The organism is Hymenobacter qilianensis (assembly GCF_014638675.1).
GTDB lineage: Bacteria > Bacteroidota > Bacteroidia > Cytophagales > Hymenobacteraceae > Hymenobacter > Hymenobacter qilianensis.
The window spans coordinates 1,035,299-1,092,969 of the sequence record NZ_BMFN01000001.1; the positions used below are offsets into that span (position 1 = coordinate 1,035,299).

Sequence of the window (57,671 nt, forward strand, 5' to 3'; positions counted from 1 at the left end):
CGATAATCCGAAGAAGATTGAGCTGGCTATCAACACCTTCGAGCAGTACGTAGACGTGGCCGCTTTGGAAGAAAAGCTGGTTACGTTCAAAGCGGAGGGCATGACGCCGCACATGTTTCAGTACCAGCTCATGCAGTGGGCCAAAAGTCAGCGCCGCCACATTGTGCTGCCCGAAGGCAACGACGACCGGATTCTGCGCGCCGCCGCCCGCCTCCAGCAGCTCGACGTAGTTGACCTTACCATTCTCGGCGACCCCACGGCCATCGCGGCGGCCGTCAATCGCCTGGGTTTGAACCTCGATCTAAGCCGCATTCAGCTGCTTGATCCGGCCCACGCGCCCCGCTTCGCCGAGTACGCCGAAACCCTCTACGAGCTGCGCAAAGCCAAAAACGTGAACCTCGACATGGCCCGCGACATGATGACGGATGTCTCGTACTTCGGCACCATGATGGTGTACCAGGGCCACGCCGACGGTATGGTATCGGGGGCGGTGCACACCACCCAGCACACCATCCGGCCGGCCTTGCAGTTTATCAAAACCAAGCCGGGCGTATCGGTCGTGTCATCGGTGTTCTTTATGTGCCTGCCCGACCGCGTGGCCGTGTTCGGCGACTGCGCCGTGAACCCCAACCCCACCGCCGAGCAGCTGGCCGAAATTGCCATTTCCTCGGCCGAGAGCAGCCTGCGCTTCGGCATCGAGCCCCGCGTAGCCATGCTTTCCTACTCCTCGGGCACCTCCGGCGAGGGCGCGGAAGTAGAAAAAGTGCGCCGCGCCACCCAGCTCGTGCACCAACTGCGCCCCGACTTGCAAGTAGAAGGCCCTATCCAGTACGACGCCGCCGTCGACCCTATCGTGGGCCGCCAGAAGCTCCCCGACTCTACGGTAGCCGGCCAGGCCAGCGTGCTCATCTTCCCCGATCTGAACACCGGCAACAACACCTACAAAGCCGTGCAGCGCGAAACCGGCGCCTTGGCCATCGGCCCGGTATTACAAGGGCTGAATAAGCCGGTAAATGATTTAAGCCGAGGCTGCACCGTGGAAGACGTGGTGAATACGGTGATTATCACCGCTATTCAGGCGCAGGGGTAGTGCGGGAAGAATTTCCGAAGCAAGTGAATTAAAAATATGATTATGGTTACTATTATTAATCATATCAGTTCACGAATTTCCAATACTTTGTCACTCCATCTTTTGAACTAATTATCAAACTATCTCTAGCAAAGCTTACTGCACCAACAAAAGCCCAATCCAGATAGTCAATCTTAATACTATCTCTGTTCATTGAATATTTGTATGAGATCAAATCATCAACATAATAAATACTATCTTTTCTTATATCGAAAATAGCATTCTCACTACTATTATTAGTCCATGCACCTAATATTTTTGAATTAAAATGATTTTCACTCTTATTAAGGGCAGAGCTTGATCTCTCAGCAACTTCTTTCAATTCATTATTTTTTATCAAAGCATCTTTAGAACCAGTATTTTTTAATTCTAAATCGCAGGAAGAGATAAAGAATACAAATAAAATATAGACCATTACATATTTACTTTCCATCATGTTAACATCGAAATTAATTCTATTTAAAATCATCGAAATTAAAAGCAATACACTTACAATACATTAAATTAAGGACAAGGCATAATTTTATTTATTAATAAATACATCATCAATCATATCTCCAAGATCACTCACGCCTAACGTGAATTGAATAATAATTATACCTAAAATTATTTTTACAATCCTGGGAATATAAAACCCAGTTTTTTCCTTGAGCAACGCATTTGCAGGAGGAAAATAGATTAAGGAGAGGAACAGGTAAACTATCCCCGGAACTGGGTGCACTAAGAACACATTCGCTACGCCAATAGCAAAAACAACTATACCGAACACCCAACCGATTACACTTGAAGGGGTGAGCCTCCTTTGCATTGCATTTTCTTTCATGGTCTTTGTGGATGCTTCGACAAACAGCCAAATAAAGGGTTTAAACAATTTATTTTCAATTCTCTGCATTTGCCGCAAAGGCATTGCTGAAGGATTAGAAAGATGCCATCATCAGGTCAATCTTATCGAACAACTCCCCAACACCTAGCGATGCCCAGAGAATAAAGAAGCCCAGGAGCCACTTTACTATTCTGGGAATAGAGAATCCAGTTTTTTCCTTGATAAAAGAATTTACTGGAGGAAAGAAAGCAAGAGACAGCACAATAATAAAAATACCGAAGCCGGGGTCATTGCCCCAAAACGTATTCACTACGCCAATGAGTAAGGCGAGCAGGCCAAATAGCCAGCCGACTAAGCTCGAAATAGTAAACGAAGCATTTGAAGTGTTATCCATGACCATTTTCTTTTTAAGATGAGATAAAAATGTTTTGAAAAGGCGTTTTACCGTTTAAAATTGATATCAGCTACCTGACCGAAGACTAAAATTTCAATACTTTGAAGGCAGGAATGCGCTTTAAGGTGTTCTTATAGTATCTTCTGAAGCCTTATCGTATTCAGCCAAGCAGCTATCTAGTGGCTGACAATTTTGATGAATACAATCGCAGAACTCGTAGCAGGCTTTAGCTTTTTTGCTGTCCTTACATTGCTTTCTGCAATCTAGTAAACTATTACTAGGCATAATTTCGCAGGCAGATATAACGAATAGCATAGTAATTAAGAGCACCAGCAAACTTTTCATTCCGCTTTCTTTAAACGAACGCGCCTTTTAAGTTTAAAAATTTTAGCTTACTAAATCCGTTTGTTTATTAAATGGCAGAATAAATTTTAATTTATCATAGTCCCAGCAAAGAAGGTATAAATTAGCCAGCACCATTAAAGGCGCCGTAACCCATGATCCAACAAATCGCACTGCAAGGGTTAAAATAAATATGTTTAATATAATGGGGAAATAAAGCATTGCACCGAGGGTCGCCGTACGTGGAATCAGCAGCAAACAAGCGGCGATTACCTGCACTACACCCACGAAAGTGTAGTAAAATCCGGTCCGGTGAAAAGCCTCCAGATAATGCCCCATCGGGTGACAAATGGGTAAATCAGTAAACTGCTCACCTACAATTTTAACATAGCCCGAAGGCAAAAAACCCATAGCAAGCACTATTCGGGTAAAAACGGTGAAATCCCGGAGCCATTTATTTTGTCTTACCCTCGCATGAAGCCGGTCAAGTGTGGTAGCAATACTCATGTCGTTGAATTAAAAGCGCTTCAGATCACAACGTATTTAAGCTAAATCCACCTTTGGGCAGTGTGCTTGGCTGAGCCTAACTCCGGCCGACCTATACAGACCTCCCTCAAGCGGCGATGATGGCTAGGGGCTTTCATCGAAGGGCAATTCAAAAGTACTTTGTTTTTCAAAGTTAGCAAACAAAACCGCAATTTTATTTTTGGGTTGGGCAAATTCTTCAATCCCAGCCCTCTATCCGTTTAGAGCCGGCAGTTAGTGCTAGGCTGGGCTAGTCGTGGATGACAGATGAATGAGCGCTGGGGCAAGTCCACCGGCTTGGGTTTGTTTGGGCGATGAACTCCGGGAATTCAACTCAAGTAAACTAGAAGTGGGGGCCGGTACGTAAGCGACTTCTATGTACTTATTCGTTATCAATTCCGGCAGCAGCTCTATTAAGTATCAGCTCTTCCGCTGGCCCGCTGAGCAGCCCGTGTGTAGCGGCCTCGTGGAGCGCATCGGCCTGCCTGAGGCCAGTATCACCCACAACGTTTTCACCAGCGACGCCGGGCCGGTTATTCGGCGCAGCCTGCCCCTGCCCGACCACGAGGCTGGATTGCGGGAAGTGGTGGGGCTGCTCACCGACCCGACCGAAGGCGTACTCCATGATCCGCGGGAGATTGAGGTAGTCGGGCATCGGGTGGTGCACGGTGGCGAGGCTTTCGCCGCTACAGCGCTCATTACCCCGGCGGTGAAGGCCGAAATCAAGCGGCTGTTTTCCCTGGCCCCTCTGCACAATCCGGCCAACTATCTGGGTATTGAGGTGGCCGAAAACCTGTTTCCTCAGGCCCGGCAAGTAGCGGTGTTTGATACGGCTTTCCATCAAACTTTGCCCCCCAGAGCCTTTCGTTACGCGCTGCCTGCTTCTTTCTATACCGAGTTCGGCATTCGGGCCTACGGTTTTCATGGCACCAGCCATCAGTATGTGGCCGCTCAGGCGGCCGCTTACCTGGGCAACCCGGCGGCCAAAATCATTACCATTCACCTGGGCAATGGCTGTAGCATGGCAGCCGTGCTGGGGGGCAAATCGGTGGATACCAGCATGGGTTTTGGGCCGCTTAGTGGCCTGGTGATGGGTACGCGCTCCGGCGACCTTGATCCGTCGATTATTTTCCACCTGATTAATGAGCGGGGCTACGAGCCGGCGCAGGTGCAAAATCTGCTCAACAAAAACAGCGGTATGCTGGGCCTCACTGGCTTCAGCGACATGCGCGACATTACCAAGGCCCTGCTGGCCGGCGACCCCGCCGCCGCCTTGGCCTACGATCTTTATGCTTACCGCATTCAGAAGTATATCGGGGCGTACGCTGCCGTGCTTAACGGTCTCGACGCTGTAGTATTCACGGCGGGCGTGGGCGAAAACGACGCCTTGATTCGCGCCCTGGTCTGCCGAAACCTGGAGTTCCTGGGCCTTCACCTCGACGAAGCCCGCAATGAGAAACGGGCCAAGGAGTTACGCGAAATAAACCAGGCGGAAGCGCGGGTGAAGATTCTGGTGGTGCCCACCAATGAGGAGCTAGCCATTGCCCGGCAATGCGTTGCTTTATTACAGTCAGTATAAATCAGTGCGCGACTCAATAGGAAACTTATTGGCGCTGTGGCCTGTATGCCCAATGCCTGGAAGCCGGCCAGCCTTAGCAAATCTGTTTGAGGCGGTATCACACTGGGGTAGAACCGTGTATTCTTTTTGTTGACTGTTCTTTGCTCTTACACTAAGCTTATGATGTTTTTTGAAGTCGCGCTACTTGCGTTTGGAACTACATTGTCAGCGGCTCCGCTCGGCGCGACTGCTTCTGCAGGCACTTCCCCGGTAAGTGTAGTCGTGACCGACCTGCCTTCTACCAAGGCGACGCTAAAGCTGTACTTCTACAACGTGAAGGAGAATTTTCTGAAGCGGGGTAACTACACGATGCTTAAGTATGTGAAACCCGCTGGCAGCAAACAAATTACGCTGCCCATCGACCTGCCTAATGGCGAATGGGCTGTAGCCCTTACCCAAGACATGAACGAGAACGACCTGGTAGACCGCAACTTTCTGGGTATTCCCACCGAGCCGTATGCCTTCTCAAATAACGTGTGGCCTACGATGAGGGCTCCCGAGTTCGACGAGTGTAAGTTCAAAGTGAATGGCGCCAAAGTCGTGACCATTTCAATGAAAAAATAACAGCTTGATCTCACAAAAAGGCCGGCCCCACGCTGACAAATCAACGTGGGGCCGGCCTCTTTTATGTAGATGCAAGTTTAAAGTTCAGCCTCCTGATTAGCGGCCAAAATCATCCTGCACGCGCACAATGTCGTCTTCATCGGAGGGTTGGGTGGCGTCGGTGTGCTGCCAGATTTCGGCCAGTACGCCCCAGTCGTCGAGGCCGACTAACCGATGACGCTCGCCTTGCTTTAGGGTAATCAGCTGGCCCACGGCGTAAGTTTTCACTTCGCCTTCCTCATCGGTGGCGCTCGTCACGACACCTACGGGGCCTTGCAGCACTTTCCAGACCTCGGCGCGGCGGCGGTGGTATTGCCACGACAGCCGCTTCTGGGGCGCTACAATCAGAATCTTGGGGCTCAGCTTGCCCGAAATGCGCAGGTCTTCTACGGCCATTCCATCAAAATAAGCATCGGCAAAGGGCTGGGCCTGATCTTCATTAATAACAAAAAAGCCCCCCCACGGGCGCGACTGGTCTTGCTTATCGATGGTAAAGCCCTGGGCCTGAAGCTGTTGCTCGGTCTTCTGAAACAAGGTCTGCTTTTGCGAATCTGTATGCATTGGAGAAATATGTAAGAGTCAAGAATACGGAACGTGTGTCTGCCTTCAAATAATATACCGCTTACCCTTCACTAGTCACTTACTCAACTTCGCGGCCGCCCTACCCTTCAGGCCTTTTGCCGCCCATCAGGATTTGAGGCCAGATCCAGCGGAATATCTATGTAGAAAGTGCTGCCCTTGCCTTCTTCGCTTTCAAACCAGATGTGGCCCTGGTGCAGCCCCACAATGGTTTTGATGATAGACATCCCCAGACCCGTGGTTTTTTCGCCACGCAGGCCGGGCCGCCGGGCTTTAGTAAAACGATCAAACAAGCCGGCCTGCAAGGCCTTTGGTATGCCGATACCGTCGTCGGCTACGGTGAAGCGTACGGTGGTGGGCTCCTGTGCCACCGTTAGGGTAATATGGCCACCATCGGGCGTAAACTTGACGGCGTTCGACATTAAGTTATTGAGCACCTGCATAAACTTATTGACGTCCAGGCTTATATAAATGGGCTCCTGGGGGACAATTAGCTGGAAGTGCTTATCCACCAGCGACTCCGCTTGCTGGTAGCTATTCATCATTTGCTGCACGCGCTCCACCATATCAACGCGCTCCGTTTTCAGTTCCACGTTGGCTGAATCTAGAAACTCCTGGTCCACGAAGTCGCGGATGAGGTCAACGCTATCCTTGCAGGTGGTCTGCATGATGCGGATCATCTCATTGAGGCTCTCATTCTGCAAGGAGCTAACTTGCTCCCCCATGTATTCGGCCAGCTGCTGTAGCATAATAAAAGGCCCCGCCAGGTCGTGAGAGAGGATTTCGAGGGTGGCGTTCTTCTTGGCGTTGAACTTATCAGCGTTGGCTATATACTCTTTCTGGCTGGTAATTACATCTAAAAAGCCCCCCAGCAACTCCTGCTCAGTCCCGGTTTGCTGGCGGTAAGGTTTCAACTGCAACCATTGCTCCGCGCCATCGGGATCTAGTAGGCGGAACTCAATTTCCTTTTCTTCCAGCCGGCCGCGCTGCCAACGCCGCCAGCAATTAGCTAAGTAAGGGCGGTCGTCGGGGTGCAGGCGCGCAATCAGCTGGGGCAACTCCTGGTTCACCTGCTTACGGTTGCCGCCCATTAGGTGCTCGTAGGCCGCATTCACAAATACAACCTCGTGAGCATCCGGGTCATACACGAAGAAGACCTGGCTCAGATTCTCCACGAAATCTTGAAAAAACGGCGCAGGATCAAGCATTGGAGACATAGCAGGAGAAGTTCGTGGTGCTGATTTATACGGCGGTCGTCTCTTTGGATGTTGCTCGTGATGAGAGCGGCCGAAGCCAGCCAGAAGGAAAGACTTGCGAAGTGCAGGGCTAAAAGTACGCTACCGCACCCTTATAAGGCGCTGGGGGGCAAAAACGAAGCGCAAGCGGGTTACATAACTGGCGTTGCTTACGCTTTTATCCTGGATTAAGGTATCAAAGACAGCTGCTTATAATTTAATCATTCCGATATGAATTTTACCTTTTTCAATATAAAAAACTTGACTTTTTCCTATAAGCTCTATACATTCAGCTACTTATATACTTCGAATACCCGCGCTACTACCTATCCACCTTTTGCTACACCATTTCATTTTTATCCATGAGTTGACCTAACAATTTATATGACTATGCCCGCAGGGGATGTATTAGTTGCTGCCCCACCCTCGCTGCACCGCCTGGGCCTTGTTGCGATACTGCGCGAAACATGGCCGACGGTGGTTATTCGCGTGCTCCCCGGCCCCGACCAACTTCTGGTGCTCCTGACTCAGCAGAGGTTTGCGCTCGTCATTGCTGATGCCACTATCTCCTCCTGCTTGCTGCCCCAGTTACAGCAGTTGCGCACGCACGGTTTGTGCCCGCAGCTGCTGGTTCTTACGGGTCGGCACCAACCTCTCGCCGTGCGTCACTGCCTAGCCCAGACCGGCTACCCTTTGCTTTCCCGCCACGCCTCACCCACGGAAGTAATCCAGTGCGTGAGTGGCTTACTTTGCCCCCCAGACGCTTCCAGCCACTATCCTACACCCACCAGGCGCCGCGTGGAGCCGCCCACGCCATTTAGCCGCCGCGAGCTGGAGGTGCTGCGCCTGGTAATAGCCGACTGCTGCAACCAGGAAATTGCCGACCGCCTGTTTCTGAGCGTGCGCACCGTGGAAAGCCACCGCCGGGCCTTACTGCAAAAAACGGGAGCCAAAACGCTGGTGGGTCTAGTAGTGCAGGCCATGCGGGAGGGCTGGGTGGCGGCGTAGAGCTCGGTGTAAATAATGTAGCGCCTGGGTAAGCTGATGTGTAGTCATCAGGAAGTAAAAGGTGGCTGAGCGCTAAGAGCGTGTTGGGGAATTGTCATGCTTCGGTAAGCGGACGTCGAATCCGTCATGCTTGATCCGGCGTCCGCTTACCGAAGCATGACAATTCCCCAACACGCTCTAAATATAAAGAAGCCTTCGCTGCATCCGCAGCGAAGGCTTCTTTGTGAAACGTAGTATGGCAACAATCTACCCCAGCTTCTTATACCGCACGCGTTTCGGCTCTACATCACCCAGGCGCTTCTTTTTGGCTTCCTCATAATCCGAGAAGTTGCCCTCAAACCAGACCACTTCCGAATTGCCCTCAAAAGCCAGAATGTGCGTAGCCAGGCGGTCCAGGAACCAGCGGTCGTGGCTGATGATAACGGCGCAGCCGGCGAAGTTCTCCAGGGCGTCTTCCAAAGCCCGGATGGCGTTCACGTCCAGGTCGTTGGTGGGCTCATCGAGCAGGAGCAAATTTGCCCCCTGCTTCAGCGTAGTAGCCAGATGCACGCGGTTGCGCTCCCCGCCCGAGAGGCTGCCGACTTTCTTTTCCTGGTCGCCGCCGCGGAAGTTGAAGTTGCTCACGTAGGCACGGGCATTCACAGGGCGCCCTGCCAGCAGCATGGTTTCGGTGCCGCCCGAAATTGTTTCGAACACCGACTTGTTGGGCTCCAACGTTTCGTGCTGCTGATCGACGTAGGCCGTCTGTACCGTGGGGCCAACCTCGAAGGTGCCGGCATCGGCTTCCAGTTGGTTGGTGATGAGGCGAAACAACGTAGACTTGCCCGCGCCGTTCGGCCCGATGATGCCCACGATGCCGCCTTGCGGCAAAGAGAAGCTCAGGTTTTCGAATAACAGCTTGTCACCGAAAGCTTTGGAAATGTTGTGGGCTTCAATTACCTGCCCGCCGAGGCGCGGCCCGTCGGGAATGAACAGTTCCAGCTTCTGCTCCTTTTCCTTCACGTCGGCGCTCACCAGCTTATCGTAGCCGGCCACGCGGGCCTTGCTTTTGGCCTGCCGGGCTTTGGGCGACATACGCACCCATTCCAGCTCGCGCTGCAAGGTTTTTTGGCGCTTACTCTCGGTTTTTTCTTCCTGAGCCAGGCGGTTCGACTTCTGCTCCAGCCACGAAGAGTAGTTGCCTTTCCACGGAATACCTTCGCCGCGGTCCAGCTCCAGAATCCAGCCGGCCACGTTGTCGAGGAAGTAGCGGTCGTGGGTTACGGCAATGACGGTGCCTTTGTACTGCTGCAAGTGCTGCTCCAGCCACAGCACGCTTTCGGCGTCAAGGTGGTTGGTGGGCTCGTCGAGCAGCAGCACATCGGGCTCTTGCAACAGCAAGCGACACAGAGCCACGCGGCGCTTTTCGCCCCCCGAGAGGTTGCCTACAATGGCGTCGCCGTCGGGGGTGCGCAGGGCGTCCATGGCGCGCTCCAGCTTGCTGTCCAGGTTCCAGGCGTCGAGTTGGTCCAGCCGCTCCTGCACGGCACCCTGGCGCTCCAGCAGCTTATCAAAGTCGGCATCTTCGGCTCCGAAAGCCTCGTTTATTTCGTCGAATTCTTTGAGCAGCGCTACGGTTTCGGCCGCACCTTCCTGCACCACTTCCATCACTGTTTTGGTGGGGTCGAGCTGGGGCTCCTGCTCCAGATAGCCCACCGAGTAGCCCGGCGACCACACTACTTCGCCCTGAATCTGCTTATCGACGCCGGCTATTACTTTCAGCAGCGACGACTTGCCCGAGCCGTTCAAACCCAGCACCCCAATTTTGGCGCCGTAGAAAAACGAGAGGTAAATGTTCTTGAGAACCTGTTTCTGGGGCGGATACACTTTGCTCACGCCGGCCATGGAAAAGATGATCGTTTCGCTCATAGAAATGGGATTGGGGGGCTTTTTTAAAAGTTTTCAGGCAACAAACCAACCGGCTTGGGCAGTCAGATTTCGTGTAAAAACGGATGTCATGCAGCGCAGCGCGAAGCATCTCGCGTGCTGATGTGAGGTTACTAATGCTACTAAACACGCGAGATGCTTCGCGCTGCGCTGCATGACGTTCTGCTAGATAAGCTCTTAGATCAATTCGTCTGTTTCAGCTTGGTTACCGGCCCATGGCCTAACCTTGCGGCGTTGGCTTACGTTCGGTTCAGATAACCCTGGCTAACTCGGCGAACCGGCCAAAGGTAGGCAGCCTGCCCTAAGTTTCCGCCGTTTAAACCCCGGGTTTCACAGGCAGCGAATATGCTTTCCATCCCGTAAACTTGTAGTCAGCTAATACCGTTTCTTTACCCTTCCGATCCCACCACCTAGCCGCTTTCGCGTTATTATTATCATTAGTATGGAACCACAAGATCACCTGCTAGCCGAAGCCCGGCGCTACGGCTACGTCGAAGGCGACCAAGTGTGGCTACGCTCGTTTATGGATTTGCCAGCCCGCCGGGTTGGGCAGGTTAAGGAATCCGAGGAGGCCTCGCTTCAGTACTTTGCTCAGCGCTTCGAAAGCTTTCGGGCCAAGGTAGAAGACTTATTGGCTAAGATTGAAGAATCGGAGAACAAGGGCTCGTTTCTGATGAAGGCCCTGCACCTGAAGGAGCAAATGGCCTCCTACGATGCTCTGGGCGATTTTGAGGCCCTGCACCACCGCCTCACCGAAGCTGAAGAAGGCATTAAAGTAACAGTAGCTCGCAACCGCGAGAAGAATCTGAACACCAAGATTACGCTGATTCAAGAGGCTGAGGCCCTGCGCGACAGCATCGACTGGCAGACGGCCGGCGAAAAGCTCCAGGAACTGCGACAGGCCTGGATTAAAACCGGCCCCGTAGAGAAGCACCTCACCGAAGAGCTGGAAAACCGTTTCCGCGAAGCCGTGGATCAGTTTTTCGTACGCAAAAAAGAGTTCCTGGCCGATAAAAAGGCTATGTCGAATCGGGTGGTGGACAAGTACCGCGACCTGATCCGCAAGTCGGAAGCCATCCAAAACTCGGAAGACTACGAAGAGACAACTCGCCAACTCAAGCAACTGCAGCAAGACTGGAAAGAGGTGGGCGGCTCTTTGCCCCGCAAGCAAGCCAATGAATTGTGGACGCGCTTCCGGGCTGCTCACAACCACTTTTTCGACCGCCTGAAAGAGCACATCAGCACGAAGCGGGTGGATGCCAAAGACGGCTACATGGACGACAACCTGAGCCGCAAGCGTGCCCTGGTTGCTGAAGCTGAAGCCCTGCTCAATCAGCCGATGTCGGCGGCCGTGGCGCGCGCCAAGGAGCTACAGGCGGCCTGGAAAAAGGTGGGCCCCGTGCGCGGCGAAGAATCGGACCGGGTGTGGGAGCAGTTCATCATGGCCTGCGACAAAGTATTTGAAATGAGCGCCTTGGAGCACTTCATCCGCAAGCGTCAGCCGAATACCCCAGAAACCGGTTCGCCCGAAGACAAAATAAACGCCCGCGTGCAGGCCCTCCGCGACTTCATTAAGTACGACAAGCAGGAGCAGGAAGTACTTGTGGAAAACCTGGGCAAGCTCAGCGACTCACCCGGCAACGAAACTTTCCGCAATATGCTGGAAGGAAAAATCCGGGGATTCGAGCGAAAAATCCGCACAAAAACCGATCTTATCGAGCTGTTGCGCCAGCGCTTACCTGCTTAGGCTGAACCTTACAGCGCTTTTTACGTTGTCGGGAAGCAAACGCCGTTGCGCCGCTTTGGCAGGCGTTTTCAGCCGGCCGGGTTTTTGCTCATCGGCGTATCACAACTTTACATTTGCCCACTTTTTTTGTAGCACACCATTATGTATTGGACTCTGGAACTTGCTTCCTACCTGGAAGATGCCCCCTGGCCCGCCACCAAGGATGAACTGATTGATTATTCCATCCGCTCGGGTGCCCCGATGGAAGTGGTGGAAAACCTGCAGGCACTGGAAGATGACGGCCAACCCTACGAGAACATCGAAGAAGTTTGGCCGGATTATCCGACCAAGGAAGACTTCATGTTCAACGAAGACGAGTACTAAGAGCGGAGCGAGAAGCTAGGAGTCAGGAGATAGAATGTCGTTGATGAAGGATTTATTCGTCAGTCCATCGCTCCTGGCTCCTGGCTCTCAGCTCCTAACTCCTTTACTAATAGAGAATCTGGTTGCGGGGTATGAACAGCGTGTTCTGCTCCGCAACCTTTTTTTGTGCGTGCCGGCACCGGCTTTTGTAGCCATTGTGGGGCATAACGGCTGCGGCAAAAGCACCTTATTTCGGGCTCTTACCGGCCGAATTCCCTACCAGGGCAGCGTGCAGGTTTTTGGCCACGACCTCCGCACGGAGCGCCAGCCAGCTGCCAGCGGCCTGCTGGCTCATCTGCCCCAGCGCAATACCGTCAGCTTCCCCATTGAGGTGCGCGAATTGGTGGTAATGGGCCGCTTCCGCCATCAGCGCTTCCTGAGCGCCTACGGCCCCCACGATTACGCCCAAGCCGATGAGGCGTTGGCCCGCGTGGGCGCCCCTCACCTCGCCCACCGCGACTTTACTTTGCTATCCGGGGGTGAGCAGCAGCTGGTGTGGCTGGCTCAGCTGGCCCTGCAAGACGCTCAGCTCTACCTCCTCGACGAGCCCACCCAACAACTCGATGTGTACTACCGCCGCCGCGTATTCGATCTGCTGCAAAGCTGGGTGCTCGAAACTGGCAAAACCGTGCTCTGCATCACCCACGACCTCGATAATTTGCCCCCCATGCGTGGCTACCTGCTGAATCTGTCGCTTCCGAAGCCAGAATTGGAAGTATTGACTCCTGAGAGCGTGCAGGGGGCAAAAGCGTATCTGGAAAGCGAAGAAAGCTTGGCGGTGAGGTAGTGAAATAGTGAGTTTGTTGTTCAATCTGCGTGGTTATAACAACAAACTCACTATTTCACTACCTCACCATTTTACCTTACCGCCGCCCCGGCTTGCCGCACAGCACCTGCCCGATAGAGCGCATAAATGGCCACGGCGTCACCGAGTTCATCACCTGAAAGTTCTCGACCCAGGTAGTGCGCTCATCCAGAAAATCGAAGATGCGCTCCACTGGGTTATGCTGGAATAGCTCAGTGAAAATGTCGCGGGTAGTTTCGCCGCGGCGCTGCATGATATCGAGCAGCAAGGTATCGAAGAGGCGAAATTGCCACCGGTCGCTGGTTGGATCGGGCGGCGGCGCGCCGGTGGTAGCCAGCGCCTCTACCAGCCGGGCCGTGTGGGCCTGAATACGCTTGAAAGCGTAGCCGGTGCTGGGCTTTGCGCGGCCGGCACGCGTTCCCAAATTGATAATATTTGCCCCCCAGCGAGCCGGCAGCGGATGATCGGTCATGGGAATAGCGCCTACCTCTTCTGCTTCTATGCGGTAGCTCTTTACGCCAAGCGTGGTGGTCAAATACGCGTGCATAGCTGCTTCGTAGGCAGCTTTGGGCAGCACTTCGCCCGAAAACAGCGTGTACTCTACCAGCGCCCGGCGCGGGCTGAAGGGCAGCACATACATAAAGCGCGGCTCGTGGTACTGTGGCCCCCGGAAGTCCATGAATTCCACGGTTTTCGGGTCGAATACATCCTGCTCGGTTTCTACCTCCCAGCCCACAAAATGCTGGAGCAGATAGCGGTGCTTATCCGGTTGCTTATCCATAACCGGCGGACGACTATCAAAGCCATATCGGGCCGTAAACTTCCCAGCTGATGTATGCGCTATCACACCGCTGGGGGGCAAATTTTCGAGGCTATCGACCGTGGCGCGCACTAACGTAACCTGTGGATTGCCGGCCAGCGCCGCGTGCACAAACTGGTAGAAATCAAGGCCCCGAATCATCTTGTAGCGGTGGCGACTAAGCGCAAACACCCGCTCGAAGCCCGGACTGCGAAAAGCCAGCTGCGCCCACTCGTGCGCTACAATGCTGTCAAACGGCGACGGCGCATCGGCCCAGAACGACCAGGTGCGGTCGTTCTGGTCTTTGGCCGCTGGTTCCAGGAGCAGCACGCGCTTGTCGCGCAGGCGTGGTTCCTGTGCCAGCGCATACGCTAGGCTCAGGCCGGCGGCCCCGCCACCCACTATCAAATAGTCAAAATCAGTTTGCACAAACACAAAAAACCGGCGACGGAAGCATTCCGTCGCCGGTTCAAATAACGGCTTAATACCTGAGCTTGTTTTTGGTATTAGAAGTTTGGCGAGAGCAGGTACTTGGAGTAGAAGTCATCAATGATTTTGACAGCCGAAGCAGCATCATCCACTAGCTGCACTAGGTTCATGTCTTCGGGCGAGATATTGCGCTCATCTTCCAGCATCACTTGCTGAATCCAGTCGAACATGCCCTGCCAGTACTTGGTACCTACCAACACGATAGGGAAACGCCCGATTTTCTTGGTTTGAATAAGAGTAATAGCCTCAAACAGCTCGTCCAGCGTGCCGAAGCCGCCGGGCATACCGATAAAGCCCTGCGCATACTTCACGAACATCACCTTACGCACGAAGAAGTAGTCGAAGTTGATGATCTTATCGGGGTCAATGTAGATGTTATGAAACTGCTCGAAGGGCAGCTCAATGTTGAGGCCTACCGAACGGCCTCCTTCAGAGCGCGCGCCTTTGTTGCCGGCTTCCATAATGCCGGGGCCACCGCCCGTAATTACGCCGTAGCCGTGGCGTACGAGCTTGGCCGCAATCTCCTCGGCCATTTGGTAGTAAGGATTATCTGGCTTGGTGCGCGCCGAGCCAAAAATAGACACGCAAGGGCCGATTTTGCTCATTTTCTCGAAGCCTTCCACGAACTCGGCCATCACCTTAAAGATCTGCCAGGAGTCAGCAATCTTAATCTCGTTCCAGTCCTTGTCTACGAATGCGCGCCGGATGCGCTGCTCATCATCGAGCTGCAGGGTGCGCTGCCCGCTGGTTTGCTCCCGGATTTCGCTGATAGAAGTCACCTTGTTGTCGTTCACATTGGGCTGACTGATCGTCTGCCCGCTACCTGCATTCAGGGTTTCGTCGTGGATTTTGGTCCGACTGGTTTTTTTAAGCTTAGTCATAGATACTGCACTTTTGAGCCCGCTGATGGGAATTAGCAAGCACCTTTCGGTGCCGCGAGCCTGTTTTTAAAGAAAAAGAAAGATAATCAGAAGCCTAGCGACCAAAACGCGCAATTGCCCTCCACCTAAAACCGGGGCGTGCAAGATAAGGGTTTGGCTCTGTTGTGCAAGACAAGGAGCTTACTTACCCTGCTTGTTTTACTTCGAGCGGATGGCAATAACCGGATCGAGGTTGGAAGCCAGGACGGCTGGAATAATACCGGCCAGAATACCGATAACTACCGATACAGTGAGTCCTAGCGTCACGTTGCTGGCCGAAAGAAACAAAGGCAACGATTCCTGCGGAATCAGTGTGATCAGAAAAACCAGGAAAATGCCGGCCGCGCCGCCAATCAGGCACAGAAAGATGGCTTCGAACAGAAACTGAAACAGGATAAAGTAATTTTTGGCCCCCAGCGACTTCTGAATACCAATAATGTTGGTGCGCTCCTTCACCGACACAAACATGATGTTGGCAATACCAAAGCCCCCCACCAGCATGGCGAAGCTGCCAATAACGGCGCCAGCCACCCCAATCACAGAGAACAGCTTGGAAATAAGCTCCCCGAACATTTCGGGCCGATTCAGAGCGAAGTTGTCTTCCTCCCGGGGTTTCAGGCCCCTCACGTTGCGCATTACGCCCTGCAGTTCTGATTCTAAATTAGCGAGGTTCTGATCGTCTTCGCGGCCCTTTACAATAATGTTAGGCGACACGCCGCCCATGCCGCTACCATTGTTGACGGCAAAGATCTGACTGAACATTCCGAAGGTAATCAGGCAGTTGGTGTCATTACTGGGAGTATCAATCAGCTTTTTCCCCTCCTTCTTCATCACCCCAATCACGGTGAATTTGCGCCCGCGAGCCGAGAATTCGCGCCCCAGGGCGGAACCTCCGCCAAAAAGATTTTCAGCAATGTCAGCCCCGATGATAGCTACGTTGCGAGCAAGGTCAATTTCCTGGGAGGTGAAGTAGCGGCCTTCCGCGATGGGTACTTTTGAAACCTGCTGAAACTCATAGCTGACCCCCTGCAAATTACAGTCCGTGAGGCTGTTATTACCTGCCTTCAGCGTATTGCCGCCGGTATTAGCCATAATGGCCATGCCCATGTGGCTATTGGGGTTCAGCGTACGCTGTAGAGCACGGAATTCGCGCTGGGTGGGTACGGGGCGGTTAAAATATTTCCACCAAGGCCGATTGGGCTCAAATTTCCAGGGCCACTTGCCCACGTAAACCACTTTCTCACCTAAAAAATCCATGCTCTGCCGGATATTCGACTCCAGCGAATCGACGACGGTAAAAACGGCGATGATGGCAAAGATCCCGACTGTGACGCCCAGCAATGAGAGAATGGTGCGCAGCAAATTGGATTTGAGAGCTTGCCACGCGAAGCGGAAGCTTTCCAGTGTCAGGCGCAAGGCGAGCATGGAGTGGGAGGTTAAGTAGCTAAATGGTTGGCTGACTGAACTAATACAGTTTCGACTGGGCAGTAGTTCAGCTATCAGTAAAGGAACAAGTTAGCAGTTTAACCTGCCACTATTACAACTAGTTAGCTGTTCATTCATTTGAGCATTCTATGCTGATTCCGGGCGAAAAATAACGATTAATCCGGCCATTCTACGTACTTTTGCCCCCTGAAATTTTTGTTAGCTTCCCCCCCTATTGCCCATATCCGACCATGAAACTGTCCGAGTTTAAATTTGACCTGCCCGAGAACCTGCTGGCGCAGCACCCGGCCAAAAACCGCGACGAGTCGCGCCTGATGGTAGTACACCGCGATACTGGCAAAATCGAGCACCGTATTTTTAAAGACATCATTGAGTATTTCAATGACGGTGATGTATTCGTGATGAACGACACGAAAGTGTTTCCGGCACGGCTATATGGCAATAAAGAAAAGACAGGAGCAAAAATTGAAGTGTTTTTGCTGCGCGAGCTGAATAAAGAAAGCCACCTGTGGGACGTACTGGTTGATCCGGCCCGTAAAATCCGGGTGGGCAACAAATTGTACTTCGGCGAAAGCGACATGGTGGCCGAAGTTATCGACAACACCACCTCACGGGGCCGTACCATCAAGTTTTTGTTTGATGGCCCTGATGAAGAATTTTATAAAGCCCTCCACGACTTAGGCGAAACGCCCCTGCCCCGCGAGGCGATTACCCGTGATGCTGAGCCGGCCGACAAAGAGCGCTATCAGACCATTTACGCCAAGCACATCGGTGCTGTGGCCGCCCCTTCGGCAGGTCTGCACTTTACCCGTGAGGTACTGAAGCGCCTGGAAATCAAGGGTGTAGAAACTACCGCCGTCACGCTGCACGTGGGTTTGGGCACTTTCCGTCCGGTGGATGTGGAAGACCTGACCAAGCACAAGATGGACTCGGAGAATTTCATTGTACCTGCTGAGGCTGCCATTATTGTGAATAAGGCGCTGGACGCTAAAAAGCGCGTTTGCTCCGTGGGCACTACTACCATGCGGGCGCTGGAGTCATCGGTATCGGCGCACAACCGTTTGAAAGCCAACCAGGGCTGGACCGATCGGTTCATTTTCCCGCCGTACGAGTTCAAAATCGCGAATACCCTGCTCACCAACTTCCACACGCCGGAAAGCACGCTGATGATGATGACAGCCGCCTTTGCTGGCTACGATCTGTTAGCGGAAGCGTACAAGGTTGCCATCAAAGAGAAGTATCGTTTCTTCAGCTACGGCGATGCGATGCTGATTCTGTAAGCTAGAAGTGAGTACAAAGAAGTGGGAGGCAAGACTTTGTTGCGAGCCTTCCGCATTGCCCGGTTACCTTTGGTGGCCGGGCTTTTTGTTGCGCTTTATACTCATCTTCCACTCTCGTAGCTTCTGCTTATGTCGACTCCCAATCGGTTTGCTATACTTGTGGCTGGCGGCAGCGGCACGCGCATGGGCGCAGGTCAGCCGAAGCAGTTTCTGGAGTTGCTCGGCGAGCCGGTGCTGCTGCATACGCTACGCCGCTTTGCCGAGACCAGCTTGGGTGTGCAGCAATTTGTGGTGGTTTTGCCCCCCGACCAGTTCGATACGTGGCACCACCTCTGTACCCGGCATCAGGTCGCAATTCCGCACGCGGTGGTGGGCGGGGGGCATTCTCGGTGGGCTTCGGTAAGAAATGGCCTGAAACACCTGGCTACGTACACGGAGGGCATTGTAGCGGTGCACGATGGCGTGCGACCACTGGTATCGGCAGCAGTTATTGAAAATACGTATGCGGCCGCGGCTGAGCACGGCGCGGCCATAGCCGCTGTGGTGCCCAAAGACTCGGTGCGCGGCCTCTCCAAGGAAGGCTCTTACGCTATTGACCGCTCCCGGCTGCGCTTAGTACAGACGCCGCAGTGCTTTGATCTGGAGCTACTACGGCGGGCCTATCGGCTGCCAGAGCTGCCTACTTTCACTGATGATGCGAGTGTAGTGGAAGACCTGCATCCAATTCACTTGGTAGAAGGCGATTATCGCAACCTCAAAATCACGACACCGGAAGACATGCTGTTGGCAGAAGCCATTCTGCGTAGTCGGTAGCACGGTGCAGCGCTTTAGTCCCGGGTGTTGTCAGAACGCCAACTTTCTCATGTAATTTGCCCTCCAGGCGACGCGAAGACTACCTACTCGGAGCCGCTTTCTACCTTTCACTGATTCCTATGTATACCTGCTTGCTCTACGATGTACGCGACGGTGTTGCGACGATTACTTTTAACCGGCCTGATGTATTCAATGCCTTCAACGACCCGCAGAGCTACGAACTGCAGGATGCCCTAAAGCAGGTAGCGCGCGACGCCTCGGTGCGGGCCGTGGTGCTCACCGGCGCCGGACGGGCTTTCTGCTCAGGCCAGGACCTTAAGGCAGCGCAAGGGGAAGAGAAACGGTCTTTTTATGACTCTTTGCATAAGCGCTACAATCCTATCATTCGGGCTATGCGCGCCTTACCGAAGCCTATCATCGGGCGGCTAAATGGAGTCGCGGCCGGAGCGGGCTGCTCGCTGGCGCTGGCCTGCGATGCGCTGATTGCCTCCACCGACGCCTCTCTGATTGAGGTATTTATCAATATCGGGCTGGTGCCCGACTCAGGCTCATCGTACTTTCTCCCACGGCTGGTGGGCACGCTAAAGGCGTTTGAGCTATGCACGCTGGGCTCCAAAGTTTCGGCCGAGGAAGCGCTGCGGCTAGGTTTGGTAAACCAGGTGGTGGCGCCCGAGCAGCTCGATGAGGCTACGTACGCACTAGCGGCGCGGTATGCGGCGGCGCCTACCAAGTCTATTGGCCTGATCAAGCAAATGCTGAATAAAGCCAGTGCCTCGACGCTGGACGAAATGCTGGACTACGAAGCTTACTGCCAGCAGATTGCGGGCGAGTCAGATGATTATCGGGAGGGCGTACAGGCGTTTCTGGAGAAGCGCAAACCGCAGTTTCGCGGGGCTTAGCAAAGGCTATCAAACTGCAATTTTGGTTTAACAGAAAGCGCCACCCTCGCTACAGGGTGGCGCTTTCTGTTGGATGCTTTGTAAGTTGACTTTGCGATGCTCAGCTATATCAAAGCCTCGTAAGAGAACGTAGAATCGCTGGCGGAAGAAGCTCTCCATTGTCCAGCAGCAGTCCAGCAACTTGTGATGAAGACGACACTTAGCAGGTCGGTAGTGGCACGAGGCGTCTTCGTTCTTTTGCTAGCCGTGTGCAGCCCTCCACTGCAAGCGCAGGGACTAACGGCCGAGTTTTTTGGCGGTACTGCCTGGAGCTTACCAACTATCCTTCGAATAGAGCAGCCCGGGGAGGAAGCTATTCGCTTTCGAGCGCGCTACCGCACACGGCCCTGGCACGGGTCGCCATACTACGCCTACAGACTAGGCTACCGGCAGTGGAGCGCGGAGCTGGTGCACCACAAGGTGTACCTCCAGAATCCGCCCCCTGAGATAGAGCATTTCGAGGTATCACATGGCTACAACATGGTCATTGTAAGCCGGACGATGCCTTTGCTGGAACAGTCAAGCGTTTTTCGGATTGGTGTCGGAATGGTGATTGGCCATCCGGAGGGGCGCGTTCGCGGCAAATCCATCAATCCGGTGCGCAGCTTGCTGGGTGGTGGCTACCACATTGCGGGGGTTGGTTTGCAGGCCGCTGCCGGCCCGCCAATGAGAGTAGCAGATCACTGGTTTTTTCGGCCAGAAGCAAAGCTAACGGCGGCGTGGGCCCGGATGCCATTGGCAGATGGCGGCACCGCTACCGTACCAAATGTGGCGTTGCATCTGCTGGTGGGGTTTGGCTACCGAAGCAAGCACTAAATATACAGAGCGAGTCTGGGGGGCTTTTTCCTGGGAAAAAGCCCCCCAGACTCGCTCTAGCTTCTACATTTCGCGGCCTTCCTGCTATCCCTGATAACCACCTGCTGAGGCTGCCGTATAGGCAATAGCTTATTTTCAATTCCTCTAACTGTTTGTGCGCTATGGCTTCTGCCCGTTTTCTGCTCCTAGGATGCTGCGTTGTCATGGGGGCCTGCTCGCCCGATGCCAGCCAAAAAGATCCGGTAGCGGAAGCCAGGTTTCAGAACGAAAAACGCATTAAGGAAGCCGCCGTGACCGAGCGGCAGGAGCGCGACGCGGACTTTATGGTAAACGCGGCCAGCAGCGGGCTCCTGGAGTTGGAGATGAGCAAGCTGGCCCAGCAAAAATCAGCTACGCCTGCGGTCCGCAACTTAGCCCAGCGCTTGGTTCAGCAGCATGGGCAGGTGAGCACGGCGCTCCGAAACTTAGCGCAGCAAAAAAACCTGATGCTGCCTAGCGGACTTGGCAGCGACCAGCAAAAACAATATGCCGACTTAAGCGCCCTGACCGGCACGCAGTTCGACAAACGGTATGTGGAAATGCTGCTGGAGGCTCATAAAAGCGATGCAGATGCGTTCGAGGATATGAGCAAGGACGCTTACGACGGCGACATTCGCGGATTTGCCGCCAAATTCTTGCCCACGATTGAACAACATCTGGATGATGTGGGCGTCGTGGAAGACCAACTAGAAGACTTGCCTTAATTTTTCATTGTTAACCTGAATTCCAACCCATGTTTCATTTCCCAAAACACCGATTATTCTCTGTTCTTGCCTTATTTGCTGCTTTGTCGCTGACCAGCTGCGGCAATACTGAAACCCGCACCGATGGCACGGCCGGCGAGGCCGTAGTTGGCCAGGAAGAAGCCGCCGAGCAAGGTGGCGTACAGGCTGATGCTACCGTCATCGACAACGAAGAAGGAGCCACCGTTACTGCCGATGCCGACTCTTTGGAAGCGGCCGACAATGACTAACCTTCTGATAAACTGACCCGTACACTAACGACTCTGGGCAGCTGCTCAGCTGTTTTCTGCCGCTAATCGCCGACTTACTTATTCGACGGTTGGCGGCAGACCTATTTTTTCACAATACAAGCTCAACCATTCCACCTTTTACTACCGCTATGAAACGTACAATCATGAGTCTCTTTTGCGCAGGCATGCTGCTAGCTACCAGCGCTTGCAGCAATGAAAAAACCGCCACCACCGACACCCCGACTGATTCAGAAGAGGCAGGTGGCAACGCAGGCGACAACTACATGAACGCCGCTACTGATGGCGACAGCGCCACGGCTACGATGCCTTCCGACACTACTGCCGGCGGTTCGGCAGCCGCTGCTGGCACCGCTCCTGCCGGGATGAATGCCAACAGCGCAGATCCTAACGGCCCCACGGCGCCGCACAAAGACGACCCAGAGTTCATGAAATCGGCCGCGCACAGCGACCAGAATGAGATTCAACTGAGCCGCTTGGTACTGGAGAAAGGCGTAACGGGTATGGCGAAAGACCACGCCAACATGATGATTACGGACCATACCAAGTCGACCGCGGATCTGAAAACGCTGGCCCAGAAGAAGAAGGTGACTTTGCCTACCGATATGGACGCTGAGCACAAAACCATTGCGGATCAGATGCGGAAGCTATCAGGCAAGCAGTTAGAACAACGCTTCCTCCAGCAGATGGTAACCGACCACCAGAAGACGCTGAATACGATGCAAGCGCACGCTAAGATGACCAAAGACACTGAACTACAAGGCTTTATTACGAAGACTACGCCTGTCATTCAGAAGCACTTGGATATGTCGAAGCAGCACGCTGGCATGAAGATGTAAAGGTTTGAAACCAACTAAAAAAGCCCCCCAGAGTCTTCTGGGGGGCTTTTTAGCTTTTTGTAGGTATAGCAATTGATAGCTTTTACTTGCTTAACCTGTCAGATTAGGCGGGTTTTGTTTTCCCTTACTGATAACCAAACCAGTAACGCAGCCCAATGAAGCTGAAGCCCCATCGCAACGGCTCGCCGCTCTTTGTCATTACCCAAGCTGAGGTGTCGCATTAAAAGGCCGCTGAGAACTTTCGCCTAGCTGTAATAACGAGCCAGTAAGAGGCAGCGGAATCTCCTAGCCTTTCGTGGCTTAACTCCTACTGGAGACAACATCATTTACTGTTTCATCCCCCTGAAGTGATGGCTTATGCTCTCTACATTGCACCCTTAGATACTGGGAAGTTCCCAACCCTTCACTAACCTAATCGTAAACTATAAGAAGGCAAGGGTTTACGCCACTGCTATTTATCACTTCTTATAAGCGTACAGATAATGGCAGTAATGCAATAGTACGCGTCTTCATTTTACTACCTGTCGTTATGAAACGTAACTTATTAAGCCTGCTATGCGTGGGTATGCTCCTTACTACCGGTGCTTGCAGCAACGAGAAAACCGCCATTACCAACGAGCCGACCGATTCAGAAGAGACCGGTGGCAATGCCGGCGATAATTACATGAACGCGGCTACTGAGGGCAACAACGAACCCGCTGTTAATATGCCCGAAACGGCCACACGGGCAACTGCTGCCGAAGCGGCTGGTACCGCGCCCCTAGCTTATTCTATGTCGGATCCAGAGTTTTTGAAACTGGTGTACGAAGGCGGCAATAATGAAATTCAGTTAAGCCAACTGGCGCTGCAGAAGGAGGTAAGCAACGAGGCCAAAGCCTTTGCGAACCGCATGATTGCCGACCACCAAAAAATCGCCGCCGAGATAAAGCCTTTAGCTGCCAATCTGCAAGCCGATTTGCCTACCGGTATGGATCCTGCCCACAAAGCTATGTACGACGAGTTAGCTGCCCTAACGGGGTCAGCATTCGAGCAGCAGTACTGGCGGCAAATGCTCATCGACCATCGCCAGACCCTTAAACTGTTTCAGGGCGAGATAGATATGGCCCGAGCGCCGAAGGTGAAGGATTTTGCGGTTAAAAACCTGCCCGTCATTCAAATGCACGCAACTACCGCGGCTAAGCACGCCAACAGCGCTTCTATGTAGCTCGTAGCGTTACGTATAAAAAAAGCCCCCAGAAATAGTCTGGGGGCTTTTTTTATACGACACATGCTGATAAGCCTCAGCGCTGCTTAAGTAGTCCGGAAAATCAGCTCACTTTCTCCTCCGCGTACTTGCTCACTTTCAGTTCCTCGGCCAGAAACTTCCCGGTGTAGCCTTTGCTGGCCTTAGCCACTTGCTCAGGTGTGCCCTGGGCCACAACGGTACCACCGCCTCCCCCGCCTTCAGGGCCCAGGTCGATAACGTGGTCGGCTACTTTAATCAGGTCCAGATTGTGCTCGATGATGAGAACGGTGTTGCCTTTGTCGACCAGCTTTTGCAGCACATCAGAAAGGTGGCGGATATCCTCGAAGTGCAGACCCGTAGTTGGCTCGTCGAGAATATAGAAGGTTTTGCCAGTGTCTTTTTTGCCGAGTTCCGTTGCTAGCTTCACCCGCTGGGCTTCACCACCGGAAAGCGTGGTGGCCTGCTGGCCCAAGGTCAGATAACCCAAGCCTACTTCGTTGAGCACCTGAATCTTGCGAATGATACGCGGCTGATTCTCGAAGTACTCCACGGCTTTCTCTACTGTCAGATCGAGTACGTCGGTGATGCTCTTGCCTTTGAAGCGTACTTCCAGCGTTTCGCGGTTGTAGCGGCGGCCTTTGCAGGTTTCGCAGGGCACATGCACGTCGGGCAGGAAGTTCATCTCGATGGTCCGCAGGCCAGCACCTTCGCAAGTTTCACAGCGTCCGCCCTTCACGTTGAAAGAGAAGCGGCCCGGCCCATAACCCCGAATTTTGGCCTCCGGCAACGAAGCGAACAGGCTGCGAATCTCGGTAAACACGCCTGTATAAGTCGCCGGGTTGGAGCGCGGCGTCCGCCCAATCGGCGACTGATCTACCTCAATTACTTTGTCAATCAATTCCAGCCCTTCAATGCCCGCGTAGGGCAGCGGGTCGCGCTTGGCATTGAAAAAGTGCTGGTTCAGAATAGGATACAGCGTGTCGTGAATGAGCGACGACTTGCCCGAGCCCGACACGCCCGTCACGGCCACCAACTTGCCGAGCGGAAACTTGACGGTCACGTTCTTGAGGTTGTGGCCGGTGGCACCCTTGAGCGTGAGCGTGTTGCCTTCGCCCTTGCGCTTCTTTTTGCGCAGCTCAATGTGCCGCTCCCCACTCAGATACTGCGAAGTCAGGCTGCCCGATTTGAAAATCTCCGTAGGCGAGCCTTCGGCCACAATATGCCCCCCATGAATGCCCGCACCCGGTCCGATGTCTAACACGTGGTCGGCATTCATAATCATATCTTTGTCGTGCTCTACCACAATCACCGAGTTACCGATGTCGCGCAGGTGCTGCAAGGCCTTGATCAGCCGCTCATTATCGCGCTGATGTAGGCCGATGCTAGGCTCGTCCATGATATACAGCACGCCCACGAGCTGAGTACCAATCTGGGTGGCCAATCGAATTCGCTGCGATTCGCCCCCCGACAAGGTGCGCACCGAGCGGTGCAGGCTCAGGTACTCCAGGCCCACTTCCAGCAGAAAGCCAATGCGCTTACGCAGTTCTTTGAGCAGCTCCCGCCCAATCACGTTCTGGCGCTCACTCAGTCGCTCTTCCAGCCCCACGAACCATTGGCTGAGCTGGGCGATATCCATCACCGACAGCTCACCGATGTTCTTGCCGTCGATCAGAAAGTGTAGCGACTCTTTTTTCAGGCGGTAACCACTGCACTCGGGGCACTCCTGAGCCTGGGTGTACTCCTGAATCCAGGCGCGAATGTTTTCCGAGTCAGACTCCATCTGGCGGCGCAGGAAGGGAATAATGCCTTCAAACGGCTCCGTATAGTTTGCCTTTTTGGGGTCCGCGTCTTCGTCCTCGGGCACGCCGTAGAGCAGGCGTTCCACCAAGTCTTCGGGCAGCTTTTCGATGGGCGTAGAAAGGCTGAACTTCTGCTTTTTGAGGATAAGCTGGAGCTGCTGGAAAATCCAGATGTCGCGGTACTCGCCCAGGGGGGCAATTCCACCCCGGCTGATGCTCAGCTTCTTATCCGGCAGCACCGAGTCTTCCGTGATTTGCTGCACCTCACCCAGGCCGTTGCAGGTGGGGCAGGCGCCGTAGGGCGAGTTGAAGGAAAAAGTATTCGGGGCCGGATCGTCGTAGGCGATGCCGGTGGTGGGGTCCATAAGAAAGCGCGAGAAAAACTGCGTTTTCTTGGTGTCCGGGTCCAGCACGAGCATGGTGCCCTTGCCGTGGGTCAGCGCGTTCTGCACCGAGCCCGACAACCGGAACCGGTCCTCGGTTTTGACCACCAATCGGTCAATCACGATTTCAATGTCGTGGATTTTGTAGCGGTCCACCTGCATCTTGGGCGTCAGGTCGAGCAGTTCGCCATCCACGCGCACTTTGGCAAAGCCGAGCTTGGCAATCTGCTGAAACAGCTCGCGGTAGTGGCCTTTGCGGCCTTTCACCACGGGGGCCAGCACCACCAGCTTTTTCTCGTTGAAGTGCTTGAGAATGTAGTTGATAATCTGCTCGTCGCTCTGCCGGATCATCTTGGCGCCTGTGGCGTAGCTGAACGCCTCCGCCGTACGGGCGTAAAGCAGACGCAGGAAGTCGTAAATCTCGGTGATGGTGCCCACCGTGGAGCGGGGGTTGCGCGAAGTGGTTTTCTGCTCAATGCTGATTACCGGCGACAATCCTTCAATCTTGTCCACGTCGGGCCGCTCCAGACCGCCCATAAACGAGCGAGCATACGCCGAAAACGTCTCCATGTAGCGGCGCTGCCCTTCGGCATAAATCGTGTCGAAGGCCAGACTGGATTTGCCCGAGCCCGAAATGCCGGTGAACACCACCAGCTTGCCCCGCGGAATCTGAACCGAAACGTTTTTCAGGTTGTGTTCCCGCGCTCCGTACACTTCAATAAATGGCGCCTCCACGTCGGCCGCGTGGCCGTTGGCAGCCGCTACCGTAGCAGCAAGCTGGGGGGCAATTTCGGGAGTGACGGGGGCAACGGAAGCAGATATTTTCTTAGCCATGCAGCGCGAATCGAATAAGTCCGCAAAGGTAGGCAAAACTGAGTCCTCTCGCTATTCAGAATAGCTTATTTGCCAGAGGGTTTAGCAGAATAAACCGGGGATTTGAGGGAACTAAAATTCTACTTGCTGTACTGCCATGCAGCGCGTGACGCAACAGCTAAGCAGTAGTTCTTAGGCCAACGCGCCCTGGGTCCTGCATAGGATAGCGTTTGGCGCTGTTCTTGCCGATAGTAGGATAATTCCTTCACGCTACATACTCCCTTCATGTCCTTCCTACCCAAATTCACGCTTGCTGCCGCTTTTGCGCTGGCTATGTTAGGCACTGCCGAACCAGCCCAGGCCCAGGTAAATATCAATATAAATCCACCCTCCTGGGGACCCGCGGCTCCAGCCGGCACGCAGTACTACTACATTCCTGAAGTGGGCGGCTACTACGACCTGCGCGACCAGCATTATGTGGTGCAGCGCGAAGGCAAATGGAAGCGCCTGAAGACTGTTTCCAACTACAATCCCAGCAGCTTTCACCCGGTCGTTATCAACTACGTGGGTGCGCAGCCATGGGTACTTATCCGGGAGCACAAAGTGAAATACCCGAAGGCTGGTCATCCGCACGGAATGCCCCCCGGCCAGGCTAAAAAGATGCGTGCCGCCCACCCTGCCGGCAATGTAATTGTGGTGCAGCAGCGGGGCGGCCACCCTGGTAAGGGTCACGGAAATGGCAAGGGTAAAGGCAAGCATTAATCCTTCTTTCTATTGCTGCACAAAGCACCCGGATTGTTCACCCAATCCGGGTGCTTTGCGTTTTAGCACACATGAAAATCTATCAACCCATCAGCTGCTCTTTCTACGACGAGCTGGAGGCCCGTGCCACCACTCGCCAGCCCTGCACCCTCACCTACCGGCCAGAGCCCGATATGCCCCCCAGCACTTACAAAAACATCATCAGCGACTTGTTTATCAGGAATAAAGTAGAATACCTGCGCCTGCAGGACGGCTTTGAGCTGCGGCTGGATGCGCTGGTAGCAGTGGATGACAAAGAACTGCGCAATTACTGTTGAGCGTGCTTCTTTACCCTAGATTCGGCCACGAAGCCCAAAGTTTGAGAAATAATATTACGGCGACAGATCGAACGGAAAGAAATATAGTCACGTTGCCACGAGCAGTTCTGTACTACCCTTCTGAGCTTGGCGTACTTGGCTGATAAAGCTTACCTTTCTGTTCTGCCACACTTCGCCTCTATGCCTGACGCTACTCAACTGCCTACTATTCCAGAGTCTCCCGAGGCAGAAATTCGTGTCTTGCGCGAAGAAATCCGTCAGCTCCGCGAGGACAAAGCAGCAGCCAGCGCGCAGGCTTCCGAGGCCGATCTTTATCAGCAAAGCCAGGCTCGCTTTCGCACTGTATTCGAGAACTCGCCCTTAGGCCAGAAAATTATTACCTCCGACCTAACCATTCGCCAGGTTAACCCAGCCCTCTTAGCCATGATGGGCTACAGCCTGCCCGACGAGCTTATTGGCCGGCGCATTCTTGAGTTTTCGCATGCGCACTATTGCGATGATTGGAAGCAATTGCAAACGAAGCTGTGGGACCATAATCTTCCGCATTTCACCTTAGAAACCTGCCTAGAACGCGCCGATGGCTCTACCTTTTGGTGCCAAGTAACGTCCGTACTGTTCCCCGATGATGGGGGCGAGCTTGGATATACCATTTTAGAGGATATTTCTGAGCGCAAAAGCTTGGAGACTAAGCTCAAACGTCTCTACGACGCGCAGGAAACGATTCTGCAACTGGCCACGCACGATATGAAGGCCCCTATTGCCCACATTGAATTGCTGATAGACCTTCTTCAGCGCGAAGTGAACGGCCGGGGCGGGAGCGAGCCGCCTGCACCGGAAATGGTCCACTATTTGACCCTCATTCAACAGTCCTGCGCTCAGGCTAGCTCCCTGCTGGACGATGTGCTTTACGTCGGCGACCTTGATGTGCATGGGCTACAGAAAGAGTCAACCGATCTGAATGCATACCTAACAACACAGCTTGAAAAGTACCGCCTACGAGCCCAGGATAAAGGCATAAGTCTAGCTCTTGACTTACCCACTGAGGTCATTCATGCCAAGATCAATCCTGACAAGTTCAGCCGGGTATTGAGCAACCTGATCGGCAACTCCCTGAAGTTTACCCCCGCCACCGGAATAGTTACGCTTGGCCTGCGAGAGCACGATAACCGGGCCCTACTGACGGTGCAGGACACGGGCATTGGTATCCCCAGCAAGCTACACGCGCATTTGTTCGACAAATTCAATCCTACCCGGCGTACTGGCCTGCACGGCGAGACGACTACTGGCCTTGGGCTGTTCATAGCCAAGCAAATTGTGCAGCTACATGGTGGCGACATCTGGCTGGAAAGCCGTGAACAAGAAGGCACCTGCTTTTTTATTGAGCTGCCTTTTCAATAGAGCAGCGTTGCTTTGCGTAAATTTTACTATTTCTTCATACAAAAAGGCCCCCCGCACGTGCGGGGGGCTTTTTTGTATGAAGAAATAGTCGCGCTGATAATCAGGTTTAGAACTCCGCGTTTTTCGGAAAGCGTGGGAAGGGAATTACGTCCCGGATATTAGACATACCTGTCACGAAGAGCACCAGCCGCTCGAAGCCTAAGCCAAAGCCGGCGTGGGGGGCAGTTCCGAACTTACGCAGCTCCAGATACCACCACAGCTCGTGCTCTTCCACGTGCATCTGCTCCATGCGGGTGCGCAGCTTCTCTAGGCTTTCTTCGCGTTGAGAGCCGCCAATGATTTCGCCGATGCCGGGAAACAGCACGTCCATGGCCCGCACGGTGCGCTCGTCGTCGTTGAGCTTCATATAGAACGCCTTGATATCCTTGGGATAGTCGGTCAGGATAACGGGCTTCTTGAAGTGCTTTTCTACCAGATAGCGCTCGTGCTCGCTTTGCAGGTCGGTGCCCCAATCCACGGGAAACTCAAATTTCTGCTTGGCCGCTTTCAGAATCTCCACGGCCTCGGTGTAAGTGAGGCGCTGGAAGTCATTCTCCACCACAAAGCGCAGGCGGTTTAGCAGCTCTTTATCGTATTGCTCGTTCAGAAACTGAAGGTCATCGGCGCACTTCTCCAGGGCATAGCGCACGAGGCTTTTGAGGAAATCCTCTGCTAGGTCCATGTTGTCCTGGAGGTCGTTGAACGCTACCTCGGGCTCGATCATCCAGAACTCCGCTAAGTGGCGGGCCGTGTTGGAATTTTCGGCGCGGAAAGTAGGCCCGAAGGTGTACACTTTGCCCAAGGCCATGGCCGCTACTTCAGCCTCCAGCTGGCCCGAAACGGTCAGGTTGGTTTGCTTGCCGAAGAAGTCCTCCTTAAAATCCACGGAGCCGTCGGCGGTGCGGGGCGGGTGCTCGGGGGGCAAAGTTGTGACCCGAAACATCTGTCCGGCACCCTCGGCGTCGGAGCCGGTGATAACGGGCGTGTGCACGTAATAGAAGCCGTGGTCGTTGAAGTACTGATGCACGGCAAAAGCCAAAGCGTGGCGCACGCGCAGCACGGCTCCAAACGTATTGGTGCGAGGCCGTAGGTGGGCAATTTCGCGCAAAAACTCCAGGGAGTGACCTTTCTTTTGCAGCGGATACTCTTCCGGGTCAGCAGTGCCAAGCACTTCTATTTCAAGCGCTTGAATTTCCACAGCCTGGCCCTTGCCCTGCGAAGCAACTAGCTGGCCGCGCACCGACAGGCAAGCGCCAGTGGCCACGTCCTTCAGCGACTCCTCCGGAAACTTCTCCGCGTCGGCTACTACCTGAATGTTGTGGATGGTAGAGCCGTCGTTCAGGGCGATAAACTGCACGTACTTATTGCCCCGGCGGGTGCGCACCCAACCTTTTACTACTACCTCGCGCTCCAGCTCCTGGCTTTGCAGCAGCTGCTGTACACTCGACCTTCTGACGGACATCGGACTCGAATTTCTGTGGTTTATACTCTGTGGGGGGCAAAGGTAGAGCTTTTCGCTAGCGCAGAAATTCGCACTCATCTTTAATGCTTTCCGAAGGCCTCAACTTTTTTACATCAACTCAAGTAGAGAATACGCTACATTTGAAGTAGTGCCCCATTTCACCGTCGCTGGGGCTTATTGCGTTTTCTGTGTATGCAACGACTTGATATGAAGCAGCTTCTCTCGCAGAAGCTGTCTCCCCAACAGATCCAATTCATTAAGCTGCTGCAAATTCCGACGGCGGAATTGGAGACGCGTATTAAGGAAGAGCTGGAAGTAAACCCCGCTTTGGAAGAAGGCGACGAGAATGAGGAAGAGCTGGAGCGCGACGACGATGACGACAGCGACGAGGATTTCGACGACCCAGACTCCGAGTTCGACAACGACGATAATACCCTCGATGAAGACTTCGACGACCGCTCGGAGGAGCAGCCCGAAGTAGAGCTACCCAAAGATGATATCGCCGACTCACCAGATAACCAGGATCTGGACCTGAGCGACTACCTCAACGACGATGAGATTGCGGGCTACAAGATGCAGGGCGACGGCCCCGGCGACGCCGAGGACGACCGCGAAATGCCCCTGGCCGACACGGGCTCTACGCTCATCGACTCGCTTTTTGATCAGCTGGGCTTTGCTGACTTAAGCGATAAGCAGTTCGCCATTGGCCGCCAGCTGCTGGGCTCCATCGACGGCGACGGCTACATTCGGCGCGACCTATCGGCCATTGCCAACGACTTGGCGTTTGCCCAAAATATTGAAGCTACGCCGGCCGAGATTGAGTGCGTGCTACACGTTATTCAGGCCTTCGATCCGGCCGGTATCGGAGCCCGTGACCTGCGTGAGTGCCTACTGCTGCAACTGGAGCGTCGGCCCGTAGATGACACGGTAGAAGCCGCCGAACGCATTCTTTCCGAATGCTACGACGAGTTTACCAAGAAGCACTACCCACGCATTCAGCAGCGGCTCGACCTGGAAGACGACGAGTTGAAGGAGGCTATTGCCTTGATTCTGAAGCTTAACCCCAAGCCCGGCGGCAGCGGTCCCACAGGCTTGGGCAAGGTACAGTACATCATCCCCGACTTTATTCTCAGCAACGACAACGGGCAGTTCAACCTGACGTTGAACTCGCGCAACGCGCCTGATCTGCGGGTGGCACCGGCGTATACCGAGATGTTTCAGGCCTACGATAAGGCTTCGAAAAAGGACCGGAAGATGAAGGAGGCCGTGACGTTTGTAAAGCAGAAGCTCGACGCGGCCCGGTGGTTTATCGATGCCATCCGGCAGCGCCAGCAAACCTTGCTGCGCACCATGGATGCCATTGTGCGCTACCAGCGCGAGTTCTTTCTGGAGGGCGACGAAAGTAAGCTCCGGCCTATGATTCTGAAGGACATAGCCCAGGAAATCAGCATGGACATTTCCACCGTGAGTAGGGTGGCGAATAGCAAGTCGGTGCAAACCGAGTTCGGCATCTATCCGTTGAAGTACTTCTTCTCCGAAGGTATTGCCACCGATTCGGGGGAGGACGCCAGCTCGCGGGAGGTGAAGCATATTCTGAAGGAAATCATTGAGGGGGAAAGCAAAGGCAAGCCGCTTTCCGATGATAAGCTGGAGAAGATGCTCAATGCCCGCGGCTACAACATTGCCCGGCGCACGGTGGCCAAATACCGCGAGCAGCTCAATATTCCGGTAGCCCGACTTCGAAAGGAGTTGTAGAATCAGGGCAGCTGGGGGGCTTTTTTTACGCTTAACCTACTCAGCTTATGCGACTTCTTCTGCTCCCTTGCCTGCTCCTATTAGCCACGGCCTGCGACCGGCCAACCGGGTCCACAATGAATTCTAACGATGCATCGCTCCCGGCCGATGGCATGGTTGGCCGCGCCGCGTCGCCCAGCACGGGCTCTCCCTCCATTGCAGTCGCGACCGAAGGTCTGGGGGGCATTTATCAGGGGTTGCTACCTTGCGCTGACTGCGCCGGCATCGAAACGGTGCTTTACCTTTATCCAGACAGCACCTACGTGGAGCGCCGCACCTACCTGGATCAGCCCAAGGAAGGCAACAATGATCAGGTAAGCTCCGGCCGTTGGGCGCAGGTGTCGGCCAACTTGGTGCGGCTCACGCGGCGCTCCGCCGCTGGTCCTACTGATTATCGCATGCGCCCCCGCGCCTTACAACAGCTTGATCTAGACGGGCAGGAAATAACCGGCGATTTGGCCGAGCGCTACGTGCTGGCGCAGGTAGGCAACTTATAGTTTCTGGAATTGGAAGCGAAAGCCGCAGTAGCTTAGGGCCGCAATCCTACTTTCTACGCTGTTGAATAAATCATTGGCGACGGCTCTTTCGCTGGCGTTTCATCCGTTGCTGGTGCCGTCCTACCTGTTTTACGCGGTCTGCTACCAACTGCCCGGCGTGGTGGCGCAGCCTGCCTTGTCAGACCGCTGGATAGTGCTGGCCGTCGTGTTTGGCTTTACCTTTTTATTGCCTGCCTTAGGTACGGGCGCGTTGTACTGGTTTGGCCGCCTCGACTCGCTGCTCCTTCGCGAGCGGGCCCAGCGGCCGCTGCCGTTGCTTTTCGCCGCAATTAGTTTTGCCGGTGCCACATACCTGCTGCGCCAGCCACCTTTTGCTCTTCTGCTGGGTACTATGATGCTGGGTATGACTCTGGCCGTGCTGCTGACGCTCCTCATTTCACTGCGCTGGAAAATCAGTGCCCACGGCGTGGGTGTGGGGGGCTCTTTTGCATTGTTTTTATTGCTTCACCTTACAGATGTGGCGGGTTGGGCCAGCTTTTGGTGGCTACTGGCAGCTGCCTTTTTGGCCCTCGCCGTGGTTAGCGCCCGCCTTGCGCTTGATGCGCACACGCCCGCCCAAGCCTGGGCCGGACTGGGCCTAGGAATCAGCGTGGTTATGAGTCTGGTGCTGGGAGTTGCCTTCCTGTAGCTCCTTGCTTTAGTGCTAAAATTGGATCTTGACCGCTGCCTCGGCCGGTGTATCTTTACCGACCACCCAACCGTCGTATGTATCACGCATGTCCCTTTCCACTTTATCGGCTGCCCCCGCTTCTGCAGAAGCTCTGCTCACTCAATTGCACCAGGAGCGAAGCCGGCGCGAGGAAGCCGAACAGGAGCTCGCCGCCCTACGGCATGAGCTTGAGGTAGCCCAGGCCACTGCCCAGCGCCATCAGTCGCGCCTGACCGCGTTAGCTCAAAACTTGAAAATGGGCATAATGCTCTTGGACAACGATGGACGCGTGCTTATGGTCAATCGGCCCTATTGCAAGCTTTTTGGCATTCCCGACGAGCCAGAAAGCCTGTATGGATCTACTGGCCTGGAAATCGCGGCGCGTAGTCAGCATAATTACCCCGATCCTGCTGCCTATGTGGCGCGGGCCAAAGAAGTAAGAGCCGCGGGTCGTACGATAATGAGTGAGGAGGTAATGCTGGCCGACGGCCGGGTACTGGAGCGCGACTACATTGTGCTTGATGATGTGATGGCCGGCCGGCTGGTTTGCTACCGCGACATCACCATTCGCTACCGCCGCAATGCCCGCGCAAACACTATTTCTCTGCTGGCTCAGCAAAGCCCCAATCCTATTCTGCGCCTCACGCCCGGCGGCGACCTGCTGTACGCCAACCCGGCGGCCAGCCAGCTTGCGCAAAGCTATAAGCAGGATGGCCCCAATGAACTGCGCACTCAGCTGGTAGCTTTGGTAACGATAGCGCTCCGCACATCGGCTCATCAGCAGCGTGAGATAAGCGTAGCTAATCAGCACTATCTGCTCATTGTAACTCCAGTGCCCGGTGAGAACTATGCCAGCTTATACCTGACCAATATTACGGCTCGCCGGGAGGCCGAGCAAAAGCTGACCCAACAGCGCGAGTTCTACGAAACCATTCTCAATCAGCTGCCCGTGGGGGTCGCTGCCCTGGATGCTGAGCACCGCTACCTATTTGCCAACCCCACGGCGGCCCCCGACCCCGCAACCCGCACCGCGATACTGGGCATGACCAACCGGGAGGCTTGTCTGTATCGGCAGCGCCCTTCGGCACTGGCTGAGCTGCGCGACGCTTATTTCGCCCAAGCCATCCAGGAGCGCCAAGGCATAAGCTGGGAGGAAAGCTTTCAGGAACCTGGGGGGCAAATTCAGGTATTGCGCAGCTTCCAGCCTGTATTTAACCCCGATGGCTCCCTGCGCATGGTGGTCAGCTCAGGCCTGGATATCTCAGCCCGCCAACAGGCAGAAGAGAAGCTGGCGGCACAGCGGCAGTTTTATGAAACGGTTCTCAATCAGCTACCCGCCGATATAGCCGTACTCGATGCTCAGGGCCGTTATGTGTTTGCGAATCCGGTAAGTATTAAAGATCAGGACATTCGGGAATGGATAATAGGCAAGACTGATCTGGATTACTGCGCATACCGCCAGCGCCCCACCGACGTGGCCGAGAACCGGCAGCGCATGTTTGAGCAAGCCGTTTGCGACCGGGGCCAGGTAACGTGGGAGGAACTGACCGTTGGCACCCACGAGCCGCGCTATGTCCTGCGCCGGTTCCAGCCCATATTTACCCCCGACGGCGCGCTGCACCTGATGCTGGCTTACGGCCTCGATATTACGGAGCGTCATCAGGCCGAGGAGATGCACCGCCGCAGCGAGCTGGTTGTGCGTGAGCAGCAGGAGTTTATTCGTCAGATAGTGAATACTGTTCCAAACCTGCTATATGTAAATGACGAGGAAGGGGATATCATGTTTTCTAATACCGCATTTGATGACCTGATCAGTCGGAGCAACCATACGCGGGTGCGGAAAAACGAGGAATCACCTGAAGAATCTGAGAATCAACAGCTTAATGTACTCAACCGGCGAGTGCTGGCGAGCCGGCGAGAGCAATCGACTGAAATGCCCTTTACTCTGGCCAGCGGCGAAACTCGTCATTATCAGGTAGTAAAGCGGCCGTTGGTGCGCCCCGAGGGCACGGTGCAGGTGCTCACCGTCAGCACCGATATCACAGAAGTGAAGCGCATTCGTCATACGCTGGAGCGCAAGGCCAAGCAGTACCGCGACCTCATGCAGTACACGCAAGCCCTGATTTGTACTCACGACCTCAACGGCATTATTCTTTCTGCCAACCCGGCACTGGCCAGCCTTATGGGCGTCTCGATCAATAATATGGTCGGAAGGCCGCTTGCGCAAGGCTTGATAGTAGACCAGGAAGCTGATCTGGAAGCGTATCTTGCCGCATTTCGCAAACAGCGGGAGGTATCGGGTATTGTGAACGTAAAGCCGCTGGGCAGCCCTGGTTCTCGCTACTTGCTGTATCACAACTGCTTAGTAGCCGAGGCCGGCGAACTACCCTATGTAATTGCTTACGCTCAGGATATAACGGACCGCATACTAGCCGAGGATGAGCTGCGGCGGGCGAAGCTGGTAGCCGAATCGGCGGCTCGCTCGCGGGAAAACTTTTTGGCCAATATGAGCCATGAAATTCGCACCCCCATGAATGGGGTGCTGGGCATGGCCGGTTTGCTGGCGCGTACTGATCTGAACGCTCAACAGCGCGAGTACCTCGACATTATTCGCAACTCCGGACAGCACCTGCTGGGTGTGCTGAACGACGTGCTGGATGTAGCTAAAATCACCTCGGGAAACCTGGAGTTGGAGCGCACGCCCTTCGACTTATGCCAGGCGCTGAAAACGGCAGGCCAAACTGTTGCATTTCAGGCAGCTGAGAAAGGTATTGGCTTCGATGTAACCCCTCCTCCCATCTCCGATCCCCTGATACTCAGTGACCCGTATAGACTCAAACAAGTACTGCTTAACCTACTGAGTAACAGCATTAAGTTTACCGAAAAAGGCAGCGTTGTGCTGGCGTGCCAACTATTGGATGAAACGGCCAGGGAAGTCACCATCAGCTTTCAAGTGAGCGACACCGGGCCGGGCGTACCCATACATAAACAGGAGGCCATCTTCGCCAGCTTCTCGCAGGCCTATGCCGATACGACGCGCCGCTTTGGGGGCACGGGCCTGGGCCTGACCATAAGCAGCAGCTTAGTGGAACAGCTGGGCGGGCACCTGCTGATGTGCAGTGAGCCGGGCCGCGGCAGCACCTTTAGCTTTACGCTCACCTTTGAAAAAGCCCCCCAGGGCACCATTAATACGAATAAAGCCGATTCGGAGCTTGAATACGCCGCCGCTGCGGTGCACGGTATGCGCGTGCTGCTAGTGGAAGACAACGACGTGAACCGCCAGGTAGCTCAACTGATATTGGCCAACTATGGGGTAACAGTAGATGCGGCCCCCAATGGCGCTACTGCGCTCCGCCTGTTCGGGGAGCAACGCTACGATTTGATTCTGATGGATATTCAGATGCCCGGCATGAGTGGCCTGGAAGTTACCGCTCAAATCCGGCGGCACCCTGACGCTGTGCGGGCCCGCACGCCTATCATTGCTCTCACGGCCAACGCGTTTCACGAAGCCAATGAAAAATATCTGGCCGTGGGCATCGACGACTGCCTGACCAAGCCTTTCGAAGAGGCCGAGCTGCTGGAAAAAATGAGTGTATTGCGTCAGGCCTCGCAGCAGGCCACGCGGCCCCTGTTCGACTTAAGTGAACTGTATCAGATGGCACACGGCCAGACGAACTTTGTGCGCAGCATTCTCGACTCGTTTCTAGAAAATACGCCGGAGGTTGTAACTCAACTTACGGCAGCTTCCGAAGCTTCCGATTGGGCTCAGGTTGGCGCCTTGGTTCACAAAATCAAGCCTTCGCTTAAGGTACTGCATGCTCACGACTTACTGACGCCTATCCGAACGCTGGAAGCCCCCGACTCCTTGCCAGAAGAAAGCGCTAAGGCAACCAAACAGCTTATTCAGCTGCTCCCGCAGCTGCTCCGTGCCCTGGAGCAGCGCCGCCAGAAGCTATCGTAAGCAGTAGCTCCTTAACCAGCCAAGCCCGGAACTGCCTCCATTTATAGTGGGGGCAGTTCCGGGCTTGGCTGGTTAATCGGTTGTTATAGAAGCTAGTAACGCAGATCTAGTCCGGCCGGCATAGCTGGCTGTAGTCGCTCGGCTACCCGCTGCACAGCTTGCTGAAAGCGGTTGTAGGAAAAGGGCTTGACTAAGTAATCGGCTATGTTCAACTCGTAAGCTTCCATGCCGAAGCTCTCGTAGGCAGTCGTAAAAATCACTTCTGGCGGCTCGGGAAGCAGGCGCATCATCTCGATACCGTTCAGGTCGGGCATCTCCACATCCAGAAACAGTACATCAACGCGCCGACCTAAACTGAAAAAGTTCAGCCCTTCTACACCGCCTTTTAAGGAAGCCATCAGATGAAGGGAGTCGGTGAGGCCGATGCAATGCTGAAGAGTTAAGCGATTAATCTCGTCGTCGTCGATGATAGCACAAGTAAGAATGCGGGGGGAGACAAGGCCTTCAAGCAACATAACTAAACAAACAGGACAGCAGAAGAGTGTGTACGTATGAGCAAACAAAAAGCGCTCCTGAAAGCGGTCGACAAAACAACCAAATTACCGGCCAGATTATCGAATCATTCGCTTTTTGATGAATATAATCCAATCAACCAATAAAATGATTGAAAAATATTAACACAACAATCTAATTACTGATATAAGCACCAAGCTATTATGCTTCTGGTAAAGCTGAAAAGGGTGTCTGCTGTTTTAGAACAATTCCAGTTTCTTCCTAATTTGAATTAGCAGTAGCTCTGGGGGGCTTTTTTAAACTAAATGGACGCTAGGCCATGCTGGAGAGCGCGTCTATTTTCTCCATTTCCTGCCGTACCATTTCCTGCACGGCAGGCAAATCATAATCTGCCTCGGTTTGGATGTGCGGCATAAGGCGCTGCATAATGCTTTCCTGTCGCTGTCCGTTGGCCCAGGCGTCGGCGTAGGGTGTATCCGAGAATGTAACCTGCGAATAGAGCGGCAGCCACTGGTCGGGATACTGGGCCGAAATCTTGCTTTCAATCTTCTTTTGAAGCAGAAAGCGCGGATTAGCTACCCGGTCGCGCATTTCCTCAAAGTTATAAATAGCTAGGTCGGCCATAGCGTCGGCGTTGGGTTTGCGCTGGCGCTGAAACTCGCTGAATACCATGTGCCAGTCCTCGCCGTACTGGTTGAGCAAGGAATCCAGGACGCTGCAATCTTCGAAGCCGGCATTCATCCCTTGGCCGTAGAAGGGCACAATGGCGTGCGAGGCATCGCCCAGCAGCACTATTTCATCTTTGTGCACCCACGGAAAACACTTAACCGTAATCAGGGAGCCAGTTGGGTTTTGGATAAACTCCTCGGCCAGATCGGGCATAAAAGGCACCGCGTCGGGAAACCTTTCTTTAAAAAACTCCTGAACCTGCGGAGCCGTTTCCAGGGCCGTAAAAGACTCCTGCCCTTCGTAGGGAAAAAACAGCGTGCAATTGAACGAGCCATCGAGATTAGGCAGGGCAATCATCATATACTGACCCCGGGGCCAGATATGGAGGGCGTTCTTCTCCAGCTGCCACTCGCTGTTGGGACCCGCCTCAATGGTCAGTTCCTTGTAGCCATACTCCAGATAGCTCTGCGAGAACTCGTAGCGGTCGGTTTTCTGCATGGCTCCCCGCACGGCCGAGTAAGCGCCATCGGCCCCAAACAGGCGCCGGAAGGGCAGCGTTTGCTCCTGATCGGTGAGCGTGTTGTGCATTTCCAGCCGCCGGGCGCGCAAATCGACGTGCTGGCAATGCTCATTGAAGTGCATACGGATGCGCGGATCGGCCTCCGTGAGGTTGAGAAGCGTCCGATTTAGCCCACCGCGCGATACGGAGTAAATAGCCTGATTTTCACGGCCGTAGGGCTGATACGTGAGGCGTCCCTGCTGGTCGTGCATCACGCGCCGATACATGGGAATGGCTACTTCGCGCACCTGCTCACTGATGCCGACGCCCTCCAGGGCCCGCCAGCCTCTATCCGACAACGCCAGATTGATAGACCGACCCTCCACGGCCCCACTCAGGCGCGGGTCGGCGCGGCGCTCATACACATCGACTACGTGGCCGCGACGGGCCAGATAAAGCGCCAGCAGCGACCCTACCAGCCCCGCTCCCATAATGGTACAAGGAGATAGATCGGTGGCAGCCGCCGTGGCGGCGGAAGAAGGCGTACCCATAAGCAAAGAAGCTGAAAGCCGACAAGTAAAGCGACGGGCGGCAAAAGTAGTCGTTTACGACCTATTTGACCCGGCGGACAAACGAATACGCCATAACGGCTGCTGGGAGGCAATTATCTGACTACCGTAGTTGACTTTTGGCCTCAACAATCCGCCTAAAAGTTAGATTCAAACGCGCTTCCACTGGGCGACTAGTTTTTGGCAGAGCGTGTTGCCAGCGCTGCTGGGTGAGGCCGCGCATTACCAACAGGCTGCCGGGGGGCAAATCCAGCCCAAGGGGAGCATGCAGCGGCGTACCAGCGCCGGGTCGGAGCCGGAAACGCCGCGTTGCGCCTAGACTTACGGAAGCAATAACAGGGCACGGGCCCAAATCCGGCTCATTGTCGGCGTGCCAGCCCATGCTGTCCTGGCCCGTGCGGTAGAGGTTGAGTAATACGCTGTTGAACTCCGCCCCGGTGGCATGGCTTACCTGCTGGCGCAGCTGCTGCAAAGCTGGGGTCCAGGGCTGCGGCTCCAGGCTGAGCCCTGAGTAACGGTAGCGAGCATTGGGGTCGCCGTGCCAGGAGGTCAGGCGGGGCTGCATCACTTCCTTGCCAAACATCTTAATAGGTTCGTGACGCCACGGAATAGTATCGAGCAACTCCTGAAGAAGCTCCATGGCTGCTCTGGGGGGCAAAAAGTGCGGATCGAGCAGCACTTCGGCATCGGGCAGGGGCAGCAGCGTGAGCGGCACGGCAATTATCTATGACATTGATATCGATGCCTCACAGCAAATTATTGCCCTGGCAGCTTGCCGAGGAACTTAGCCAGAAAGCTAGCCGCCCATAGCGTCAGGCCAATTTTTATAGCCGCACAAATGATAAAAGGCAACAGCCAGCTCCGGCTCTGATAAGGCGTAGCGCCCACGTAGCGAGGCCAAAACCAGAAGATATACACCACAATGGCCGGCAGATCGAAGAAGGCCCCGAACCAAGGATTTAGTCCGTAGCGCTGCACAACCCAGCTTAGAATCAGGCCACCCACAACTAAGTATGCTATTATAAACAGGACAAGCCGCACGGTAGCATCAGTCCGCTTGAGGGCGCGGAAGTTGAGCGCTAGCAAAGCTCCGCCAGCCAACATCGAGAACACGACCGAAAACAAGGTGATGGTGCTGGGCGAGTATAGCGTTGGACCTATTTCCTCAGCTTCTTCTGCGGCAGTGGCATCCACGGCGCGCTGCTGATCTTCAGCTGTTTGCGCTACCTGCTTTTGAACTTCAGCCTCCAGCTCGGGGCGCAGCTGGGCGTCGTCGGGGTGGGGCTCACCGCGCCGGGCCAGCTCATCGAGTGCCGCCAGCACGGCATCTTCGCGGTACTGGGCGCGGCCGCTCACATATTGCTGGAGTTCAGCGAGGCTTTTGCGGCCCATTTTGGCCACGTAGTCTTCAGTCATCTTAGTAATGAAGGGCGAGGAGGCTGCGAAAAGGGCAACCACAAATTCCTCTACGTAAATTCACTCCAAAACGAACAGCTAACCCACCTTTTCCGCCCACGCGGCCATCAGTTCGCCTACGCGCTGCACCTCCCCAAAGGTATTGTAAAGCGGCACCGGCGCCAGCCGAATCACGTTGGGCTCGCGCCAATCGCCAATCACACCGGCTTCCGACAGGTAGTCGAACAGACCGCGGCCATCCTTATGCACCAGCAAGGAAAGCTGGCAGCCACGGGCATGGGGCTCGGAGGGCGTAATGATTTCGAGGATGCTGGGGGGCAAATTCAGGTTGCGCAGCACAAACTCCAGATAAGCCGTGAGCTGCTCACTTTTGCGCCGAAGTACTGCAATGCCGCCCGCCTCGTCTACAATATTCAGGGCCGCGCGGTGCATGGCCAACGCGATGATCTGGCCGTTGGCCAGCTGCCAGCCCGCGGCCCCAGCCATTGGCTTAAAGCCTTTTTTCATTTGAAAGCGCTCAGAGGCATCGTGGCCCCACCAGCCCGCAAGGCGCGGCAGATCGGGGCGGTTGGCGAAGCGCTCGTGCACGAATGCCCCGCTTACGCCACCGGGACCGGAGTTGAGGTATTTGTAAGAACACCAGCAGGCGAAGTCCACATCCCAATCATGTAGGTGCATGACCAAGTTGCCGGCCGCATGCGCCAAATCGAAGCCCACCGTAGCGCCGACGGCGTGCCCAGCCTTGGTAATGGCTTGCATATCAAATGCCTGGCCCGTGTAATAATTAATACCCCCCAGCAGCACCAACGCCAGCTCATCGCCTACTTCCCTGATTTTGGCCTCAATATCTTCGGTCCGCAAGGTGCGCTCGCCGGGCCGGGGTACCAGTTCCACAATGGCATCATCGGGCGCGTAGCCATGCAGCTTCACCTGCGATTCCACCGCGTATTGATCTGAGGGGAAAGCGCCACCTTCCATCAGCACTTTGTAGCGCGTGGCCGTGGGACGATAAAAAGAAATCAGCAGCAGGTGCAGGTTGGTCGTCAAGTTGTTCATCACAATGACTTCCAATGGCTTGGCGCCTACCAATCGTGCCGTAGAGTCGGCTAGGGTTTCGTGATAGGGCATCCACGGCGACTTCCCGCGAAAGTGTCCTTCCACGGCCTGCCGTTCCCACGATTCCAGCTCCTGCTCAATAGCGGCCCGCACGGTGCGCGGCTGCAAACCCAATGAATTACCGCAGAAGTAGATGCTCTCACCCCCATCCGGCGCGGGCGGAATATGAAACTGCTCGCGGAAGCGGCGTAGCGGATCTTGGGCGTCGAGGGTGGCGGCGAATTCGGGGGTGGCTTGGAAAGTGGTCATCGAAAGCAAAGATAGCCACAATGGGTTTGCTTACCCATACCCGAACAGGCTCTTCTAGGCGGGCACCGGCGCAGGCTTTTCCATCACCGTTCCGCAGCTGCGGCAGGTGCGCAGCTCCTCCGACTCCCAGAAACGGTTCATGATGGAGGGCAATTGCTGCACGATGTCCGTGATTTCGGCGTACTCTTCGTGCAGCTTGGTGCCGCAGTTCTCGCAAAACCACAGGAAGCCGTCCAGCTCGCCGGCCGTGCGGTAGCGCTCCAGCACCAGCCCCACGGTACCGGCCGGGCGCCGGGGCGAATGAGGAACTCCGCCCGGCAGCAGAAACATCTCCCCGGCCCGCACCGGAATATCTACCGGCTTGCCATCCTCAATTACTTTAATAACAATATCGCCCTCAATCTGTAGAAAAAGCTCTTCACCCTCATCGTAGTGGTAGTCTTTGCGGGCATTGGGCCCACCTACCACCATCACGATAAAATCTTTATTATCTGTAAAGACCTGCTGATTGCCAACAGGCGGCTTCAGCAGATGGCGGTGTTCATCAATCCACTGCTGAAAATTGAAAGGACGGGCGAGAGCCATAAGGTTTTGCTGCTTAGTTAACGTAGGCCGATGTAACCGGCAACTAACGGGTCTGTCTTACGGAAGCAACTGATTTGCAGCCACCTCCGAACGCAAGGTTATTTGGGGGGCTTTTTTAGTCGGCAGCCTGAGCGTTGCGGGTCTTTTCTTCCGGATAAGCCATGAAATAATAATTGAGCGACTTCTCGAACTGCCCCACAAACTCAGCGCGGGTGAAAGGCTGCTGTCCGGCCAGCCACCGCGCCATCGTGGACACGTGCAGGCGGCCCTCGCACACGAGCAACTCATATATCTGTTCGGGCCGCGTGCCATAGCAATCGGAGGCGCCGAGGCCGTGCTCAAAAATGATAACCGGCCGGCTCCGCTGAATGGTTTTTACCGCGCCCTGCAATACCTCCAGCTCCGCTCCTTCCACATCAATCTTTATTAGATCGATGCGCGTGCTGGGAGGCAAAATCTGATCAAGCGGCTGTTTCTTCACCGTAATCAAGGTGTCTACTTCATCGGCCTTGTCGTATTTGCGCTTCACAAAGCCGCTATACGCCGGATTGGTGAGCACATAGTTGAAGGACGTTTCGCCGGTCATGTTGCTGAGGCCTAGCTGGTAGAAGTGGCAGTTGGGGTAGCCCGCAAAGTGTGTGGTCAGCTTCTCGTATAAATCCGGAATGGGCTCGAAACCATAGTGTTGGCCCTGGGGGGCATATTTAAGCATCAACTCCAGCACTTCGCCCTTGTGGCAGCCCACATCCACGCAGTTTGCCTGCGGGTGGCACACCGCCCGCAGCACCCGCTCCGTGTCGCGGTCATATTGCTGGTTTTTAGTGAAAGCAATAGGTAAGCGTTTTATAATCTTTTTGGCCAACTCCTTCATGAAAGGGCTCTGAAACTATCGTAGGTAATAAGTAAGGGGCAAAAGTAAACAACTATACCATGCCTGCCCTTACCTCCTGGTTTGGGGTGAAGACGGGAGGCTACCGCTTCGCCATAGCCCTAATACGTTATTGAATTTATTAAGTCGCGCGGCCACCAAACGGATACTCCAGCCATAACCTTCTACTTTCGCGGTGCCGGTTGTTTTAGTTTCTCTGCTTTGGTAAAATTCGATACGCTCTCCATTCTCATTCCCGTCTACAACGAGGCTCGCACCATCACGCAGGTGCTCGATACGTTGCGTGAGGTGGAGTTGGCGGGAAATATTAAGAAGGAAATCATTCTGATTGACGACTGCTCTACCGATGCCTCCGCGGCGCTTATCACTGCTTATGCCACACGCCATCCGGCGCTGAGGCTGCACTTACTACAGCACACAGCCAACCAAGGAAAAGGCGCGGCTCTGCACACCGGCATCCGGGAGGCCACCGGCGACTACATTATCATTCAGGATGCCGACCTCGAATACGACCCCGCCGACTACAACGCCCTAATCGAGCCGGTAGTACGCGGCTTTGCCGACGTGGTGTATGGCTCCCGCTTTATGGGGGGCAAACCGCACCGGGTACTGTTCTTCTGGCACAGCATCGGCAACGCGGTGCTCACCTTTCTCTCCAACATGTTCACTGACCTGAACCTGACGGACATGGAAACCGGCTACAAGCTGTTTCGGCGCGACATCCTTCAGGGCCTGTCGCTCCATGAAAAGCGGTTTGGCTTTGAGCCCGAGGTAACCGCCAAAATGGCGCGCGTTCCCGGTATCCGCATTTACGAGGTCGGTATCAGCTACTATGGACGGACGTACGCCGAGGGCAAAAAAATCAGCTGGCGCGACGGGCTCTGGGCGCTGTGGTGCATTCTTCGGTACGGCCTGATAAAATAGAAAAGCAATCAAAGCCAACTATTTTGATATCAGCAATTTACACCGAAGACGGCTTCGTGCCGAGCTCTTAGGCAAGCCAGACTACTCAAGTAGTATTAGCGACACATCATCAATATACACCGGCACCTCCGCAGTTGCGCGCCATAAGAACACTCTTATTTCGTGGCTGTAGGCAATGTTTTCCGGCAGCTTAATTGTCTTCTCGGCCTTTACCCAAGTTCTATAATCATTTATCATGTTGGTAAGAACAATACCATCTTCAAATATTTTCTCTCCAGTCACGGGGTCCAGTATTTGAAGTTGATAATGAGCTGTGGCTTTATTACTAGGAAGATATGCCCAGCAAGACAGTTTTACTTTATAGGGCTTACGGGCACTTACTTTTCCCAGAAAGTTTCTGAATCCCATGCTGTACTCCTGCGCCTTATCAACCTTGATCGAGTACTTCCCACTATGTGCTTGCTCCGCATTAAGAGAGCCATTAGCTGGAATCCAGCCATCAAAGGCCTCAAAATCATTGGTCATTATATAATTGGCGTTCTTATCATCCTGATTATCAGAGCCGGAGCAGGCAGCGATTAGTGGTAGCAGTAGCAGCAGTAAATATTTTCTCATAAGGTCAAACTGCTAGAGTCGGATTAGGTACTAATGGGAGAAGCAATAAAGTCACAGCTCTTCACAGCTAGCTGTTCTTAGAGCTGTGAAGAGCTGTTTTTTATCATCAAAACTACCTATTCTTCCTAAATAACCTGAGGCTGCTGGAGAGCCGCACGGATGTTTCTTTCTGTATCTTCGCGGCTCTTTGATAGGTGTGTCGCAGTGCTCGTCTCCTTATTTTATGCACTACCGTCCTGGCTTCCGAGCCGCTACTTTAGCCAGTAATACTAGTACTAGTAGTTTGTATCCTGCTTCCTCAGCAGGTTTTTTTTCGCCTACAAATGGGCTCCTACTGCTCTTGCTGGCGCTTGCCTATTTTCCCCTGTATTATGACCTAGGCCGTCATCCAATTCAACTTTGGGATGAGTCGCGGCAGGCAGTGAATGCCGTGGAAATGCTGCGCAGTGGCAATTGGCTGGTAACACACTTTGAGGGCCAACCCGACTTATGGAACACGAAGCCCCCACTGCTGATATGGCTGCAGGCGCTTAGTCTATACTTTTTCGGGTTTTCTGAGTTAGCCGTGCGTCTACCTACTGCCTTGGCTACGGGTGGTACCATCCTGATAGTTTACTTTTTTGCAGCTCGTACCTTACGCCGTCCCTTAGTGGGTTTTTTAGCTGGTCTGGTATTAGTTACTAGCTTAGGGTATGTACGATTGCATGTAGCCCGCACCGGCGACTACGATGCCCTTCTTACTTTCTTTCAGACCCTACTCTGGAGCAGCCTATATCGCTATTTGGTTGCCGGTCGTAAGCGCGAGGCTGCGTTGTTGGCTGTAGCCATTACAGGGGCAATTCTGACAAAAGGCGTGGCAGGTGTATTAGGTCTGCCAGCGCTATTCGTATATGTGCTGTACCGACGGCGGCTAGGGTGGCTGTTACGTCAGCCAAGTTTCTATATGGCAGCGGGCAGCACCGTGCTGATAGTAGCAGGGTACTACGGTCTTCGCGAATGGGCGGCTGCTGGCTACTGGGCGGCGGTGCAGCAGAACGAACTTGGGGGCCGTTTCGATACAGTATTGAGTGGTCATCAGCATCCCTCGGATTACTATATTTTAGCCATGCAGGAACTGCGCTTTACCCCTTGGCATTGGGTGTTGCTACCAACGCTGGTGTTGGCATGGAGCCAGTCCCGTCGTCCGTTGCAGCACGCTGTGGTGCTACTGGCCTTGTTCAGTATAGTTTGGCTCGTTGTCATTAGCAATGCACAAACAAAGCTTGAGTGGTATGATGCACCTGTATATCCAGCTCTCAGCTTGTTAGTAGGCTTGGGCCTTTGGTGGCTGGGGCGCGCAGTAGTTCTAACCTACTTTGCTACACCACACAGCAAGTGGTTAGGGGCGTCAGCACTGCTAATCTTTGTTTTTTATGCGCCCTACCAACGAGTACTGGAGCAAATAAGAGAGTACCGATATAGCGACTATGGCCTTGGGCCTAATGCTCGTATTGGCAGCTACCTCCGGCAGCTACATCATGATCAGCCGTTAGCCGACAGCCTACAGGTGCTTTACCCCGGCGGTTATGATGCCCGGCTTACCTATTATCAACTTACGTCTACGCAGCGTTTTCAGAAGCACGTAACTATAATATCACCCGGAGCGCAAAAAACCCTGCGCCCACGCCAAGTAGTAGTAGTATGTGACCCGAATGAGGCGCTGCGCCTCGATTCGCTATACCAAACTGTGCCTTTGCACAGCGCTGAAAACTGCAATACGCTGTTGATTTTACGGTCCCGCTAAAGCTTATGGGGTTTAAGGCTCAACGCTTAGTTTCACATCATCCAAGTAAGCCGGAGCAGTAGCACTAGCCCGCCATAAATAGATTCGGACCTGATCCATAGGATCTAAGACTGTAGGTAGGGTCAACACCTTGCTTACCTGCTCCCAGGAATTGACCTTGTTGATGTCAATCTTCTCGTAGAAAACACTGGTCTGATCAGCTCGTGTGATTTGAAAAACTAGAGCTGCAGCGCTTGGCGCAGTCAGATACCCCCAAGCTGTTAGACGCACTTTATCAAAACGCTTAGGCGAGAGGCGGGCTAATTGATTCGTGTACGTCTGGCTGAACTCCATATTTTGGTCAACTTTAATCGAGTATTGACCGGTATGCGCTTTCTCTTTATTCAGTGACGGGTTCTCAGCTACCCACCCTTCAAAGTCCTCGAAGCTGGTAGTGAATAGCACCCGATCAGCAGCAACTTCAGGAATCTTTTCCTTTGTCTTATTAGCATCATGCGAGCAAGCAGTCATTAAGAGAGCAAGGGCAATCCAAGTAGTCAGACGAGGCATAAATGAGGTGAGTATACAAAAACGCAGTTTGAAGCAAATATAGACCGATATGCCACAACTGTAGCTGAAGGCTATCGGTCCCAATTCTGTAGTTTTGTTGCCATTCGCTGTTCTCTAGCCGCCTCATTTAACTAGCTAACAGCTTTTGTTCTCCTACTTTTTCTTGTGATTTCATTGAATGAATCTATCTCGTCGAAATGCGCATTGGCTTGGCATGGCTGGGGTTGGGCTAGCTGCTGCCGGTTTACTCACTGTGCTTTTCTCCTTTGTCCTAGCTAACCCTAATGACTATTTCTTTCTCGCAGCTGGCGATGGACTTCAGAGCTATTATGTTACTGCCTTTTATGCTTTCTATGACGCTGGCATTCACTTCAGCGGAATGAACTATCCCTTTGGGGAAAACTTCACTTATCCTAATTTACAGCCACTCATTGCGTTGTTTATTAATGGGTTGCATCGCATGGGTTTGCCAGCTGCTGAGCGCACCATAGCCATCACCAATCTAGCGGCGCTATTGGGCGTGTGGCTTACTCCGCTGGTTATATATGCTATTTTGCGGCGTTTGCATATGCCAATTTTGTATGCTGGCCTAATGGCTTTGCTGATCGGTTTTTTATCGCCCCAAATCCAGCGCTTGGGTGCGCATATGTCGTTAAGCTACCCTTGCTTCGTGCCGATATTATGGTACTGTATTTTACGGATGCAGGAGGCTCCGCGCCAGTTCAGGTGGTATATTCTGTTTGGAGTAAGCAGCCTATTGATGGGACTAGTTCAGGTGTACTTTTTGGCCTGTGGTTGCTTTTTCCTTTTGGCCCACGTGCTTGTACTGAGCTTTCAACGTCCGCGCCCTATAGCATTGCTATGGCGTATGGCTTTAGCTGCACTATTGCCCTTGGTGCTCTTTCGAAGCTGGCTCTGGCTTACAGACTATGTCACTGACCGTCCACCGAATCCTTACGGCTTTCTCGTATACAAGGCAACGCCTAGCGGCGTATTTACCCCAGCCTTATCGCCCATGCGCGAGGTGTGGACGGCACTATTACCTGCCGGTGATATTAGCTTCGAGGGCATGTCCTATGTAGGGCTAGTAGCTACTGGGGTACTACTCGTTTCGGGTATGCGTGTGGCACAACACGTGTGGAAGCGGCGCGGCCATAAGTTACGCCTCCGACGCGCAATGCCTACGCCTTTGTATACAGCGCTTTGGGCGTCGGGCCTGCTATTGATTTTCTCCTTCGGAATACCCTTTATTTTCCCAATGTTCTCGGGCTTAGAAAAGTATCTAGGTCCGTTGAAGCAACTACGGGCCTTAGGGCGTTTTGCCTGGCCCTTCTATTTTGTCTTTACTACCTACACAGCTTACTACTTATATCGTCTGTGGCGGTATCAGCGACAACGCAAAGTAGCGGTGCTGGCATTACCCTGGCTACCGCTGTTGCTGTTATTATGGGCTGGAGAAGCCTGGATAAATATTGCCACAAAAGCGAAGGAAGTAGCTCAGGGGGCCGGCGCACGTGCCTACATGAGCCGCGAGAATAATCTACTGGTTCAGCATTTGAGTTGGGCGAGCCGCCAGCCCAGCGATTTTCAGGCTATTCTCCCGTTGCCTTATTTTAATAATGGCAGTGATAAGATTGCTTTACCCGGCTCAGAATCTTCTATAGCCCAGGTTTATAAACTATCAATTGCAACAGGCTTGCCCCAATTGTCCAGCTACATGCCTCGGGCTTCTGTAGGGCAGGTGCTGCAGCACGTGCAATTGCTGAGTAGCCCATTGCTGGATAAGGACTTAGTGAGCCATTTCCCTTCACCTAAGCCTATACTGCTTTTGGTAGCTGAGGGCGTGCTATCGCCGGCTGAGCAGCGCTTGGTAAGCTTGGCCCGTCCCCTTATCTCATCGCCTGAGGTGAAGCTGTATGAATTATCGTTGGCGGCTTTAACAGCAACAACTCGGGCCCAGGAAAAGGCCAAGGCCGCCAATCTGCTGCCTACACTGCCAGTGCGTGCCAATGGGGTGCGGGCAACCACCTCAAAAGGTGTATTTCTGCAATCCTTCGATACTAGTCCCGATCGTCGGGGACGGCTGGGAGCTGGAGCTTTTTACGAGCCAGCAGAGAAATTCTCCATCCTATATGATGGCCCCGTTCCCGCACCAGCCGATACGGGCCGCTATGAAGTCAGCGTCTGGATACATGGCAAAATGGATGAAGGGTACGGCAATATGCAGGTAAAGCAATATGCTGATGGCGCTTTAATAGATCACCAATTAGCTGATGCCCGGTTAAGCACTGATATTGATGGCGACTGGGTGCGGGTGGCGCTCCCTATTCGAGTAAAACCACGAGTAGACCGCTTAGAGGTGTTGTATGACAATAGCGAATTGCTCGTTGATGACTTGCTTATTCGACCGCTGGATACAGATGTGTACTGGTATGACGAGCAGCGCCGTTTAATCTTAAATGGTTACAGCATAGAGCCTTGAACCCCCACTTGCTATTATAACTATACTTGGTATTATAGGTGGTAACTCTTAGTCATAAACTGATAACTACCTTTGTATCCATTGTGTCTATTGACGTAGCTTACTAGAACCTTCCACATTATCTATCTTTTGCTTAGCCTCCCACCACAACATGGATTTAGCTTATGAAGTCACTTATCACCAATTAGAAGAGCAAAATTGGTGGTTTGCCAGTCGCCGAGACATGGTTTTTGATATAGTAAAGCACCTAAAACTCCCTTCTACTGCTCCTATTCTTGAAATAGGTTGCTCTGGGGGGCCTTTGTTGCTGGCATTACGTGCGGCAGGCTATAAGCATCTAAAGGGGATTGATGTAAGTGAGAAAGGCATCACACTTGCTCAGGAACGAGGGTTGACAGATGTCGCTGTAATGGACGGCGCGCACTTAAGCTTTCCGGACGCTTCATTCGACTTAGTCATTGCCTCTGACGTACTTGAGCACATAGAAGATGAAGCGCAAGCTCTACGCGAGTGGCGTCGGGTGCTTCGTCCAGGTGGCCGCCTACTGGTTTTTGTTCCGGCCCATCAATACTTGTGGAGCCGGCATGACGAAGTAAATCATCACTTTCGCCGTTACTCGGCCAAGTCACTGCGTACGGCCATTACAAAGGCTAGCTTACGGGTCGAACGCCTAGCATTCTGGAATTTCACTTTGTTTTTCCCGACTGCTATGGTCCGCCTGATGCAGCGGGTATTACCAAAACCTGAAGGCCCGATTACGGGCGACCTGGTTCCTTTACCACCCTTGGCTAATACGGGGTTGCTTCGCTTAATAAAGGCTGAAAACAGGTTGCTGCGGGTTTTAAATTTTCCTGTTGGGGTAAGCGTCTTTGCTCTGGCGCAGAAGGCGGAATAACTTTACAAGCATCTCAACATTTTGAAAAACAGATATTTAACACCTTCTACCAAGTAGGTTTAACCTTCTTACTATCCGCATAGCGCTCGTTTTGGCACTTACTCGCTTCCTACCTCCGACTACCTGACTTATGGACTTATCTATTATTGTTCCCATCTATAACGAAGAGTCAAACATTGAAGCCCTCTACAAGCGGTTGCGCAGCGTGATCGACCCAATGGCTGTGCAATACGAGTTCATTTTTATTAATGATGGCTCGCGCGACCGCTCCTTAACTTTAATTCATGATTTAACGGCTAGCGACCCGCAGGTTCGCTACATTGATTTCAGTCGTAATTTTGGTCACCAGATTGCCGTCACTGCTGGCTTAGACTTAGCAGCAGGCGCGGCTGTGGTAATCATTGATGCTGACTTGCAGGATCCTCCCGAGTTAATTCCTAAGCTGTACCAAAAGCTACAGGAGGGCTATGAGGTAGTATATGCCAAGCGTCGCTCACGCAAGGGGGAAAGCGCTGCCAAGAAGTTCACAGCCAGATTATTTTATCGGGTATTGGCTAGTATTACGCACATATCCATTCCAGTAGATACGGGAGATTTTCGCATTATCTCACGTAAAGTGGTGAATGCGTTGAAGCAAATGCCCGAACAAAACAAGTTTATCAGGGGGCAAATTTCCTGGATTGGCTACCGTCAAACCTATCTAGAATATGATCGGGCCGAGCGGGCAGGTGGGGCAACTGGCTACACGTATCGCAAAATGATCCGCCTGGCATTAGATGGTATTACTGGCTTCTCAGATGCGCCTTTGAAAGCAGCAACCATAGGCGGATTTATCGTGTCGGGAGTTGCCTTTTTGGTAATGGTGTATACGCTTTATGCCCGATTTATAACCAAAGATTACGAACCTGGTTGGTCGTCTCTCATGGTAAGCATTCTGTTTATGGGTGGCATTCAGTTAATAGCCATCGGTATAATCGGAGAGTACATCGCTAGGCTAAGCGCGAACGTAAGGCAACGACCTCTGTACATCATCTCTGACACTAATATCCCACTGGAAGAAGTTCCCACTCCAACAATGCCTTTAGCTCCGCATAATAGCTAGTAGGGGCAATTCATTAATTCGAGAACCCTTCTAATAAGCTGTTTTCTATGAAACCGGCTCACTTTAAACGCTCCAGCATTCGCTCCAGCTCTTCCAAAGTCGTTTCGCGGAAAGCTAGGGCTTCGGTGGCGTGGCGGCCGGTCGTGGTTTCGCGCAGGGCCACGAATGGCACATCGTTTTGATAGCGGATGCCAATGAGGACGGCGCGCTTATTAGCCGGCACATTTCGGAAAGCATAGCCTCCTTCTTCCGGCTGACCAGTTATCAAGGTTTTGGCCTCCCGAAACACGAGATAAACACTAGTGCCGGGGTCGGTATCGGCAGTAGCGAGAAGGTCGGTGGAGGGGTTGCCGGTAGCGTGCCACACCCGGTCACAGTTGAGCCAGCCGAGTTGGGCGCTGCTGAATAAGTAACGGTCAGTGGGCTCCGCTTTAAAGCTGGGCTCACTGGGGGGCATTTCTTCGTTGGCCAGCACCATCGTTGAGTCAGGCGTGGCTTCTGTATTGGCAGTACTATCGAGCGACGAGGCCAACCCTGCGTAGAAGGCAAAGCGCACAGGCAGCACCATTTTTACTTTCACGGCTTTGCCAGCTTGCAATCCGGGTTTCCAGCTGCCGGAGGTTTGGCGCAGCACGCGCAACAGTTCCTCGTCGCAGCCGTCGCCGATGCCGCGCACAATCTTGGGATTTACCACGCGGCCGGCCTCATCTACCACAAAAGCGGCAAAAACCAGCCCTTGGGTTTGATTAGCAATGGCTTGCTTAGGGTACCGAATAAGCTTATTGATATCGGCCGGGCCTTTGCCGTAGGCGGGCATCTTTTCGGGCTCCGTATAGAATTTTTCTTCCGCTGGCTCTGCCTCTGGAGTAAGCGCTACCCATCGTAGCAGCTTGCGGCGGTCGCCCAGCCCACGCGAAAGGCGCATTCCAGGCTGGCGGCGCGGGGCGGGCATATCAATCTGAATTGTTTGCCCTTCGGCCACCCGCAACGGCTGTCCTTGAGCCGATGCCTGCACCAGCACAATGCCACCCGTTTCGAGCAGGTCGTTATTGTCGGAAACGGTGGAGAGGTTGGAGAGCAGAATATCGGCCATGGAGTAGCATTCCTTCAACTCAACCCACACGGGGCCACGAGCTGGGGCTTGCTTTTCTGTCACTAAGGAGCCGGCCGGAATCCGCACAATAGTGCCTTCGCGACCATGCACTTCACTGGCTTGTGTAGGGTCAATGCGAAAATACTCGCTGGCTTTCAGCGTGATATCGTGCAGCTCCGCTTCGGGTGGCGGGGGCACACCGGGGGGCAATTTGATAACGCCGCGCAAGCTCCGGCCGCTTAGTAGTGGCGCATTGGGGTTGGTACGCTTGGCCAAGCGGTGCCAAGACCCAGATGTAGTGTCCAGTGGGGTAGCTGCCGGAATGGTATCCAAAAAATCCTCAGCCAGCTCTGGTTCTGATGCTTCAGTTACAGCCGGCTTGTCGCGCTGACACGCACTTGCCATCAATAAAAAGCCAGCCAGGCCGAGGATTTTTGGTATGCGGACCATTAGAAAGAGCAGCTTATAAACAACGAGAATGGCGTAGGATGGGAGGGTAAATCGTCCTACAAAAAAGCCCCCCAAATAACCTATTACAGATTCTTCAATATAAAATCGGTCATCTGGCGGTAGAGGTGCAGGCGCGTGTTGCCACCCGAAATACCGTGGTTGCGGTTGGGGTAGTACAGCGTCTGATAGTCTTTATTGGCTTTCACCAGCGCATCGGTCCAGGCTACAGAGTTCTGGAAATGCACATTGTCGTCGCCGGTACCGTGCACCAGTAAGTACTTGCCTTTCAGCTGCTCTGCAAACTGTACGGGCGAGTTGTCGTCGTAGCCGCCGGGGTTTTCCTGGGGCGTTTTCAGGAAACGCTCGGTGTACACGGTGTCGTAGTAGCGCCAGTTGGTAACGGGCGCTACCGAAATGCCGGCCTTAAACAAATCAGCTTCCTTGGTCATGGCCAGAGCCGTCATGTAGCCGCCAAAGCTCCAGCCCCAGATGCCGATGCGGCTTTTGTCTACGTAGGGCAGCGTGCCGAGGTATTTGGCGCCTTCGCCCTGGTCGATGGTTTCGAGCTTACCGAGATTCGCGTAGGTGCTTTTCTTGAATTTTGCCCCCCGGGCACCCGTTCCACGTCCATCCACCGACACCACGATGTATCCGTTTTGGGCCAGCATCTGATGCCAGAGGTAGTTGGTCAAGGCCACGCCACCGCCGGTGTTATCGAGCACGGTTTGGGAGCCGGGGCCGCCGTATACGTGCATGAGCACGGGGTATTTCTTGCTAGGATCAAAGTTGGCAGGCTTAATCATCCAGCCGTTGAGCGTGGTGCCTTCAGAGGTTTTGAAGTCGAAGAACTCCACCTTGCCCATGTTGTACTGGCTCAGGGTTTGGCGCAGAGCAGCGTTGTCTTCCAACACCTTTACCAGTTTTCCGTCCTGGCCATTTCGCAGGCTTACGGTAGTAGGCTCGCCGGCGGCAGAGTGGTAGTTAAGGTAGTAGCGGGTATCGGGGCTGATATTTACAACGTCGGTACCGGCGCCTGTTTCGCCCAAGCGGCTTTTGCCTTTACCCTTCAAGCTCACGCGGTATAAGTGGCGCTGCAAGGGCGAAGCTTCGGTGCTGGTAAAATACACTTGCCCGTTTTTCTCATCGAGGCCTTCTATGGCGCCGATTTCCCAGTTGCCTTTGGTCAGCTGCCGGGCCAGCTTGCCCTTCATGTCATACAGGTACAAATGACGGTAACCGTCCTTTTCGCTGCTGAAAATAAATTGCTTGCCGTCGTTGAGGTAGCGCAGGTCATCGGCTACGTCCACGTAAGCCGGGTCAGTATCAGTGAGTACCACCTGGGTTTTACCAGTGGCCGCATCAGCGTGTAGCAGTTCCAGCTTATTCTGCAGGCGGTTCATGCGCTGAATGCTGAGCAGATTGGGCGTTTTGGTCCAGAGCACCCGTGGAATGTACTGATCGGCTTCAGGTCCTACGTCCATCTTGGTGGTGCGGCCGGCCGCTACATCGTGCACCGACACGCTTACGACTGAGTTTTTCTCGCCGGCCTTGGGGTACTTATAGCGGTAGTCTTTGGGGTAAAGCGCGCCCCACTCCTGCATGTTATACTCGGGCACCTGGCTTTCGTCGAAAGTGTAAAAAGCCACCTGCCGGCTATCCGGCGACCAAAAAAAGCCCTGAGCAAAGGAAAATTCCTCTTCATACACCCAATCGGCCGAGCCGTTGATGATTTTGTTCACGACGCCATCAGTGGTCACCGCTTTCTCCTGCATCGTAGCCAGATCCACCACAAACAGGTTGTTGTCGCGGGCGAAGGCTACGCGCTTGCCATCGGGCGAGAAGGTGGCGTAGCTTTGCTTGCCGCCGGCACTCAGGGGGGCTAATTTCTTAGTAGCCCGATCAAACACGAAGTAATTGGCCTTGGAGCTGCGGCGGTAAATCGGCTCTTCGGCAGTCCAGAACAAGATTTTCTGCTCGTCGGCATTGAAGCTGTAGCCATCTACGGCCAAGGGTTCGTTGCTGCCGACTACACGCAGATCCTGAGCTGAAACCAACGTGCTTACCGGCTTGCCAGTGGTCACATCCGACTGTACCAGGTTGCCTTCGCTAAGGGCCGAGTAGTAGCGGCCGTCGCGCATCCAGTTGAAGCCGGGTACGGAACGAGCCCGGAAGGTGGGCTTTGACCAGATATCTTCGAGGGTAATGGCTTGTTTTTGCTGGGCAACGGCCTGGGGGGCAATTTGGGGTATTAATGCAGGACTGGCCGTGGTGAGCAACAAGGCCAGCCCGAAAGAGCGAAACTTCATAGAGTGAAATAAAAAGACGGCGGAGTTATGTGGGTTAAAGGTATTCAATAAATCAAAGTGGTGGTAAAATTTGGACCCTGGGGGGCAATTTGGATTAAAGTAGCCGACACCACTCCGATGATTGCGTACTAGCATCTGCGTTAGGCGCGTTAGCATTCGCCCGCCATCCCCGACCTTTGCTGCCTATGCGTCTGTCTCTGTTTCTTCTGTCGCTGCTGAGCTTGCTGGCAGCCTGCACCCCTGACCCCAGCTCCGGCCCGCGGATTGACTTTGTTGGCAACAGCCGCTTCGTGAGTAACGACCGCCTCGTGACGGCCCCCGGCGATACGCTTTCCACGCGCATCTTCACCGATAACCGCGACTCAGCCAACGGGCCGCTGCTCCAGCGCCTGCTCATCACGGTGAAGTACGAGCCCCAGTCGGTTCCCTTCGTCTACGCCAGCCCCTACGACCCCAATCTGGCTCCTAAGGATAGCGTGGTGTATCTCGACTCCTTGCTTACAGTTCGCAAGCTCGCCTACCAGTTCACTTTTGGTACGCGCACTACTTCAGGCCGCGAAACGTGGCGCTTTGAGGTCACCGATGCTGATGGCAACAAAGCCAGTCGCCGTTTCCAGCTCACGACCCGCAAAACCGACTCACTGACTGTTACTTACCATGAATACATTACCCGCCTGCAAGCGCCCACGTCACAACGCACGCTGAGCTTTCTGGACCTGGATGCAGGCTTACTGTTCCCTAATAGCGCTGTGCGCACCAATCCTGTTGTTCAGCAGCGCGTCGATGTACTGTACTTTCCCTCATCCGGCAACGCGCCTATTCTTGTTACACCCGCCGAGCCGTTGTTTACTGCAAACGGTATCTTAGGCATCAGGGCGTGGCCGGCAAGAAACCAGACCATCCTCAAGCAAACCCAGCTTCTTCCTACCGCCTTTGCTGGCGCTACCAATCCACAAGCCCTTACCACCGCTTTCGACAACGGACAGAACACAACCGTCACGCGCACCGCACCGCTGGCCCTCAACCAGGTATTTGCCTTTCGCACTACTGGGGGGCAAACTGGATTGATACTAGTGGAGAAACTCCCGACCTCCGACCGCCCCACCGTCGATTTGCGCGTGCGCGTTACCAAGCAGCAGCCTTAATACTTGCCGAGACATGGGTGAATGACAATCTGGTCTGAGCGAATGCCAAGACAGGCATTGCAATTCTTAACTAAGCAAGAATACCCCAAAAGGCACGAGCCGGACCCGTAAGCACGGGTCCGGCTCGTGCCTTTTGGGGTGGTAGGACTACTCTAAT

Annotated in this window: 52 protein-coding genes (2 of these 52 running past the window's edge); 28 read left to right on the forward strand and 24 right to left on the reverse strand. The window is 53.9% G+C overall.

What is annotated here, in order from left to right:
- A protein-coding gene (gene pta, locus IEW06_RS04390) for a phosphate acetyltransferase (protein ID WP_188547533.1) crosses the window boundary here: on the forward strand, positions 1–1,090 show its 3' portion. 1,001 nt of this gene lie to the left of the window's left edge; the window shows 1,090 of its 2,091 coding nt (coding positions 1,002–2,091); the start codon falls outside the window, past its left edge; it ends in the stop codon at positions 1,088–1,090.
- Between the two features lie 64 nt (positions 1,091–1,154).
- Here pta and IEW06_RS04395 read toward each other — a convergent pair whose 3' ends face one another.
- The 4 genes from IEW06_RS04395 to IEW06_RS20675 all read right to left on the reverse strand — a co-directional run bounded on the left by IEW06_RS04395 (position 1,155) and on the right by IEW06_RS20675 (position 3,195).
- Positions 1,155–1,565, reverse strand: a complete 411-nt coding sequence (locus IEW06_RS04395; RefSeq protein WP_187733722.1) for a hypothetical protein — start codon at positions 1,563–1,565, stop codon at positions 1,155–1,157.
- 87 nt (positions 1,566–1,652) lie between these two features.
- Positions 1,653–2,021 (reverse strand): hypothetical protein, encoded by a 369-nt coding sequence (locus tag IEW06_RS04400; protein ID WP_229743036.1) that lies wholly within the window; start codon positions 2,019–2,021, stop codon positions 1,653–1,655.
- A 25-nt stretch (positions 2,022–2,046) separates the two neighbouring features.
- The gene (locus IEW06_RS04405; protein ID WP_229743037.1) at positions 2,047–2,352 is read right to left on the reverse strand and encodes a hypothetical protein; all 306 of its coding nucleotides are present in this window, start codon (positions 2,350–2,352) and stop codon (positions 2,047–2,049) included.
- Positions 2,353–2,733: 381 nt separating this feature from the next.
- Positions 2,734–3,195, reverse strand: coding sequence for a hypothetical protein (locus IEW06_RS20675; RefSeq protein WP_223284811.1), 462 nt, complete (start codon positions 3,193–3,195; stop codon positions 2,734–2,736).
- A 394-nt stretch (positions 3,196–3,589) separates the two neighbouring features.
- Here IEW06_RS20675 and IEW06_RS04415 point away from each other — a divergent pair, with 394 nt between their 5' ends.
- Positions 3,590–4,792 (forward strand): acetate/propionate family kinase, encoded by a 1,203-nt coding sequence (locus tag IEW06_RS04415; RefSeq protein WP_188547534.1) that lies wholly within the window; start codon positions 3,590–3,592, stop codon positions 4,790–4,792.
- Positions 4,793–4,951: 159 nt separating this feature from the next.
- On the forward strand, positions 4,952–5,395 hold the full coding sequence (locus IEW06_RS04420; RefSeq protein ID WP_187733720.1) for a DUF2141 domain-containing protein: 444 nt from the start codon (positions 4,952–4,954) through the stop codon (positions 5,393–5,395).
- Positions 5,396–5,491: 96 nt separating this feature from the next.
- Here the strand turns inward: IEW06_RS04420 and IEW06_RS04425 are convergent, their stop codons facing one another.
- On the reverse strand, positions 5,492–5,995 hold the full coding sequence (locus IEW06_RS04425; RefSeq protein WP_188547535.1) for a cupin domain-containing protein: 504 nt from the start codon (positions 5,993–5,995) through the stop codon (positions 5,492–5,494).
- A gap of 107 nt (positions 5,996–6,102) precedes the next feature.
- Positions 6,103–7,230, reverse strand: a complete 1,128-nt coding sequence (locus tag IEW06_RS04430) for a PAS domain-containing sensor histidine kinase (RefSeq protein WP_188547536.1) — start codon at positions 7,228–7,230, stop codon at positions 6,103–6,105.
- A gap of 402 nt (positions 7,231–7,632) precedes the next feature.
- Here IEW06_RS04430 and IEW06_RS04435 point away from each other — a divergent pair, with 402 nt between their 5' ends.
- Positions 7,633–8,256 carry a helix-turn-helix transcriptional regulator gene (locus tag IEW06_RS04435; protein ID WP_187733717.1) on the forward strand — a complete coding sequence of 208 codons (624 nt, stop codon included), beginning with the start codon at positions 7,633–7,635 and terminating at the stop codon, positions 8,254–8,256.
- A 246-nt stretch (positions 8,257–8,502) separates the two neighbouring features.
- On the opposite strand, the gene ettA is transcribed toward IEW06_RS04435, so the two are convergent.
- Positions 8,503–10,164, reverse strand: coding sequence for an energy-dependent translational throttle protein EttA (ettA, locus tag IEW06_RS04440; protein ID WP_188547537.1), 1,662 nt, complete (start codon positions 10,162–10,164; stop codon positions 8,503–8,505).
- A gap of 460 nt (positions 10,165–10,624) precedes the next feature.
- Between ettA and IEW06_RS04445 the strand changes: the two genes are divergently transcribed.
- From IEW06_RS04445 to IEW06_RS04455, 3 genes are all read left to right on the forward strand, one after another.
- A complete protein-coding gene (locus IEW06_RS04445; protein ID WP_187733716.1) occupies positions 10,625–11,929 on the forward strand; it encodes a DUF349 domain-containing protein in 1,305 nt (434 codons plus the stop codon).
- A 141-nt stretch (positions 11,930–12,070) separates the two neighbouring features.
- A complete protein-coding gene (locus tag IEW06_RS04450; RefSeq protein ID WP_019948259.1) occupies positions 12,071–12,292 on the forward strand; it encodes a DUF2795 domain-containing protein in 222 nt (73 codons plus the stop codon).
- Positions 12,293–12,335: 43 nt separating this feature from the next.
- Entirely contained in the window at positions 12,336–13,118 is a 783-nt protein-coding gene (locus IEW06_RS04455; protein WP_188547538.1) for an ABC transporter ATP-binding protein, read from the forward strand.
- 76 nt (positions 13,119–13,194) lie between these two features.
- Here IEW06_RS04455 and IEW06_RS04460 read toward each other — a convergent pair whose 3' ends face one another.
- From IEW06_RS04460 to IEW06_RS04470, 3 genes are all read right to left on the reverse strand, one after another.
- The gene (locus tag IEW06_RS04460) at positions 13,195–14,364 is read right to left on the reverse strand and encodes a lycopene cyclase family protein (protein WP_187733715.1); all 1,170 of its coding nucleotides are present in this window, start codon (positions 14,362–14,364) and stop codon (positions 13,195–13,197) included.
- A 77-nt stretch (positions 14,365–14,441) separates the two neighbouring features.
- The gene (locus IEW06_RS04465) at positions 14,442–15,305 is read right to left on the reverse strand and encodes an LOG family protein (protein ID WP_187733714.1); all 864 of its coding nucleotides are present in this window, start codon (positions 15,303–15,305) and stop codon (positions 14,442–14,444) included.
- A gap of 198 nt (positions 15,306–15,503) precedes the next feature.
- Positions 15,504–16,769 (reverse strand): ABC transporter permease, encoded by a 1,266-nt coding sequence (locus IEW06_RS04470; protein ID WP_188547541.1) that lies wholly within the window; start codon positions 16,767–16,769, stop codon positions 15,504–15,506.
- 251 nt (positions 16,770–17,020) lie between these two features.
- Here IEW06_RS04470 and queA point away from each other — a divergent pair, with 251 nt between their 5' ends.
- The 8 genes from queA to IEW06_RS04510 all read left to right on the forward strand — a co-directional run bounded on the left by queA (position 17,021) and on the right by IEW06_RS04510 (position 23,710).
- Positions 17,021–18,070, forward strand: a complete 1,050-nt coding sequence (gene queA, locus IEW06_RS04475) for a tRNA preQ1(34) S-adenosylmethionine ribosyltransferase-isomerase QueA (RefSeq protein ID WP_133271294.1) — start codon at positions 17,021–17,023, stop codon at positions 18,068–18,070.
- A gap of 129 nt (positions 18,071–18,199) precedes the next feature.
- A complete protein-coding gene (locus tag IEW06_RS04480) occupies positions 18,200–18,883 on the forward strand; it encodes a 2-C-methyl-D-erythritol 4-phosphate cytidylyltransferase (protein ID WP_188547543.1) in 684 nt (227 codons plus the stop codon).
- A gap of 119 nt (positions 18,884–19,002) precedes the next feature.
- On the forward strand, positions 19,003–19,782 hold the full coding sequence (locus tag IEW06_RS04485) for an enoyl-CoA hydratase-related protein (protein ID WP_187733713.1): 780 nt from the start codon (positions 19,003–19,005) through the stop codon (positions 19,780–19,782).
- Positions 19,783–20,028: 246 nt separating this feature from the next.
- Positions 20,029–20,637: a hypothetical protein gene (locus tag IEW06_RS04490; protein ID WP_187733712.1), complete on the forward strand. Its 609-nt coding sequence runs from the start codon at positions 20,029–20,031 to the stop codon at positions 20,635–20,637.
- Between the two features lie 161 nt (positions 20,638–20,798).
- Positions 20,799–21,380: a DUF4142 domain-containing protein gene (locus IEW06_RS04495; RefSeq protein WP_187733711.1), complete on the forward strand. Its 582-nt coding sequence runs from the start codon at positions 20,799–20,801 to the stop codon at positions 21,378–21,380.
- A 29-nt stretch (positions 21,381–21,409) separates the two neighbouring features.
- Positions 21,410–21,649 carry a hypothetical protein gene (locus IEW06_RS04500; RefSeq protein ID WP_187733710.1) on the forward strand — a complete coding sequence of 80 codons (240 nt, stop codon included), beginning with the start codon at positions 21,410–21,412 and terminating at the stop codon, positions 21,647–21,649.
- A 149-nt stretch (positions 21,650–21,798) separates the two neighbouring features.
- Positions 21,799–22,506 (forward strand): DUF4142 domain-containing protein, encoded by a 708-nt coding sequence (locus IEW06_RS04505; protein ID WP_187733709.1) that lies wholly within the window; start codon positions 21,799–21,801, stop codon positions 22,504–22,506.
- A 529-nt stretch (positions 22,507–23,035) separates the two neighbouring features.
- Entirely contained in the window at positions 23,036–23,710 is a 675-nt protein-coding gene (locus tag IEW06_RS04510) for a DUF4142 domain-containing protein (protein ID WP_187733708.1), read from the forward strand.
- A 103-nt stretch (positions 23,711–23,813) separates the two neighbouring features.
- Here the strand turns inward: IEW06_RS04510 and uvrA are convergent, their stop codons facing one another.
- On the reverse strand, positions 23,814–26,747 hold the full coding sequence (gene uvrA / locus IEW06_RS04515) for an excinuclease ABC subunit UvrA (RefSeq protein WP_188547545.1): 2,934 nt from the start codon (positions 26,745–26,747) through the stop codon (positions 23,814–23,816).
- Between the two features lie 264 nt (positions 26,748–27,011).
- Between uvrA and IEW06_RS04520 the strand changes: the two genes are divergently transcribed.
- The 3 genes from IEW06_RS04520 to IEW06_RS04530 all read left to right on the forward strand — a co-directional run bounded on the left by IEW06_RS04520 (position 27,012) and on the right by IEW06_RS04530 (position 29,203).
- The gene (locus IEW06_RS04520; protein ID WP_187733707.1) at positions 27,012–27,488 is read left to right on the forward strand and encodes a hypothetical protein; all 477 of its coding nucleotides are present in this window, start codon (positions 27,012–27,014) and stop codon (positions 27,486–27,488) included.
- A gap of 71 nt (positions 27,489–27,559) precedes the next feature.
- Complete coding sequence (locus tag IEW06_RS04525) at positions 27,560–27,805, forward strand: hypothetical protein (RefSeq protein ID WP_188547547.1); 246 nt, start codon at positions 27,560–27,562, stop codon at positions 27,803–27,805.
- A gap of 180 nt (positions 27,806–27,985) precedes the next feature.
- Positions 27,986–29,203, forward strand: coding sequence for a PAS domain-containing sensor histidine kinase (locus IEW06_RS04530; protein WP_187733705.1), 1,218 nt, complete (start codon positions 27,986–27,988; stop codon positions 29,201–29,203).
- Positions 29,204–29,309: 106 nt separating this feature from the next.
- Here IEW06_RS04530 and asnS read toward each other — a convergent pair whose 3' ends face one another.
- Positions 29,310–30,704 (reverse strand): asparagine--tRNA ligase, encoded by a 1,395-nt coding sequence (gene asnS / locus IEW06_RS04535; protein ID WP_188547549.1) that lies wholly within the window; start codon positions 30,702–30,704, stop codon positions 29,310–29,312.
- A 192-nt stretch (positions 30,705–30,896) separates the two neighbouring features.
- On the opposite strand from asnS, the gene rpoN reads away from it, so the two are divergent.
- The 4 genes from rpoN (at position 30,897) to IEW06_RS04555 (ending at position 37,665) form a co-directional block, all read left to right on the forward strand.
- Complete coding sequence (gene rpoN, locus IEW06_RS04540; RefSeq protein ID WP_188547551.1) at positions 30,897–32,459, forward strand: RNA polymerase factor sigma-54; 1,563 nt, start codon at positions 30,897–30,899, stop codon at positions 32,457–32,459.
- 116 nt (positions 32,460–32,575) lie between these two features.
- Positions 32,576–32,995, forward strand: coding sequence for a copper resistance protein NlpE (locus tag IEW06_RS04545; protein WP_188547553.1), 420 nt, complete (start codon positions 32,576–32,578; stop codon positions 32,993–32,995).
- Positions 32,996–33,056: 61 nt separating this feature from the next.
- Positions 33,057–33,683, forward strand: a complete 627-nt coding sequence (locus tag IEW06_RS04550; RefSeq protein ID WP_187733703.1) for a hypothetical protein — start codon at positions 33,057–33,059, stop codon at positions 33,681–33,683.
- Positions 33,684–33,771: 88 nt separating this feature from the next.
- Complete coding sequence (locus tag IEW06_RS04555; RefSeq protein ID WP_188547555.1) at positions 33,772–37,665, forward strand: PAS domain-containing protein; 3,894 nt, start codon at positions 33,772–33,774, stop codon at positions 37,663–37,665.
- 92 nt (positions 37,666–37,757) lie between these two features.
- Here the strand turns inward: IEW06_RS04555 and IEW06_RS04560 are convergent, their stop codons facing one another.
- The 7 genes from IEW06_RS04560 to IEW06_RS04590 form a co-directional block, all read right to left on the reverse strand.
- Entirely contained in the window at positions 37,758–38,180 is a 423-nt protein-coding gene (locus IEW06_RS04560) for a LytR/AlgR family response regulator transcription factor (RefSeq protein ID WP_187733700.1), read from the reverse strand.
- A gap of 310 nt (positions 38,181–38,490) precedes the next feature.
- Entirely contained in the window at positions 38,491–39,897 is a 1,407-nt protein-coding gene (locus IEW06_RS04565; RefSeq protein ID WP_187733699.1) for an FAD-dependent oxidoreductase, read from the reverse strand.
- Between the two features lie 121 nt (positions 39,898–40,018).
- A complete protein-coding gene (locus IEW06_RS04570; protein WP_187733698.1) occupies positions 40,019–40,630 on the reverse strand; it encodes an alpha-ketoglutarate-dependent dioxygenase AlkB family protein in 612 nt (203 codons plus the stop codon).
- A 41-nt stretch (positions 40,631–40,671) separates the two neighbouring features.
- On the reverse strand, positions 40,672–41,331 hold the full coding sequence (locus tag IEW06_RS04575) for a hypothetical protein (RefSeq protein WP_187733697.1): 660 nt from the start codon (positions 41,329–41,331) through the stop codon (positions 40,672–40,674).
- A 78-nt stretch (positions 41,332–41,409) separates the two neighbouring features.
- On the reverse strand, positions 41,410–42,696 hold the full coding sequence (gene kynU, locus IEW06_RS04580; RefSeq protein ID WP_188547557.1) for a kynureninase: 1,287 nt from the start codon (positions 42,694–42,696) through the stop codon (positions 41,410–41,412).
- A 54-nt stretch (positions 42,697–42,750) separates the two neighbouring features.
- Positions 42,751–43,281 carry a 3-hydroxyanthranilate 3,4-dioxygenase gene (locus IEW06_RS04585; RefSeq protein WP_187733696.1) on the reverse strand — a complete coding sequence of 177 codons (531 nt, stop codon included), beginning with the start codon at positions 43,279–43,281 and terminating at the stop codon, positions 42,751–42,753.
- A gap of 115 nt (positions 43,282–43,396) precedes the next feature.
- Positions 43,397–44,152 carry an FkbM family methyltransferase gene (locus IEW06_RS04590; protein ID WP_187733695.1) on the reverse strand — a complete coding sequence of 252 codons (756 nt, stop codon included), beginning with the start codon at positions 44,150–44,152 and terminating at the stop codon, positions 43,397–43,399.
- A gap of 219 nt (positions 44,153–44,371) precedes the next feature.
- Between IEW06_RS04590 and IEW06_RS04595 the strand changes: the two genes are divergently transcribed.
- Positions 44,372–45,094 (forward strand): glycosyltransferase family 2 protein, encoded by a 723-nt coding sequence (locus IEW06_RS04595; protein ID WP_187733694.1) that lies wholly within the window; start codon positions 44,372–44,374, stop codon positions 45,092–45,094.
- 81 nt (positions 45,095–45,175) lie between these two features.
- Here the strand turns inward: IEW06_RS04595 and IEW06_RS04600 are convergent, their stop codons facing one another.
- Entirely contained in the window at positions 45,176–45,709 is a 534-nt protein-coding gene (locus IEW06_RS04600; RefSeq protein WP_187733693.1) for a carbohydrate binding domain-containing protein, read from the reverse strand.
- 223 nt (positions 45,710–45,932) lie between these two features.
- Between IEW06_RS04600 and IEW06_RS04605 the strand changes: the two genes are divergently transcribed.
- Complete coding sequence (locus IEW06_RS04605; RefSeq protein ID WP_188547559.1) at positions 45,933–47,492, forward strand: ArnT family glycosyltransferase; 1,560 nt, start codon at positions 45,933–45,935, stop codon at positions 47,490–47,492.
- Positions 47,493–47,504: 12 nt separating this feature from the next.
- Here the strand turns inward: IEW06_RS04605 and IEW06_RS04610 are convergent, their stop codons facing one another.
- A complete protein-coding gene (locus IEW06_RS04610) occupies positions 47,505–48,041 on the reverse strand; it encodes a carbohydrate binding domain-containing protein (RefSeq protein ID WP_187733691.1) in 537 nt (178 codons plus the stop codon).
- A gap of 214 nt (positions 48,042–48,255) precedes the next feature.
- Between IEW06_RS04610 and IEW06_RS04615 the strand changes: the two genes are divergently transcribed.
- The 3 genes from IEW06_RS04615 (at position 48,256) to IEW06_RS04625 (ending at position 52,520) form a co-directional block, all read left to right on the forward strand.
- Complete coding sequence (locus IEW06_RS04615; protein ID WP_505693219.1) at positions 48,256–50,523, forward strand: DUF6311 domain-containing protein; 2,268 nt, start codon at positions 48,256–48,258, stop codon at positions 50,521–50,523.
- Positions 50,524–50,674: 151 nt separating this feature from the next.
- Positions 50,675–51,418, forward strand: coding sequence for a class I SAM-dependent methyltransferase (locus tag IEW06_RS04620; protein ID WP_188547560.1), 744 nt, complete (start codon positions 50,675–50,677; stop codon positions 51,416–51,418).
- 130 nt (positions 51,419–51,548) lie between these two features.
- Entirely contained in the window at positions 51,549–52,520 is a 972-nt protein-coding gene (locus IEW06_RS04625) for a glycosyltransferase family 2 protein (protein ID WP_187733688.1), read from the forward strand.
- Between the two features lie 58 nt (positions 52,521–52,578).
- On the opposite strand, the gene IEW06_RS04630 is transcribed toward IEW06_RS04625, so the two are convergent.
- The gene (locus IEW06_RS04630) at positions 52,579–54,063 is read right to left on the reverse strand and encodes an energy transducer TonB (RefSeq protein ID WP_229743039.1); all 1,485 of its coding nucleotides are present in this window, start codon (positions 54,061–54,063) and stop codon (positions 52,579–52,581) included.
- 83 nt (positions 54,064–54,146) lie between these two features.
- Entirely contained in the window at positions 54,147–56,369 is a 2,223-nt protein-coding gene (locus IEW06_RS04635) for a S9 family peptidase (RefSeq protein ID WP_188547562.1), read from the reverse strand.
- A gap of 185 nt (positions 56,370–56,554) precedes the next feature.
- Between IEW06_RS04635 and IEW06_RS04640 the strand changes: the two genes are divergently transcribed.
- Positions 56,555–57,514 carry a hypothetical protein gene (locus tag IEW06_RS04640; RefSeq protein WP_187733686.1) on the forward strand — a complete coding sequence of 320 codons (960 nt, stop codon included), beginning with the start codon at positions 56,555–56,557 and terminating at the stop codon, positions 57,512–57,514.
- 147 nt (positions 57,515–57,661) lie between these two features.
- Here the strand turns inward: IEW06_RS04640 and IEW06_RS04645 are convergent, their stop codons facing one another.
- Positions 57,662–57,671, reverse strand: partial view of a hypothetical protein gene (locus IEW06_RS04645; RefSeq protein ID WP_188547564.1) — the end only. It continues 527 nt past the right edge of the window; the window shows 10 of its 537 coding nt (coding positions 528–537); its start codon lies off the right edge, out of view — the gene reads right to left on this strand; its stop codon occupies positions 57,662–57,664.

Excerpts from the sequence above, each read along its gene's own strand:
- uvrA (WP_188547545.1), bottom strand. The coding sequence starts at position 26,747 with ATGGCTAAGAAAATATCTGCTTCCGTTGCCCCCGTCACTCCCGAAATT.
- IEW06_RS04455 (WP_188547538.1), top strand. The coding sequence starts at position 12,336 with ATGAAGGATTTATTCGTCAGTCCATCGCTCCTGGCTCCTGGCTCTCAG.
- IEW06_RS04605 (WP_188547559.1), top strand. The coding sequence starts at position 45,933 with ATGCACTACCGTCCTGGCTTCCGAGCCGCTACTTTAGCCAGTAATACT.
- IEW06_RS04465 (WP_187733714.1), bottom strand. The coding sequence starts at position 15,305 with ATGACTAAGCTTAAAAAAACCAGTCGGACCAAAATCCACGACGAAACC.
- IEW06_RS04635 (WP_188547562.1), bottom strand. The coding sequence starts at position 56,369 with ATGAAGTTTCGCTCTTTCGGGCTGGCCTTGTTGCTCACCACGGCCAGT.
- IEW06_RS04555 (WP_188547555.1), top strand. The coding sequence starts at position 33,772 with ATGTCCCTTTCCACTTTATCGGCTGCCCCCGCTTCTGCAGAAGCTCTG.
- IEW06_RS04430 (WP_188547536.1), bottom strand. The coding sequence starts at position 7,230 with ATGTCTCCAATGCTTGATCCTGCGCCGTTTTTTCAAGATTTCGTGGAG.
- asnS (WP_188547549.1), bottom strand. The coding sequence starts at position 30,704 with ATGTCCGTCAGAAGGTCGAGTGTACAGCAGCTGCTGCAAAGCCAGGAG.
- IEW06_RS04470 (WP_188547541.1), bottom strand. The coding sequence starts at position 16,769 with ATGCTCGCCTTGCGCCTGACACTGGAAAGCTTCCGCTTCGCGTGGCAA.
- IEW06_RS04445 (WP_187733716.1), top strand. The coding sequence starts at position 10,625 with ATGGAACCACAAGATCACCTGCTAGCCGAAGCCCGGCGCTACGGCTAC.
- IEW06_RS04405 (WP_229743037.1), bottom strand. The coding sequence starts at position 2,352 with ATGGTCATGGATAACACTTCAAATGCTTCGTTTACTATTTCGAGCTTA.
- IEW06_RS04585 (WP_187733696.1), bottom strand. The coding sequence starts at position 43,281 with ATGGCTCTCGCCCGTCCTTTCAATTTTCAGCAGTGGATTGATGAACAC.
- IEW06_RS04575 (WP_187733697.1), bottom strand. The coding sequence starts at position 41,331 with ATGACTGAAGACTACGTGGCCAAAATGGGCCGCAAAAGCCTCGCTGAA.
- IEW06_RS04530 (WP_187733705.1), top strand. The coding sequence starts at position 27,986 with ATGCCTGACGCTACTCAACTGCCTACTATTCCAGAGTCTCCCGAGGCA.
- IEW06_RS04590 (WP_187733695.1), bottom strand. The coding sequence starts at position 44,152 with ATGAAGGAGTTGGCCAAAAAGATTATAAAACGCTTACCTATTGCTTTC.
- IEW06_RS04640 (WP_187733686.1), top strand. The coding sequence starts at position 56,555 with ATGCGTCTGTCTCTGTTTCTTCTGTCGCTGCTGAGCTTGCTGGCAGCC.
- IEW06_RS04450 (WP_019948259.1), top strand. The coding sequence starts at position 12,071 with ATGTATTGGACTCTGGAACTTGCTTCCTACCTGGAAGATGCCCCCTGG.
- IEW06_RS04510 (WP_187733708.1), top strand. The coding sequence starts at position 23,036 with ATGAAACGTAACTTATTAAGCCTGCTATGCGTGGGTATGCTCCTTACT.
- IEW06_RS04630 (WP_229743039.1), bottom strand. The coding sequence starts at position 54,063 with ATGGTCCGCATACCAAAAATCCTCGGCCTGGCTGGCTTTTTATTGATG.
- queA (WP_133271294.1), top strand. The coding sequence starts at position 17,021 with ATGAAACTGTCCGAGTTTAAATTTGACCTGCCCGAGAACCTGCTGGCG.
- IEW06_RS04485 (WP_187733713.1), top strand. The coding sequence starts at position 19,003 with ATGTATACCTGCTTGCTCTACGATGTACGCGACGGTGTTGCGACGATT.
- IEW06_RS04545 (WP_188547553.1), top strand. The coding sequence starts at position 32,576 with ATGAATTCTAACGATGCATCGCTCCCGGCCGATGGCATGGTTGGCCGC.
- IEW06_RS04400 (WP_229743036.1), bottom strand. The coding sequence starts at position 2,021 with ATGCAGAGAATTGAAAATAAATTGTTTAAACCCTTTATTTGGCTGTTT.
- IEW06_RS04615 (WP_505693219.1), top strand. The coding sequence starts at position 48,256 with ATGGCTGGGGTTGGGCTAGCTGCTGCCGGTTTACTCACTGTGCTTTTC.
- IEW06_RS04565 (WP_187733699.1), bottom strand. The coding sequence starts at position 39,897 with ATGGGTACGCCTTCTTCCGCCGCCACGGCGGCTGCCACCGATCTATCT.
- IEW06_RS04500 (WP_187733710.1), top strand. The coding sequence starts at position 21,410 with ATGTTTCATTTCCCAAAACACCGATTATTCTCTGTTCTTGCCTTATTT.
- IEW06_RS04480 (WP_188547543.1), top strand. The coding sequence starts at position 18,200 with ATGTCGACTCCCAATCGGTTTGCTATACTTGTGGCTGGCGGCAGCGGC.
- IEW06_RS04505 (WP_187733709.1), top strand. The coding sequence starts at position 21,799 with ATGAAACGTACAATCATGAGTCTCTTTTGCGCAGGCATGCTGCTAGCT.
- IEW06_RS04560 (WP_187733700.1), bottom strand. The coding sequence starts at position 38,180 with ATGTTGCTTGAAGGCCTTGTCTCCCCCCGCATTCTTACTTGTGCTATC.
- IEW06_RS04425 (WP_188547535.1), bottom strand. The coding sequence starts at position 5,995 with ATGCATACAGATTCGCAAAAGCAGACCTTGTTTCAGAAGACCGAGCAA.
- IEW06_RS20675 (WP_223284811.1), bottom strand. The coding sequence starts at position 3,195 with ATGAGTATTGCTACCACACTTGACCGGCTTCATGCGAGGGTAAGACAA.
- ettA (WP_188547537.1), bottom strand. The coding sequence starts at position 10,164 with ATGAGCGAAACGATCATCTTTTCCATGGCCGGCGTGAGCAAAGTGTAT.
- IEW06_RS04520 (WP_187733707.1), top strand. The coding sequence starts at position 27,012 with ATGTCCTTCCTACCCAAATTCACGCTTGCTGCCGCTTTTGCGCTGGCT.
- IEW06_RS04495 (WP_187733711.1), top strand. The coding sequence starts at position 20,799 with ATGGCTTCTGCCCGTTTTCTGCTCCTAGGATGCTGCGTTGTCATGGGG.
- IEW06_RS04620 (WP_188547560.1), top strand. The coding sequence starts at position 50,675 with ATGGATTTAGCTTATGAAGTCACTTATCACCAATTAGAAGAGCAAAAT.
- IEW06_RS04395 (WP_187733722.1), bottom strand. The coding sequence starts at position 1,565 with ATGATGGAAAGTAAATATGTAATGGTCTATATTTTATTTGTATTCTTT.
- IEW06_RS04415 (WP_188547534.1), top strand. The coding sequence starts at position 3,590 with ATGTACTTATTCGTTATCAATTCCGGCAGCAGCTCTATTAAGTATCAG.
- IEW06_RS04600 (WP_187733693.1), bottom strand. The coding sequence starts at position 45,709 with ATGAGAAAATATTTACTGCTGCTACTGCTACCACTAATCGCTGCCTGC.
- kynU (WP_188547557.1), bottom strand. The coding sequence starts at position 42,696 with ATGACCACTTTCCAAGCCACCCCCGAATTCGCCGCCACCCTCGACGCC.
- IEW06_RS04525 (WP_188547547.1), top strand. The coding sequence starts at position 27,560 with ATGAAAATCTATCAACCCATCAGCTGCTCTTTCTACGACGAGCTGGAG.
- IEW06_RS04625 (WP_187733688.1), top strand. The coding sequence starts at position 51,549 with ATGGACTTATCTATTATTGTTCCCATCTATAACGAAGAGTCAAACATT.
- rpoN (WP_188547551.1), top strand. The coding sequence starts at position 30,897 with ATGCAACGACTTGATATGAAGCAGCTTCTCTCGCAGAAGCTGTCTCCC.
- IEW06_RS04435 (WP_187733717.1), top strand. The coding sequence starts at position 7,633 with ATGACTATGCCCGCAGGGGATGTATTAGTTGCTGCCCCACCCTCGCTG.
- IEW06_RS04610 (WP_187733691.1), bottom strand. The coding sequence starts at position 48,041 with ATGCCTCGTCTGACTACTTGGATTGCCCTTGCTCTCTTAATGACTGCT.
- IEW06_RS04420 (WP_187733720.1), top strand. The coding sequence starts at position 4,952 with ATGATGTTTTTTGAAGTCGCGCTACTTGCGTTTGGAACTACATTGTCA.